The 57,465-nt window shown below is 68.2% G+C and carries 45 protein-coding genes, 1 tRNA gene and 1 pseudogene (1 of these 47 only partly in view); 13 read left to right on the plus strand and 34 right to left on the minus strand.

Annotation, left to right across the window (positions count from 1 at the left end; all coding sequences use genetic code 11):
• The first annotated feature begins 242 nt into the window (after positions 1–242).
• Positions 243–1,703, plus strand: coding sequence for a sigma-54-dependent transcriptional regulator (locus AC5JJ2_RS10160; protein WP_495857870.1), 1,461 nt, complete (start codon positions 243–245; stop codon positions 1,701–1,703).
• A 52-nt stretch (positions 1,704–1,755) separates the two neighbouring features.
• Here AC5JJ2_RS10160 and AC5JJ2_RS10165 read toward each other — a convergent pair whose 3' ends face one another.
• The 4 genes from AC5JJ2_RS10165 to AC5JJ2_RS10180 form a co-directional block, all read right to left on the minus strand.
• Positions 1,756–3,033, minus strand: a complete 1,278-nt coding sequence (locus AC5JJ2_RS10165) for a metallophosphoesterase (RefSeq protein ID WP_495857871.1) — start codon at positions 3,031–3,033, stop codon at positions 1,756–1,758.
• 97 nt (positions 3,034–3,130) lie between these two features.
• Positions 3,131–4,258 (minus strand): DUF1559 domain-containing protein, encoded by a 1,128-nt coding sequence (locus tag AC5JJ2_RS10170; protein WP_495857872.1) that lies wholly within the window; start codon positions 4,256–4,258, stop codon positions 3,131–3,133.
• A 134-nt stretch (positions 4,259–4,392) separates the two neighbouring features.
• A complete protein-coding gene (locus AC5JJ2_RS10175) occupies positions 4,393–6,006 on the minus strand; it encodes an NAD(P)/FAD-dependent oxidoreductase (RefSeq protein WP_495857873.1) in 1,614 nt (537 codons plus the stop codon).
• A gap of 240 nt (positions 6,007–6,246) precedes the next feature.
• A complete protein-coding gene (locus tag AC5JJ2_RS10180; RefSeq protein WP_495857874.1) occupies positions 6,247–7,107 on the minus strand; it encodes a TIGR03000 domain-containing protein in 861 nt (286 codons plus the stop codon).
• Between the two features lie 246 nt (positions 7,108–7,353).
• Here AC5JJ2_RS10180 and AC5JJ2_RS10185 point away from each other — a divergent pair, with 246 nt between their 5' ends.
• Together AC5JJ2_RS10185 and hemG are read left to right on the plus strand one after the other, a co-directional pair.
• The gene (locus AC5JJ2_RS10185; RefSeq protein WP_495857875.1) at positions 7,354–8,601 is read left to right on the plus strand and encodes an outer membrane protein assembly factor BamB family protein; all 1,248 of its coding nucleotides are present in this window, start codon (positions 7,354–7,356) and stop codon (positions 8,599–8,601) included.
• Between the two features lie 109 nt (positions 8,602–8,710).
• On the plus strand, positions 8,711–10,078 hold the full coding sequence (gene hemG / locus AC5JJ2_RS10190; RefSeq protein WP_495857876.1) for a protoporphyrinogen oxidase: 1,368 nt from the start codon (positions 8,711–8,713) through the stop codon (positions 10,076–10,078).
• Positions 10,079–10,248: 170 nt separating this feature from the next.
• Here the strand turns inward: hemG and AC5JJ2_RS10195 are convergent, their stop codons facing one another.
• Positions 10,249–11,796 carry a serine/threonine protein kinase gene (locus tag AC5JJ2_RS10195; RefSeq protein WP_495857877.1) on the minus strand — a complete coding sequence of 516 codons (1,548 nt, stop codon included), beginning with the start codon at positions 11,794–11,796 and terminating at the stop codon, positions 10,249–10,251.
• A gap of 123 nt (positions 11,797–11,919) precedes the next feature.
• Between AC5JJ2_RS10195 and AC5JJ2_RS10200 the strand changes: the two genes are divergently transcribed.
• Positions 11,920–13,383 carry a cryptochrome/photolyase family protein gene (locus tag AC5JJ2_RS10200; RefSeq protein ID WP_495857878.1) on the plus strand — a complete coding sequence of 488 codons (1,464 nt, stop codon included), beginning with the start codon at positions 11,920–11,922 and terminating at the stop codon, positions 13,381–13,383.
• 26 nt (positions 13,384–13,409) lie between these two features.
• On the opposite strand, the gene AC5JJ2_RS10205 is transcribed toward AC5JJ2_RS10200, so the two are convergent.
• Complete coding sequence (locus AC5JJ2_RS10205) at positions 13,410–13,958, minus strand: ankyrin repeat domain-containing protein (RefSeq protein WP_495857879.1); 549 nt, start codon at positions 13,956–13,958, stop codon at positions 13,410–13,412.
• A 150-nt stretch (positions 13,959–14,108) separates the two neighbouring features.
• A complete protein-coding gene (locus AC5JJ2_RS10210; protein ID WP_495857880.1) occupies positions 14,109–15,653 on the minus strand; it encodes a catalase in 1,545 nt (514 codons plus the stop codon).
• A 114-nt stretch (positions 15,654–15,767) separates the two neighbouring features.
• Here AC5JJ2_RS10210 and AC5JJ2_RS10215 point away from each other — a divergent pair, with 114 nt between their 5' ends.
• On the plus strand, positions 15,768–16,643 hold the full coding sequence (locus AC5JJ2_RS10215) for a LysR family transcriptional regulator (protein ID WP_495857881.1): 876 nt from the start codon (positions 15,768–15,770) through the stop codon (positions 16,641–16,643).
• Positions 16,644–16,667: 24 nt separating this feature from the next.
• On the opposite strand, the gene AC5JJ2_RS10220 is transcribed toward AC5JJ2_RS10215, so the two are convergent.
• Positions 16,668–16,955 carry a hypothetical protein gene (locus AC5JJ2_RS10220; protein WP_495857882.1) on the minus strand — a complete coding sequence of 96 codons (288 nt, stop codon included), beginning with the start codon at positions 16,953–16,955 and terminating at the stop codon, positions 16,668–16,670.
• A 520-nt stretch (positions 16,956–17,475) separates the two neighbouring features.
• Between AC5JJ2_RS10220 and tssH the strand changes: the two genes are divergently transcribed.
• The gene (gene tssH, locus AC5JJ2_RS10225; protein ID WP_495857883.1) at positions 17,476–20,130 is read left to right on the plus strand and encodes a type VI secretion system ATPase TssH; all 2,655 of its coding nucleotides are present in this window, start codon (positions 17,476–17,478) and stop codon (positions 20,128–20,130) included.
• A gap of 101 nt (positions 20,131–20,231) precedes the next feature.
• Here the strand turns inward: tssH and AC5JJ2_RS10230 are convergent, their stop codons facing one another.
• From AC5JJ2_RS10230 to AC5JJ2_RS10285, 12 genes and pseudogenes are all read right to left on the minus strand, one after another.
• On the minus strand, positions 20,232–21,545 hold the full coding sequence (locus tag AC5JJ2_RS10230; protein WP_495857884.1) for a hypothetical protein: 1,314 nt from the start codon (positions 21,543–21,545) through the stop codon (positions 20,232–20,234).
• Between the two features lie 130 nt (positions 21,546–21,675).
• Positions 21,676–22,137, minus strand: a complete 462-nt coding sequence (gene ybiA, locus AC5JJ2_RS10235; RefSeq protein ID WP_495857885.1) for a riboflavin biosynthesis intermediates N-glycosidase — start codon at positions 22,135–22,137, stop codon at positions 21,676–21,678.
• Between the two features lie 112 nt (positions 22,138–22,249).
• Positions 22,250–23,644 (minus strand): outer membrane protein assembly factor BamB family protein, encoded by a 1,395-nt coding sequence (locus AC5JJ2_RS10240; protein WP_495857886.1) that lies wholly within the window; start codon positions 23,642–23,644, stop codon positions 22,250–22,252.
• 36 nt (positions 23,645–23,680) lie between these two features.
• Positions 23,681–24,061 (minus strand): hypothetical protein, encoded by a 381-nt coding sequence (locus AC5JJ2_RS10245; protein WP_495857887.1) that lies wholly within the window; start codon positions 24,059–24,061, stop codon positions 23,681–23,683.
• Positions 24,058–26,463 carry an FG-GAP-like repeat-containing protein gene (locus AC5JJ2_RS10250; protein WP_495857888.1) on the minus strand — a complete coding sequence of 802 codons (2,406 nt, stop codon included), beginning with the start codon at positions 26,461–26,463 and terminating at the stop codon, positions 24,058–24,060. The genes AC5JJ2_RS10245 and AC5JJ2_RS10250 overlap by 4 nt, the downstream gene beginning before the upstream one ends.
• A 148-nt stretch (positions 26,464–26,611) precedes the next feature.
• Entirely contained in the window at positions 26,612–27,487 is an 876-nt protein-coding gene (locus tag AC5JJ2_RS10255) for a phytoene/squalene synthase family protein (RefSeq protein WP_495857889.1), read from the minus strand.
• A complete protein-coding gene (locus AC5JJ2_RS10260; RefSeq protein ID WP_495857890.1) occupies positions 27,484–28,596 on the minus strand; it encodes an HlyD family secretion protein in 1,113 nt (370 codons plus the stop codon). The genes AC5JJ2_RS10255 and AC5JJ2_RS10260 overlap by 4 nt, the downstream gene beginning before the upstream one ends.
• Before the next feature lie 16 nt (positions 28,597–28,612).
• Positions 28,613–29,356, minus strand: coding sequence for an ABC transporter ATP-binding protein (locus AC5JJ2_RS10265; RefSeq protein ID WP_495857891.1), 744 nt, complete (start codon positions 29,354–29,356; stop codon positions 28,613–28,615).
• A gap of 14 nt (positions 29,357–29,370) precedes the next feature.
• A complete protein-coding gene (locus tag AC5JJ2_RS10270) occupies positions 29,371–30,489 on the minus strand; it encodes an ABC transporter permease (protein WP_495857892.1) in 1,119 nt (372 codons plus the stop codon).
• Positions 30,490–30,512: 23 nt separating this feature from the next.
• The gene (gene asnB / locus AC5JJ2_RS10275) at positions 30,513–32,450 is read right to left on the minus strand and encodes an asparagine synthase (glutamine-hydrolyzing) (RefSeq protein WP_495857893.1); all 1,938 of its coding nucleotides are present in this window, start codon (positions 32,448–32,450) and stop codon (positions 30,513–30,515) included.
• Positions 32,443–32,928, minus strand: a pseudogene (locus AC5JJ2_RS10280) (GxxExxY protein). Before AC5JJ2_RS10280 ends, asnB begins: the two are co-directional and overlap by 8 nt.
• Before the next feature lie 64 nt (positions 32,929–32,992).
• Positions 32,993–33,814, minus strand: coding sequence for an SDR family NAD(P)-dependent oxidoreductase (locus AC5JJ2_RS10285; protein ID WP_495857894.1), 822 nt, complete (start codon positions 33,812–33,814; stop codon positions 32,993–32,995).
• A gap of 270 nt (positions 33,815–34,084) precedes the next feature.
• Here AC5JJ2_RS10285 and AC5JJ2_RS10290 point away from each other — a divergent pair.
• A tRNA-Ala gene (locus tag AC5JJ2_RS10290) sits at positions 34,085–34,157 on the plus strand.
• Here the strand turns inward: AC5JJ2_RS10290 and AC5JJ2_RS10295 are convergent.
• A complete protein-coding gene (locus AC5JJ2_RS10295) occupies positions 34,139–35,254 on the minus strand; it encodes a lysylphosphatidylglycerol synthase transmembrane domain-containing protein (RefSeq protein ID WP_495857895.1) in 1,116 nt (371 codons plus the stop codon). The two genes, AC5JJ2_RS10290 and AC5JJ2_RS10295, sit on opposite strands and share 19 nt — an antisense overlap.
• A gap of 418 nt (positions 35,255–35,672) precedes the next feature.
• On the opposite strand from AC5JJ2_RS10295, the gene AC5JJ2_RS10300 reads away from it, so the two are divergent.
• Positions 35,673–35,849 (plus strand): hypothetical protein, encoded by a 177-nt coding sequence (locus tag AC5JJ2_RS10300; protein WP_495857896.1) that lies wholly within the window; start codon positions 35,673–35,675, stop codon positions 35,847–35,849.
• Between the two features lie 96 nt (positions 35,850–35,945).
• Positions 35,946–37,118, plus strand: coding sequence for a hypothetical protein (locus tag AC5JJ2_RS10305; RefSeq protein ID WP_495857897.1), 1,173 nt, complete (start codon positions 35,946–35,948; stop codon positions 37,116–37,118).
• A gap of 138 nt (positions 37,119–37,256) precedes the next feature.
• Here the strand turns inward: AC5JJ2_RS10305 and AC5JJ2_RS10310 are convergent, their stop codons facing one another.
• Positions 37,257–40,205, minus strand: a complete 2,949-nt coding sequence (locus tag AC5JJ2_RS10310; RefSeq protein WP_495857898.1) for a PQQ-dependent sugar dehydrogenase — start codon at positions 40,203–40,205, stop codon at positions 37,257–37,259.
• A 203-nt stretch (positions 40,206–40,408) separates the two neighbouring features.
• Here AC5JJ2_RS10310 and fae point away from each other — a divergent pair, with 203 nt between their 5' ends.
• Positions 40,409–40,903 (plus strand): formaldehyde-activating enzyme, encoded by a 495-nt coding sequence (fae, locus tag AC5JJ2_RS10315; RefSeq protein WP_495857899.1) that lies wholly within the window; start codon positions 40,409–40,411, stop codon positions 40,901–40,903.
• Positions 40,904–41,018: 115 nt separating this feature from the next.
• Entirely contained in the window at positions 41,019–41,942 is a 924-nt protein-coding gene (locus AC5JJ2_RS10320) for a methylene-tetrahydromethanopterin dehydrogenase N-terminal domain-containing protein (RefSeq protein WP_495857900.1), read from the plus strand.
• Positions 41,943–41,946: 4 nt separating this feature from the next.
• Here AC5JJ2_RS10320 and AC5JJ2_RS10325 read toward each other — a convergent pair whose 3' ends face one another.
• The 4 genes from AC5JJ2_RS10325 to nadA are packed head-to-tail and all read right to left on the minus strand — an operon-like array spanning position 41,947 to position 44,374.
• The gene (locus AC5JJ2_RS10325) at positions 41,947–42,606 is read right to left on the minus strand and encodes a DOMON domain-containing protein (protein WP_495857901.1); all 660 of its coding nucleotides are present in this window, start codon (positions 42,604–42,606) and stop codon (positions 41,947–41,949) included.
• Between the two features lie 19 nt (positions 42,607–42,625).
• On the minus strand, positions 42,626–43,051 hold the full coding sequence (locus AC5JJ2_RS10330) for a type II toxin-antitoxin system VapC family toxin (RefSeq protein ID WP_495857902.1): 426 nt from the start codon (positions 43,049–43,051) through the stop codon (positions 42,626–42,628).
• Positions 43,048–43,389 (minus strand): helix-turn-helix domain-containing protein, encoded by a 342-nt coding sequence (locus AC5JJ2_RS10335; RefSeq protein ID WP_495857903.1) that lies wholly within the window; start codon positions 43,387–43,389, stop codon positions 43,048–43,050. The genes AC5JJ2_RS10330 and AC5JJ2_RS10335 overlap by 4 nt, the downstream gene beginning before the upstream one ends.
• A 10-nt stretch (positions 43,390–43,399) precedes the next feature.
• Positions 43,400–44,374, minus strand: coding sequence for a quinolinate synthase NadA (nadA, locus tag AC5JJ2_RS10340; RefSeq protein ID WP_495857904.1), 975 nt, complete (start codon positions 44,372–44,374; stop codon positions 43,400–43,402).
• Between the two features lie 121 nt (positions 44,375–44,495).
• Between nadA and AC5JJ2_RS10345 the strand changes: the two genes are divergently transcribed.
• A complete protein-coding gene (locus tag AC5JJ2_RS10345; protein WP_495857905.1) occupies positions 44,496–45,059 on the plus strand; it encodes a Uma2 family endonuclease in 564 nt (187 codons plus the stop codon).
• Between the two features lie 37 nt (positions 45,060–45,096).
• On the opposite strand, the gene AC5JJ2_RS10350 is transcribed toward AC5JJ2_RS10345, so the two are convergent.
• The 7 genes from AC5JJ2_RS10350 to AC5JJ2_RS10380 all read right to left on the minus strand — a co-directional run bounded on the left by AC5JJ2_RS10350 (position 45,097) and on the right by AC5JJ2_RS10380 (position 55,403).
• Entirely contained in the window at positions 45,097–47,730 is a 2,634-nt protein-coding gene (locus AC5JJ2_RS10350) for a protein kinase domain-containing protein (RefSeq protein WP_495857906.1), read from the minus strand.
• Positions 47,731–47,784: 54 nt separating this feature from the next.
• On the minus strand, positions 47,785–49,338 hold the full coding sequence (locus AC5JJ2_RS10355; protein ID WP_495857907.1) for a TolC family protein: 1,554 nt from the start codon (positions 49,336–49,338) through the stop codon (positions 47,785–47,787).
• Positions 49,339–49,367: 29 nt separating this feature from the next.
• Positions 49,368–50,822 (minus strand): HlyD family secretion protein, encoded by a 1,455-nt coding sequence (locus AC5JJ2_RS10360; RefSeq protein ID WP_495857908.1) that lies wholly within the window; start codon positions 50,820–50,822, stop codon positions 49,368–49,370.
• A gap of 135 nt (positions 50,823–50,957) precedes the next feature.
• Positions 50,958–52,667 carry a peptidase domain-containing ABC transporter gene (locus AC5JJ2_RS10365; protein WP_495857909.1) on the minus strand — a complete coding sequence of 570 codons (1,710 nt, stop codon included), beginning with the start codon at positions 52,665–52,667 and terminating at the stop codon, positions 50,958–50,960.
• Positions 52,668–52,756: 89 nt separating this feature from the next.
• Positions 52,757–53,521, minus strand: a complete 765-nt coding sequence (locus tag AC5JJ2_RS10370; protein WP_495857910.1) for a Bax inhibitor-1/YccA family protein — start codon at positions 53,519–53,521, stop codon at positions 52,757–52,759.
• A gap of 165 nt (positions 53,522–53,686) precedes the next feature.
• Positions 53,687–54,388, minus strand: coding sequence for a hypothetical protein (locus tag AC5JJ2_RS10375; protein ID WP_495857911.1), 702 nt, complete (start codon positions 54,386–54,388; stop codon positions 53,687–53,689).
• Between the two features lie 133 nt (positions 54,389–54,521).
• The gene (locus AC5JJ2_RS10380; RefSeq protein ID WP_495857912.1) at positions 54,522–55,403 is read right to left on the minus strand and encodes a hypothetical protein; all 882 of its coding nucleotides are present in this window, start codon (positions 55,401–55,403) and stop codon (positions 54,522–54,524) included.
• A gap of 323 nt (positions 55,404–55,726) precedes the next feature.
• Between AC5JJ2_RS10380 and AC5JJ2_RS10385 the strand changes: the two genes are divergently transcribed.
• Positions 55,727–57,166 (plus strand): hypothetical protein, encoded by a 1,440-nt coding sequence (locus AC5JJ2_RS10385; protein ID WP_495857913.1) that lies wholly within the window; start codon positions 55,727–55,729, stop codon positions 57,164–57,166.
• Between the two features lie 78 nt (positions 57,167–57,244).
• Here AC5JJ2_RS10385 and AC5JJ2_RS10390 read toward each other — a convergent pair whose 3' ends face one another.
• Positions 57,245–57,465, minus strand: the 3' end of a protein-coding gene (locus AC5JJ2_RS10390; protein ID WP_495857914.1) for a ParB N-terminal domain-containing protein. The gene runs 325 nt beyond the window's last position; the window shows 221 of its 546 coding nt (coding positions 326–546); the start codon falls outside the window, past its right edge — the gene reads right to left on this strand; the stop codon is at positions 57,245–57,247.

Raw genomic sequence — 57,465 nt, forward strand, 5'->3', positions numbered from 1 at the left:
GGGGGGGGGGGGTGGGTCGCGGGTGTGGGGGGGGGGGGGGCGCGGGCGCGGGGGGGGGGGGGGGGCGCGCCCGCCCCCCCCCCAAGCGAGTCCCTCCCAGTAAGGATCGCGTCCGAGGGAGGGAAGCTAACCCCCTCCCTAACCCTCCCCCCCAAGGGGGGGAGGGAACAAGAAAAGACGGTGGGCCTCAAGGCCCCGTCGGACGAAGGCGTGGCGTGAGTCAGACCCGAGGACAGCAAACCGTGAACGCGACCCCGCAATTGAAGCTCCGCGTCCTGTTTGTGGACGACGAGCCGCACCTCCGCGAGTTCATGAAGACGGAGCTGCCGAGGCTCGGCCACGACGTGACCGTCTGTTCGGACACCCGCAGTGCCGTCGAGACGATGCAGCGGGCCACGTTCGACGCCGCCATCCTCGACCTGAAGATGGAGCACGACACGTCCGGTCTGCAAGTGCTCGCGCACCTGAAGCAGGTGTCGCCGGACACGGAAGCGGTCATCATGACCGGGTACGCCAGCCAGGACACGACGGTGACGGCCCTGCGGCTCGGCGCGTTCGACTACCTCACGAAGCCGTGCAAGCTGGCGGACATCGAAGGCCTGCTGATGCGGATCGTCGAGAAGAAGAAGCTGAGCAACCAGGCGGCCGCCCTGCACACGCGGGTCGTCGCGGCCGAGGGGCCGGGGATGCTCGTCGGGGCCAGCCCGGCCATGATCCCGGTCCAGCAGTTCGTCAACACCGTCGCCCCGACGGACGCGACCGTCCTCATCACCGGCGAGACGGGCACGGGCAAGGAAGTGGTGGCCCGCTCGATCTTCATGCGGTCGCACCGGGCGGCGATGCCGTTCGTGCCGGTGAACTGCGGGGCCGTCGCGCAGACGCTCGCCGAGAGCGAGCTGTTCGGTCACCGCAAGGGGTCGTTCACCGGCGCGGACAAGGACCGCAAGGGGATGTTCGAGGTCGCCAACGGCGGCACGCTGTTCCTGGACGAGTTGGGCGAACTCGACAAGAACATTCAGGTGAAAATGCTGCGGTTCCTGGAGTCCGGCGAAATCCGGCGGCTCGGGGACACCGACCCGCTGACGACGGACGTGCGGGTCGTCTGCGCGACGAACCGGGACCTGAAGAAGGAGATCGCCGAGGGGCGGTTCCGCGAGGACTTGCTGTTCCGGCTGAACACGTTCCACATCCACCTGCCCCCGCTGCGGGAGCGGCCGGAGGACATCGCGGAGTTGGCGAAGCACCTGCTCGCCCGGCACGCGAAGCGGCCGGCCGAGGCCGTGGCCGGGCTGCTGACGGCCGAGGCGCTCGGGGTGATGGCGCACTACTTCTGGCCGGGGAACGTGCGGGAGTTGTCGAACGCGATGGAGTACGCGTGGATCGTCAGCGGCGGTCGGCCGATCTCGTCGGCGCACCTGCCGCACGACGTTCGCACAGGCCGCCAGGCCCCGCCCGCGCCCGTGACGTTGCAGTTCCCGACGCCGACGTTCGCCCCGCCGCCGCAACCGGCGGCCGCCGCGCCGCTCCCGCCGCAGCCGCGGGGCAAGACGCTGGAGGACGTGGAGATGGAGTACATCCTCCAGGTGTACGCGAAGAACAACCAAAACAAGCAGGCGACGGCGACGGAGTTGGGGATCAGCCTGAAGACGCTCTACAACAAGCTGCACAAGTACGAGGACGAGCGGCAGCGGCGGGCGGGGTAAACGAAGAAAGCCCAGGGTCGGCCGACCCTGGGCTTTGCGATTTCAAATCCAATCACTTCGACTCGATGGCGATGTCGATCGTGTTCGGGCTGCCGGCCTTCACTTCCGCGATCAGCGGCGTCGTCGAACCCTTCGTGTACTTCTCCGGCAACTGCGACTTCTCCGGGTGCTCGCCGTCGTAGTAGCCGCGGCCGGTCTTCACGACCGTCACACGGTACTTCCCGGCCGGCGCGCCGTCGAACTTCTCGTAGCTGCTCAGCGTGAACTCGCCGTCCTTGCCGGTCAGGCTGTCGGCCGACACGTTGCGGAACCCGGTCGGCGCGTTCTGCTGGACGAACGTGATCGTCACCCCGGCCACCGGCTTGCCGTCCATCGTCACCTTCCCGGTGACGGCCACCAGCGGCTGCTTCTTCACCACCGTGCCCGGCTCGTTGACCTCCGGCAGTTGCAGGTTCTCCGGCAGGATGCCGTCCATCAAGATGTTCGCGATGAGCGGGCCGTCCGGCTTCATCGTGATCCACGTCAGGTGGTCGAACTCGCCGTACTCCGGGCCGCGGAGCTTGCTGCCGCCGCCGGTCGTCGCGAGCTGGTAGTAGTTCATCCCGTTGCGGACGTACTTCTGGTACCGGTGGACGTGCCCGCAGAACACCGTGTACTTCCGCCCCTCGAGCGCCTTCTCGATCCCGAGCCAGCCGTTCTCCTCCAGGTCCTTCGCCGCCCACAGCGGCTTGTGGACGAACAGGAGCGTCCAGTTCACCCCCTTGTTCTCGTCGAGCGCCTTCTTCACCGCCTCGACTTGCTTCTCGCTCACCTTCGACGCCTTGCCGTCCTCGCTGTTGACGCTTAGGAACAGCGTGTTCTTGTACGTGAAGTGGTAGTAGCTCTTGCCGAACCGCCCGCCCCAGAACTCGACGAGCTTCGTGTTCGTCATGTCGTGGTTGCCGGGGACGTAGAAGAACGGCATCTCCAACTTCTTGGCGTAGGCGTCGAACTCGTCCCACTCCTTCGTGATCGCCTCCACGTTCGTCTTGTACCCCTCGACGAGGTCGCCGACGGACATGACGAACTCCGGCTGGAGCAGGTTCAGTTGCTGGACGGCCTTCGCGAAGACGTTGGCCCGGTGGCCGCCGGTGCGGTCGGACACGATGGCGAACTGGAACTGGTCGTTGGAGACCGGGGGCTTCAGGTGCGTCCACGGGTTCTTCTCGTCCGTGACGACGCGGAACGGCCCGTCGGCCTTCGGCGTGCCGTCGGCCGGGGCCTGGCGGGACAGGGCGACCGTCGCGGCGAGGACGGCGACGACGGTGACGCCGAGAAGCAAGCGGTTCATGAGGACGTGCTCCGGGTGGGAAGGCTGGGGAAAAGCTAATCGGCCGGCGGGGGAAATGGAATCCCCCGCCGGCCGATTCATCGAACTTTCGCACAGGTCAATCGAGTGAGAACGTCTCCCCGCCGGCGCGGGTGACGAGGGCGATGACCACCGGGCCGGTCGTCGTGTCTCGGAGGAAGCTGACCGATCCGTCACACCGCAGCATGTTCGCCCCACCGGTGTGGAATGCGTACGGGGCGGCGTGGTTGGAAACGTTGACGATGTTGCACCCGGCCGCGGCGTCCGCTTGGTTGTTCGTCGCGTTCAGCGCGTACCCGCGGACGAAGGACACGCCGTTCTGGTCCGCCCATGTGCCGCGGGCGAACTGGCTGGCGTCGCCGACCGACCCGACCCCGCCGACCGGGACGACCGGGACCGGGGACATGGAGATGTATTGGGCGGCCGTGGACGGCGTCGGCCCGAGGTTCCGGCCCTTCATGTAGATCGCCAGACCGCGGCCGGCGATCTCGGTGAAGAACAGCGTGTTGCTCGTCCCGTCGGTGATGGCAAGGAGGGCGTTCCCCTGTTTTTCCGTCGGCGTGCCGGCCCGCGTGCTCAGCGCCCCGGTGGCGTACCGGGAATCGTTCGCGGCCATCACCGGCGAGTTGAGCGGGTTGCCGCACCGGGTCGTTGCCAGCAGGGCCTCGTCGAACCCGGTGAACGGCCAGTAGTCCGTCCGGGAGTATCGGTGGCCGGTGTTCCCGAAGTACCCGGTCATGATGAGGTCGTAGTTCGCCAGGTCCATGCCGGACGGCGTGGACGGGCACACGAACACCTTGACCGGCGTCGCCCCCGCGATGTTCGACGCGCCGGGGGCGGGGGCCGGCAGGTTCACCGGGTCGATGATCGACCGCTGCAGGTTCACGAGCTTCGCTAGATTCTCCTGCTCGATGTGGGGGGCGATCAAGACGATCGACGTGAACCCTTGCCGTTGGTTGCCGTACGGGTTGCCAGACGGGGCGACGGTGAAGTCGAACCCCCACGGCGGGAGCTTGCCGTTGGCGCTCTCGTAGCTGTGCAGGGCCAGCCCCAACTGCTTTAGGTTGTTCTGGCAGCTCATGCGGGCGGCGGCCTCGCGGACCTTTTGGACGGCGGGGAGGAGCAGCCCGATCAGGATCGCGATGATGGCGATCACCACCAGCAGCTCGATCAGCGTGAACCCGGAACGCGGACGAGGACGGATCATGATAACCTCCGGAGGGGACCGCCGGCGGCGTGGCTAAAAGGGAAAGGGAGCCAAGCCCCGGACGACGGGAGAAAGCCCTCACCCCGGCAGTATGACGAGAAGATTTCGGGAAGTCACCAGAAATTTTCAAATGGTTACCGGGCCGGGGCGAAGTGCTTTTTTACGATCGCCTTCGCCGTCCGGAGGCCGTCCACGGCCGCCGACACGATCCCGCCGGCGAACCCGGCCCCCTCGCCGACCGGGTACAGGCCCGGCACGCCCGGCGACTCGCGGGTGTCCACGTCCCGGTCGATCCGCACCGGCGAGCTGCCCCGCGTCTCCGGCCCGAACAGCACCGCGTCTGCCAGGAACCGGCCCTGCCACCGGCGGTCCATCTGCGGCAGCCCGGCCGCCACCGCCGCCGCCACGACCGGCGGCAGCAACGCCCGCAGGTCCGCGGAGACCACCTCCCGCGGATAGCTCGTTTTCGGTAGCGTCGGCGTCGCCCGCCGCGCGAGGAAGTCCGTCGCCCGCTGCCCCGGCGCGGCGTACCGGCCGCGGCCCAGCTCGAACGCCAGCTTCTCGTACTTCTGCTGGAGTCGAACGCCGGCGAGGATGTCCGTCCCCTCGAACTGCTCGACCGGCACGGTCACGACGAGGCCGCTGTTCGCGAACGGCGAGTCCCGCTTCGACAGGCTCATCCCGTTCGTGCAGAAGTACCCCTCGTCCGACACGCTCGGGATGATGTACCCGCCGGCGCACATGCAGAACGTGAACAGGTCGTTCGCCCCGCGGGCGACGAGCGAGTAGTCGGCGTTGCCGAGCGCGTCCTCGTAGTGCTCGTGCCGGTAGCCGTACTGCACCTCGTTGATGACGGCCTGCGGGTGCTCGATGCGCACGCCGAACTGGAACGGCTTGAGCGTCATCGGCACGCGGCGGGCGGCGAGCATCTCGTAGGTGTCGCGGGCCGAGTGGCCGGTCGCCAGTACCAGCACCGACGTGGGGATGAACCCGGACGACGTGGCGACGCCCTTCAGCCCGGCGTCGTCGAAGTGTAAATCTTCGACCGTCGTGAGGAACCGGACCTCGCCGCCGTACTCCTCGATCCGCTGGCGGATCGCCTTCACGACGGCCGGCAGCCGGTTGCTGCCAAGGTGCGGCCGGTGGTAGTAGAGGATGTTCGGCCGCCCGGCCTGCTGCCCCTTGCATTCGGCGAACAGTTCGAGGACGCGGTGGAAGTCGGCCCCGCTGCCGCGGCAGGTGAGCTTGCCGTCCGAGAACGTGCCGGCCCCGCCCTCGCCGAACAGGTAGTTGCTGGTCGGGTCGAACGCGCCGCCGGCGTCGAACCGCTTCACGTCCCGGATGCGGTCGCTGACCTTCGTGCCGCGCTCCAGCACGATCGGCCGATAGCCGTGCTTCGCGAGAAAGTACCCGCAGACGAGGCCGGCGGGGCCGCTGCCGACGACGACCGGGCGGTGCGGCAGCGGCGTCGGGCCGGGGTCCGGCATGGCGAACGGCGGGTCGTCGAACGGCTCGACGCGGGCCGGCCCGAACGCCGGCGGCCGCGGCGACACGCCGGGGTTGAGCGCGACCTCGAAGTTGTAGACGAACTTGAGTTGCCGCTTGTCGCGAACGTCGAGCGACTTGCGGAGGATGCGCCAGTGGTGTACGTCCGCCGGCGAAACGCCGACGGCGCGGGCGAGCTGGGCGGGCAGGTTCGCTTCCGGTTCCTCGACCGGCAGCGCGAGGTTTGCGACGCGGAGGGCCATGTATTCAGAATAGTGAACCGAACCCCAGCCGAGGTTTTCCGGCCTGAAGGGCCGGTTCTTAGAGCGAAGGCCGTCAGGCCTGGAAGAGCGAGTAGCAACGCCGCGGCCCTGAAGGGGCCGTTCATTCGAGGGCGAGCCTCAGAATGAACGGCCCCTTCAGGGCCGTGATGTTGTGTGGCGGTCGGGTCCAGGCCTGACGGCCTTCGCTCTAAGAACCGGCCCTTCAGGCCGGAAGCAGCATTACTTCCCCGGCACGGTCCACAGGTGGAGCGTGTACTCGTCGCCGTCGTCGCCCATGACGTTGATCGTCTTCTCCGGCTTCCACTCGCCGAGCGTGAACCGGTGCGACACCACCCGCGTCCCCGGCTGCAACAGCTTCTTCAGCCGCGGCTCCAGCAGCTTGCCCAACTCGTCGCTCATGTAGATCATCACGACCGACGCGTCGGCCAGGTCCTTGATCTCCAGCACGTCGCCCTGCCGGATCTCGACCTTGTCCTCGAGCTTCGCCTTCTTCACGGCCTCCGTCGATTCCTTCACCCGCTCCGGGTCGAGGTCGATGCCGACGCCGGCCAGCGCCTTCGCGTCCCGCACGGCGGCGATCACAATCCGGCCGTCGCCGCAGCCGAGATCGTAGACGATGTCGTCCTTGCCGACGGAGCCGAGTTTCAGCATCTGGGCCACGATGTCGTCCGGCGTCGGCACGAACCGGATCACCACCTTGTCCGTCGGGTCGTCCTTCGTCAGGTCGGCGACGATCTGCGTCTCCGTCCCCTTGAACGTAACCGTCTTCTTCCGGGTGATCGTGTTGTAATTGTTCGGCTCGAACTTGATGACGATCTCGTACTCGTAAGTCTTCTTCGGGTCGAGGCCCACCACGTCGAACTCGCGGACCTTGCCGGTCGTTTTCATCAGCTGGTTGTCGATCTTCAGCTCGGCCGTGTCGTTCGGGACCGTCACCTTGAGGACGGCCTTGCCGAGTTTCTTTTCGTCGGCCTTCTTGTCGTCCGCCTTCTTCTCCTGGGCGGCGGCGTGGAAGGACACGGCGGCCATCGAGAACGCGGCGGTCAGCGCGAGCAGGCCGGTGCGGAACGTGCGGGGCATGGTCGGTTTCTCCCGGTCAGGAATAGGGTGATTGTCGCACCCGGCCCGGCGGATGGCAATTTGCGACCGCGGCCGGGCGTGATTTTTCACCACCCGGCTACCGTCCTATATAGTTTTGAAGTCGCAAAACCCCGCCGGCAAGCCGGCGGCTATATAGAGCAGCGAACGGAACGCGGTTGCCGCGGCGAAAAGTTCTGCGATAATCGCCACGAACCCGCCCCGCCTCACGTTTTCACGAGAACACCCATGCGCCGGCTGCGACTCTACCTTCTTCTATCCGCGTTCGCCGCGATCTCCGTCACCGCCGCCGACTGGACCCGGTTCCGCGGGCCGAACGGCGACGGGACCGCCAGCGACCCGATCCCGCTGAAGTGGACCAAGAAGGACAACGTCCGCTGGGCGCAGGAGCTGCCCGGCAGCGGGAACTCCTCCCCGATCATCGTGAAGGGCAAGCTGTTCCTCCAAACCGCGTCCGGCGACGGGTCGAAGCGGGCGCTCGTCTGCCTCGACGCGGCGACCGGGAAGCCGGTCTGGGAGCGGGCGTTCGGCGGGCAGCCGGCGAAGGTCCACCAGAAGTCGTCGCTGGCGTCCTGCACGCCGACGAGCGACGGAACGCTGATCTACTGCGCCGTGTGGGACGGCAAGGCGGTAGCCGTCCACGCCGTCGATTTCGCCGGCGAGCCGAAGTGGGTGGCGAAGCTCGGCAGCTTCGAGAGCCAACACGGGGCCGGGCTGTCGCCGATCGTCCACGACGGCAAGGTGTACGTGAACTTCGACCAGGACGGCGGGGCCGAGGTCGTGGCGCTCGACGCGAAGACCGGGGAGAAGGCGTGGAGCCAGTCCAGGAAAGCGTACCGGGCCTGCTACTCGACGCCGGTGCTCCGCGAGCCGTCGCCGGGCAAGTTCGAGGTCGTCGTGTTCAGCACGGCGGGGGCCGCCGGGTACGACGCGAAGACCGGGGCGATCAACTGGAACTGGACCATCCCCTGGAAGGACGGCGAGATGGCCCTCCGGTCCGTGGCGTCGCCGCTGCTCGCGGGCGATTCCGTCGTCTGCCTGACCGGCGACGGGAGCGGCAGCCGGTACTGCGCGGGCATCACGATCAACGGAACCGAGGTGAGCGTCGATTGGGAGAAGCGGTCGAGTAAGCTGGCCCCCTACGTGCCGTGCCCGGTGGTGAAGGACGGCCACATTTACTGGGTGACGGACCAGGGCGTCGCGGAATGTTTGGAGCTGAAGACGGGGAAGATCAAGTGGTCCGAGCGGGCGACGAACAGCGCCGTGTCGGCGTCGCCGGTGCTGGTCGGTGACAAGTTCGTCATCGTGGACGAGCGGGGCAAGGCGGTCGTGCTGAAAGCGAACCCGACGGCGTTCGAGAAGGTCGGCGACGGGGACATCGGCGAGGCCGTGTTCGCGTCCCCGGCGGTGGCGGACGGGAAGTTGTACATCCGCGGGGCGAAGCACCTGTTCTGCATCCAGGGCAAGGGGGCGTAACAATAGTAGTAGGCACACTCCGTGTGCCGTCCGCGGGGTCGAGTCTTCGAGAACCCGCGAGAGCTGTTGGTGAGAGGGAGCAAACGGCACACGGAGTGTGCCTACTACTATGTCCCGCATCGTCGTTGTCGGCGGCGGCCTCTCCGGCCTCGCCGCCGCGTACCGCATCCGTGAACGCCTGCCGGCGGCCGAAGTCGTCGTCCTCGAATCGGCCGACCGGCCCGGCGGGAACGTCTGGACGGAGTACGAAAACGGTTACACCGTCGAACTCGGCCCGAACGGGTTCCTCGACTCGAAGCCGTCCACCCTCGACCTGTGCCGGTCCCTGGGACTCGCCGACCAGCTCATCCCCGCGAGCGAGGGGTCGCGGAAAAACCGGTTCCTCTTCCTGAACGACCGCCTCCACAAGCTCCCCGCGTCGCCGCTCGGCATCCTCCGCACGCCGCTCCTTTCCGTCGGCGGCAAGCTGAAGCTGCTGACCGAACCGTTCCGCGGCCGGCCGCAGAACCTTCCCGAAGATGAAACGGTCGCCGCCTTCGCGACGCGGCGGTTCGGCCGCGAGACGGCGGACACGTTCATCGACGCGCTCGTCACCGGCATCCACGGCGGCGACCCGACGCAGCTGAGCGTCGCGGCCGCGTTCCCCCGGCTGCCGAAGTTCGAGCGGGAGGCCGGCAGCGTCATCCGCGGCTTCCTCCGCGCGTCGAAGGAGAAGCGGCGCGCGGCGGAAGCGGCCGGGTTACCGAAACCGGGGCCGCCGCGGATGTGGTCGTTCCGCGCCGGCCTCCGCGTGCTGATCGAGGCGCTGGCGAACGCCGTCCCGGTGAAGACGGGCGAGAACGTTCGGCGAATCGAGAAGACGCCGACCGCTTGGCTGGTCCGCGGCGACGGCGCGGGGGCGTGGCCCGCGGACGCGGTCGTCGTGACGTGCCCGGCCCACCGGCAGGCGGAGTTACTCGCGGACGTGGACGCGGAACTCGCGGCCGAGATCGCGGGCATCGGGTACACGCCGATCGCGGTCGTCGTCCTGGGTTATCGGCGGGCCGACGTGCCGCACGACCTGGACGGGTTCGGGTACATCGCCCCGCAGCGGACGGGGCGGGACGCGCTCGGCGTGCAGTGGTGCTCGTCCATCTTCCCGGACCGCGCCCCGCCGGGGTTCGTGACGTGGCGGGTCCTTTGCGGCGGCGTCAACCGCCCGGACGCGCTGGCGTGGGACGACGAGACACTTCTACGGAAGGTTCACGACGAGATGAAGGCAACGATGGGGGTCCGCGGCGAGGTGACGTTCCACCGGATCGTGCGGTGGCCGAAGGCGATCCCGCAGTACGTCGTCGGCCACCTGGCGCGGGTCGGCCGGATCGAGGCGGCCGCGGCCCGCCACCGCGGGCTGATCCTCGGCGGCAACGCCTACCGCGGCGTCGCGCTGAACGACTGCACCGAGCAAGCGGAGCGGATCGCAGAGTTGTTCTTGTAGGGCGGGTCAAGGCTTTGCGCCGACCCGCCGTCGGTGACAGCCGCCCCGGCGGGTCGGCGCAAAGCCTTGACCCGCCCTACGAAGACCCGCCGGGGGTCGCGACCCCCCGTCGAGAAACGACGAGTCGGTCGGGACCGTGGCGGCGGGTCGGCGCAAAGCCTTGACCCGCCCTACTTCTTCCCCTTCTTGACCGGCGGTTCGGGGTCGGGCTTCTTGCCATCGAAGCAGCCGTAGGTGTTGAGCAGGATGAACCAGAGCGGGATCGACAACAGCCACAGCCCGGCCGCGATCAGCCCCCACTGCTTCTTCTGCTGCCGCGCTTCCTCGGCCGTCATCCCCCGCCGGCGGGTCACCGGCCGGGTCGTAGCCCGCGAGAAGTCCGACAGGTCGCCGGACGCGGACGAATCCGGCTGCACTTCCGCGGCCGGGGCCAACATGTGCTCGCCGTCGCCGGTCGAGCCGTGGAACGGCTGCACGTCCCACTCGCTCGGCAGGGCGACCGGGGCAAGGTCGATCGGCTTCTCCGTGACCAGCTCCGGCGGGATCGGCTGCGCCACCACCGGCGCGGCGTTCGTCAGCAGCGTCGGCGGCTCCGGCCCGAGAATGCTCGACTCGGCCGGCTTCGGGCCGACCGGGGCCGGCGGGGCCGCGGCCGCCGGCGCGATGAATCGCGCCAGCCGGTCGATCACGACGGCCATCGACGGCCGCAGGTCCGGGTCCTTCGCGATCATGCCGCCGACGAGGTTCACCAGTTCCGGCGGCAGGTCCGGGCGGAGCAGCGGCAACGGCAGCGGCCCGCCGGCGGTGACGTTCGTTAGCATCTCGGCCGCCGTTTTCGCCTGGAACGGCGGGCGGCCCGTGAGCAGGAAGCTGAGCGTCAGCCCGAGGCCGTACACGTCCCCGGCGACGGTCGCGTCGCCGGCCGCCGCGCGCTCCGGCGGGAGGTACGTCAGCCGGTCCGGCGGGAGGTCGTTCGCCGCCGGCCAGGCGGTCATCGCCGGACGGCGGGGGACGAGGCCGAACTCCGCGACCTTGACCGCCGCCGTCGGCGCGGGCCGGAACAGCGGCGTGCCGTCCGCCTTCAGCCGGTTCGACTGCGCGAGCGGGGCGACGTACAGGACGCCGGGCCGCACGTCGCCGTGGGCGTGGCCGCTGCGGTGCGCCGCCTCCAGCCCCTGGGCCGCCTGCCGGACGAACTGGCACGCCAGGAACGCCGGCATCGGCCCGATGTCCCGCACGAGCTGTTCGAGCGTCGCCCCCTCGTAGGGTTCCAGCACGACGAACAGCTGGTCCTCGTAGGCCCCGGCGTCCAACAGCGTCTTGAGGTGGCGGTGCGTGATCGTGCTGGCGTGCTGCGCCCGCTGGACGAACGCGGACAGGTTGTCGGCCGGGGCGAGCCACTCGGTGTCGATCCGCCGCAGCACGATCGGCGTGCGGAGGCTGGGGTGCTTCGCCGTCAGCTCGAACCCGCCGGGGCAGGGGCCGCGGTCGTCGAGGATCGGGTACCCGGCGAACGACAGCTCCCGGCCGCGGCCCTCGCGGATGCGGGCCGATTGGAACGGCGTCAGCAGCCCGCGGGCGACGAGCGCCTCGCACAGCGCCGGCAGGTTCTCCTGCGGCACGGCGGACTGGCGGACCAGGTCTTGCACCTGGTCGGTCGGGAGCAGGCGGTTCTCGCGGGCCAGGTCGAGGAACGATTCGACGGAATCCGATGGCATTCGCGGCAATCTCGGAGGGGCGGCGGCGGAACCTTATTGTAGCTCACGAACCGGGCCGCGGGAAACGGCCGGGCGGACCGACTTAGTATGGAGACGAAACTTCGACCCGGAGAGTTCCCGCCCGTGACCCGCACCGCCGCGCTAATTTACCCGCACCAGCTGTTCGACCCGCACCCGGCGGTCGCCGGCGCGGCCGAAATCGTGTTCGTCGAGGAGCCGCTGTTCTTCACACAATACGCCTTCCACCGGCAGAAGCTGATCCTGCACCGCGCGGGCATGAAGCGGTACGCCGCGAAGCTGGCGGCGGCAGGACACAAGGTTCGGTATCTCGAATCGGCCGACGTGCCGACGACGGCGGCCGTGGCGGAGCAGCTGGCGAAGTGGAAGGTGGCGACCGCCCGCGTCGTCGATCCGTGCGACGACTGGCTGTCCCGCCGGCTGGCGGCCGGGTGCGAGAAGCACGGCGTCAAACTGGTGACGCTCACGGACCCGCACTTCCTCACGCCGCAATCGGAGATCGAGAACTTCGTCCGCGGGAAGAAGAAGCTGTTCTTCACGGACTTCTACATCGCCCAGCGGAAGCGGCTCGGCGTGCTGCTCGACGGCGACAAGCCGGTCGGCGGAAAGTGGAGCTTCGATCCGGAGAACCGCAAGAAGCTGCCCGCGACGGTCGCCGTGCCGGACGTGACGTTCCCGAAAGAGGACGAGTTCGTCCGCGAGGCCCGGAAGTACGTCCGCACGAACTTCCCGAAGGCCGTCGGCGACGACGAACCGTTCCGCAACCCGACGGACCACGCCGGGGCCGAGGCGTGGCTGAAGGCTTTCGTCGCCGAGCGGTTGAACCAGTTCGGCGACTACGAGGACGCCATCAGCGCGAGGCACGCCGTCGCGTTCCACGCCGTGCTGACCCCGATGTTGAACACAGGGCTGATCTCGCCGCGACAGGTGATCGACGCCGTGCTGAAGGCGAAGGGCGTGCCGCTGAATTCGCTCGAAGGGTTCACGCGGCAGGTCATCGGCTGGCGGGAGTTCGTCCGGCTCGTGTACCTGACGCACGGCCGCCGGCAGCGCACCCGCAATTACTGGAAGCTGACGCACGACATCCCGGCCGCGTTCTACGACGGCACGACGGGCATCGACCCGGTGGACCACGTCATCCGGCAGGTGCTGCGAACCGGGTACTGCCACCACATCGAGCGATTGATGGTCCTCGGCAACTTCATGCTCCTGTGCGACGTGTCGCCGGACGCGGTGTACCGGTGGTTCATGGAGCTCTTCATCGACGCCTACGACTGGGTGATGGTCCCGAACGTGTACGGCATGAGTCAGCACGCGGACGGCGGGCTGATGACGACGAAGCCCTACGTCAGCGGGTCCGGCTACGTGCTGAAGATGAGCGACTTCAAGAAGGGGCCGTGGTGTGCGGTCTGGGACGCGCTCTACTGGCGGTTCATCGACAAGCACGCCGCGTTCTTCGCCGCGAACCCGCGGATGGCGGTGATGGTGAAGATGAAGGAGAAGTTGGGGGACAAGCTGAACGAACACCGCCGGGTCGCGGCGGCGTTCCTGAAGAAGCTGCACGCATAGGGTGGGTCGAGTCTTCGAGGCCCACTTTACTTGAGCAGCTTCACCACGTCGTCCGCGCCTTGCGTCTGCGCCAGGCTCAGCGGCGTGTTCCCGGCCTTGTCCTTCGCCTTCGGGTCGGCCCCGGCCTTGAGCAGGTATTCGACCATCTTCGTCCGCCCGGCCAGCGCCGCGAACATGAGCGCCGTCTGGCCGCTGTCGTTCGCCGCGTTTACGTCCGCCTTCGCCGCCACGAGCGCCTTCGCGATGGCGACCTCGCCCTTGAAGGAAGCCGCGGTCAGGGCCGTCAGCCCCATTCGGTTCTTCGCGTCGATCTCGACGCCCTTCTGCTTCAGGATCACCGCCACGGCGTCGGCCCGGCCGTTGTACGCGGCCACCGTCAGCAGCGTGTCGCCGCGCTTGTTGGCGTCGTTGACCGGGCGGCCGGCCGCGAAGTATTCCTTCAGCGTCACCGCGTCCCCCTCGCGGGCGGCCTGGAACGCGATCTCTTGCAGCTTCGCAGCGACCTCCGGCGTGATCGCGACCGCCTTCGGCGGTGTGAGGGTCAACGTCGCGGCAATCAGGATCGTGGGAAACATGGCGGTGAGTTCCTGGGAAGGAAGTGTGCCATATATAGCCGCCGGCTTGCCGGCGGGGGCTAGTCGTCTCAAAAACCCCGCCGGCAAGCCGGCGGCTATATGAAGATGCCCCCCAGCCCCTGAGCGGCGGGGCCAGGGGGCGTGGTTCGACTACTCCTTCAACTGCTCGGCCGCCGCCTTCACGGCGTCCACCTCGACGTTCACGGCCTTCGCCAGCCGCGTACCGTAGTCGGCGTTCGCCTTATAGAAGTGCGACACCATCGCCAGCTTCACCTTTTCGTTCTTCACCTTCCCCAGGTCGCCGGCCAGGTTCTTGATGAGGTTCGCCTTCTGTTCGTCGGTGAACGACAGGTACAGGTCGCCGGCCTGCTTGAAGTTCAGCGTCTTCGCGATCGGCTGCTGTACGACCGTGCCCTTCAGCGGGGCCTTGCTGTACTCCTTCTCGCCCGTGTCCCGGCGGCCGCCGGTTGTCACGCTCGGCTCGTAGTTCACGTCACTCGTCGTCACGCCGAAGTTCATCTTCCCGTCCTGGTTGTTGTTGCTCACGTCCGCGTAGGGGCGGTTCACCGGCAGCATCAGGTAGTTGATCCCCACGCGATACCGCTGCGTGTCGGCGTAGCTGAACAGCCGGCCTTGCAGCATCTTGTCCTCGCTCGGCTCGATCCCCGGCACGACCATCCCGGGAGCGAACGCCGCCTGCTCGCTGAACTGGAAGAAGTTCTCCGGCACGCGGTTCAGCGTCATCTTCCCGACCTTCACCTCCTCGATCCCCGGCCACGTCTTCGTGTCGTCGAGCGGGTTGAAGTCGAACTTGTCCAGGTCTTCGGGCTTCATCATCTGCACGCCGAGTTCCCAGCTCGGGAAGTTCCCCTTCTTGATGTTCTCGTACAGGTCCTCGGTGTGGCCGCTGTGGTTCTTCGCGCTCGCGGCCGCGGCCTCCTCGCCGGTGTACGTCTTGTGCCCCTGCATCGACCGCCAGTTGAACTTCACGTAGGTGACCTCACCCGCGGCGTTCACCCACTTGAATGCGTGGACGCCGAACCCGTCCATCTGCCGGAGGTTCGCCGGCGTCCCCTGGTCGCTGTACACGAACGTCAGCATCTGCGTCGATTCGGGGACGTGGCTGAAGAAGTCAAAGAACCGGTTCGGGTCCTGTTGGTTCGTGATCGGACTCGGCTTCAGGCTGTGGACCATGTCCGGGAATTTCATCGCGTCGCGGATGAAGAACACCGGGAGGTTGTTGCCGACGAGGTCCCAGTTGCCTTCCTCGGTGTAAAACTTGACGGCGAACCCGCGGGGGTCGCGGAGCTGCTCCGGGCTGCCGCCCGGATGGATGACGGTGCTGAACCGCAGGAACACCGGCGTCTTCTTGTCCTTCGCGCTGAAGAGCTTCGCCTTCGTGAACTTCGACTGGTCGCCGTAGCTGACGAACTCGCCGTGCGCCCCGACGCCGCGGGCGTGGACGACCCGCTCCGGGATCCGCTCGCGGTCGAACCGGGCGAGCTTCTGAATGAGGTGGAAGTTGTCGAGCGTGACCGGCCCGCCCTCGCCGGCCGTGCGGCTGTTCTGGTTGTTCCCGACCGGCTGGCCGCCGTCCTCGGTGATCGGCTTCTTGGGGGCCTCCGCCGGTTGCTGGCCGAAGGCGGGCGGCGCGGCGACGCCGACGAGGGCCGCGAGGAGCAGTTTCTTCAGCATGATCGACTCCCGAAGAGGAAAGGCGAGATCGTCAACGCGAGATCATACTAGCCGCGACCGGGCGATAGCGTGTATCACTAGATCGGATACCTCCGATTGTCGGGACCTATTGCCGTGGAACTGCACCAACTTCGGTACTTCGCCGCCGTCGCCCGGCTGGGAAACTTCACCCGCGCCGCCGAGGCGTGCCACGTCTCGCAGCCGACGCTCAGCCAACAGGTCGCGAAGCTGGAGTTGGAACTCGGTACGTCGCTGTTCGACCGGACCGGCCGCGGGGCGACGCTCACCGACGCGGGGCGGGCGTTCCAGGAGCGGGTCGAGTACGCGCTCGGGCTGCTCGACGACGCGCGGGAGGCGCTGCGGTCGGCCGGGAAGGCCGAGCGGCTGACGGTCGCCGCCATCCCGACGATCGCCCCGTACCTGCTGCCCGGCGTGCTGGTGACGTTCGCCGGGCTGCACCCGGCGGCGCACGTCGAGGTGAAGGAGTACACGACGGAGGAGTGCCTGAAGCACCTGACCGACGGCGAACTGGACGTGGCCGTGCTCGCGCTGCCGGTCCGCGGCGACCACCTGGCGACTGAGGCCCTGCTCACGGAGGAGTTGCTCCTCGCGGTCCCGGCGAACCACAAGTTGGCGGCGAAGCCGCAGGTGCGGCTGAAGGACCTGACGGACGAGCCGTTCGTGCTGCTACACGAGGCGCACTGCCTGTCCGAGCAGGCGCTCGGGTTCTGCGCCCGGCACGCGCTGGCCCCGCTGGTGACGGCGCAGTTGCACCAACTCGGCACGGTGCTGGAACTGGTGCGGCTCGGCCAGGGCGTGTCGCTGGTCCCGGCGATGGCGGCGAGGCAGGACCGCGACGCGGGCCGCGTCTACCGGACGATCTGGGGCGACAAGCCGACGCGGACCGTCGGCGTGGCGTGGAGCAAGCTCCGGTTCCGCGGCCCGCTGTTCGAGCCGTTCGTGGAGTGTTTGCGTGATAGGATCGCGTAAGGTAGGCCGTGCCCACCCTGGGATTTACGGCTTACGTTCTGACTCCTTCTTCTTGGCCTCGTCTTGACGTTTCTTCTCGGCCTCCTCCGCTTGTTTCTTGGCGATGTACTCGGCGGCTCGCTTTTTAGTTTTCTCATTCCGTTCAAGAATCTCTTTCGTCTGCTTCTCCATGATCCCAGCCTTACGTTTCAGATCGTCAACAATTTTCCGTTTTTCAACAAGGTCCGCTCGTGCCCTTTCGATGAAATCCCTAACTGCTTCCTGACTGGGTCCGCCCATTAGCATGCCGGCGCTCGCGATGATTGGGAACATGTATTTGCCCTCGGTTAATGTTGAATAGCAGGCAATTACAGCTCTGCGGGTAGATTGCTTGGTATGCTTACAGGTACGCTAAGAGGGATTATGTATATATTATACATATTCGTTGCCTGGAAGTAGAGTTCGGCCATCTGATTCATCGTCCCGATCCCGTAATTCAAGCTGTCAATAAGACCTTCGAGATCGGCGTACAACCCATTGTATCCAAGAGGCCCTGACACAACCTCGGTTCGGCCCTGATCTGAAAAGCGTCGCCGGAGGTTGTGTCAGGGCCTCTTAGGTGTGGAATAGAAACTAGCGGCGGGGTTATCCGATCACCGAGGCCAACGCAAGTATTTTTCAAGCGAGTCTTGGAAAAATTGCCAGCCATCGTATTTTTGTTCACGGCTCCTGCCCCTCTTTCATAGCACGGCCGGGGCGTTTTTCGTTTCGCGGCCCGCGCCGCCCGACTACACTACCGCCGTCGTCCGTTGCCCGTGGACCCGCATCGCACCACTCTCCGGGAAGCTCACCGATGGCCGTCACCAACCCCCGCCTGTTGTTCGAGAAACTCAACCTCGTCTGCCGCAAGGCCATCGAGTCGGCCGCCGGGCTGACGCTCTCCCGGACGCACTTCGAGGTCGAGATCGAGCACTGGCTGGTCAAGTTCCTGGAGCAGCCGAACACCGACATCCCGCTCATCATCAAGCAGTACGACGGCGACTTCCCGGCCATCCGCAAGGAGTTGGAATCCGCGCTCAACCGGTTCAAAACGGGCAACAGCCGCGCCCCGGCCCTCTCTACGGACATCCTGAACCTGATCCGCGAGGCGTGGGTCGTCGCGTCCGTCGAGTGCGGGGCGTCCGGCATCCGCAGCGGCCACCTGCTGGCCGCGCTGCTGAGCGACGAGAAGCTGAAGCAGTGGATCAGTCGCAGCTCGCTGTCGCTCGTCCGCATCAACGGCGAGCAACTGCTCAAGGACTTGAAGGCGCTGCTGCCGAAGCTGCCGAGCGACGAGTTCGACACCGCGCCGACAGCCGCGACGACCGGCGGCGGCGAGGCCGGCGGCGACCCGGCGGCGGGCCGCAGCCAGGGCGCGCTCGACCAGTTCACGGTCAACCTCACGGAGCGGGCGAAGCAGGGGAAGATCGACCCGGTCGTCGGCCGCGACCCGGAGATTCGCCAGGTCATCGACATCCTCACCCGCCGGCGGCAGAACAACCCGATCCTGACCGGCGAGGCCGGCGTCGGCAAAACGGCCGTGGTCGAGGGGCTGGCCCTCCGCATCGCGGCCGGCGACGTGCCGCCGCCGTTGAAGCCGGTCATTCTGCGAACGCTCGACCTCGGCCTGTTGCAGGCCGGGGCCGGGGTGAAGGGGGAGTTCGAGAACCGGCTGAAGAACGTGATCGAGGAGGTGAAGAGTTCGCCGCAGCCGATCATCCTGTTCATCGACGAGGCCCACACGCTCATCGGCGCGGGCGGGCAGCAGGGCCAGGGGGACGCCGCGAACCTGTTGAAGCCGGCACTGGCGCGGGGCGAGCTACGGACGGTCGCGGCCACGACGTACGCCGAGTACAAGAAGTACTTCGAGACGGACGCGGCCCTGAAGCGGCGGTTCCAGCAGGTGAAGGTGGACGAGCCGGACGAGCAGAAGGCGACGCGGATGCTACGCGGCCTGACGAAGATGCTGGAGAAGCACCACGGCGTCCGCATCCTGGACGAGGCCGTGAGCGGGGCGGTGAAGCTGTCCGTGCGGTACATGCCGGACCGCCAGCTGCCGGACAAGTCGATCAGCCTGCTGGACACCGTCTGCGCCCGCGTGAACCTCAGCCAGAGCGCCACCCCGCCGGCCGTGGAGGACGTGACCCGCGAGATCGAGCACCTGACGACGGAGATCAACTTCCTCGAACGCGAGGGCAAGGTGTCGGCCGGGAACCCGGAGCGGCTGAGCGAGTTGAAGCAGCGGAAGCAGATCAGCGAGGAGCTGAAGGCGAAACTCGACGAGCAGTTGAAGAAGGAGTCGGAGGTCGTCACGAAGATCCGCGAGCTGCGTTCGACCATCGAGAAGGCGGCCGGCGAGGAGAAACCGCCGGAGACGCTCGACCGCGACCGGGCCGAACTCGCGCGGCTGTCCGCGGAGCTGTCCGCGATCCAGGGGGAGAAGCCGCTCGTCTACCCGGTCGTCGATTCGCAGGCCGTCGCCGAAGTTCTGTCGGGCCTGACCGGCATCCCGCTCGGCAAGATGGTCCGCGACGAGATGAAGACGGTGCTCGCGCTCGGCGACAAGCTGTCCGAGCGGGTCGTCGGCCAGGACCACGCGCTGGAGGCGATCGCGCAGCGGATCCGCACCGCCCGCGCCGACCTCGGCGACCCGCGGCGGCCCCTCGGCGTGTTCCTCCTCGTCGGCCCGTCCGGCGTCGGGAAGACGGAGACGGCGATGGCCCTCGCCGACCTCCTCTACGGCGGCGACCGGAACATGGTCATCGTGAACATGTCCGAGTACAAGGAGTCGCACAAGGTGTCGCGGCTCGTCGGCACGTCGAAGGGGTACGTCGGGTACGGCGAGGGGGGCGTGCTGACGAACGCGGTCAAGAACCGGCCGTACAGCGTCGTGCTGCTGGACGAGGTGGAGAAGGCCCACGAGAGCGTGCAGGAAATCTTTTACCAGGTGTTCGACAAGGGCGTGTTGCAGAACGACGACGGCGACGACGTGAACTTCAAGAACACGATCATCCTGCTCACCGCGAACGTCGGCACGAACACGATCATGAAGGTCTGCTCGGACCCGAAGAAGGTCCCGTCGCCGGAGGAACTCGAAGAGATTCTGCGGCCGGACCTGCTGAAGGCGTTCAAGCCGGCGCTGCTCGGGCGGATGAAGGTGGTCCCGTACTTCCCGCTCCGCGAAGAAGTTTTGAAGAAGATCATCGAGCTGAAACTCGGGGCCATCGGCGACAGGCTAAAAGAGAACCACAAGGCGACGTTCGAGTACAGCCCGTCCGTGGTGGAAACGGTCGCGGCCCGCTGCACGGAGGTCGAGAGCGGGGCGCGGAACGTGGACCACATCCTGACCGGGACGCTGCTGCCGAAGCTGTCGCAGGAGGTGCTGGTCCGGATGGCCGACGGCAAGCCGGTGCGGCGGGTGAAGGTCGGCGTCGGCCCGGACTCGCAGTTCACGTATGACGTGGAGTGAGCGGCAAAGGCGAGCGGGGGGCGTAAGCCCCCTGATTCTCCGGGGAGCGCAACAAGAATCAGGGGGCTTACGCCCCCCGCTCGCCTTGAGTCCGCAACCCGTCAATGCACCCGGTGCAGCGACTGCCACATCGCGACCGCCGCGTCGCGGTCGGCCTCCCGCGTTAGGTAGATGTTGCACACCGCCAGCCGGTGGCCGGCCGCGGCGACGCCGCACAGCCGCCAGACGGGTTTGCCGTCCTCCACGTGCGGGCCGAACACCGCCTCGCCGACCGTACCGTTATCGAGCTTCACGACCGGCTCGCCCGGCGGCAGGTTCTTGCGGGCGACGGCGATCGCCTCCCGCGGCGTCGGCAGCGGGCCCCGCTCCGGGTGGCCGAGCGACTGGTCGCGGAACCAGACCGTCATCGTGTCGTCCCAAGCCGTCCACGTCCGGCTGTCGTCCTCCCGCTTCAACGCCAGCCGCCCCGGCATCCGCATGTGCCATCCGCCGGACAGCGTTGCGACCAGGTCGTGCCGCCGATACCCGAGCTTCGGCCGGCTGCCGTTCGCCGTCGTCCGGATGAGCTGCTTCAACTCGGCCGACACCGGCTCGACGGTGAACCGGTTCGCGTCCCGCTCGATGGCGTCCACGACCTCCGCCCACGCACCCCACGGCTTCGCCGCCGCCGGGTCCGCCTCGTGCGCGTTCGCCAGGTCCGCCGCGATTTGATCGACGACTTCCCCTTCGGCCTCCGTCAGCGGCGGCCGCCACGGGAACGCGACCCACAACTCCGTCAGCGCCCGCTTCGTGTAGAATTCGGCGTCCAGGTCCGGCGACCACCACGGGAAGAAGTCGAACCCCTTCATCGGGTCGGCCGCGACCTCCTTGAGCCACGCCTCCGGCCGCGGGCCGAGCGGCGTCAGCACCGGACCGGGGTGCAGGAACGTCGTCTGCCGCGGCAGCCCGATGGCGACGGCCGCGGCCGGCGTCGCCTTCCGCAGGGCGGCCGTACACTCGGCCGCCAGCCAGTGCAGGAAGTGCCGTTCGAGCTTGGCCCGGTCGCCGGTCGCGAAGTAGTGGGCCGGGTCGTGGTCCGGCGTCGGCTCATTCCAGGCGAACTCGAAATCGTCCGCGAACTCCTTGAGCAGCTCGCACAGGTGGGCGTGATACCCCGGCCCGACGGGGACGGTCCGGGCGTGGACGGTCACCTTCCCGGACCCGCCGATGCGGAGTTCGACCGGGTCGGCGACCGGGTGCAGCAGGATGTGCAACAGCGGCTTGTCGTCCGCGTCGCGGGCCAAACGTGTTTCCAAAACGGCGTCCCCGGCCGTCTCGAACCAGACGGCGGCGCGGGACAGCCACTCGCGGGCTTCCGAGAGTTTGACCCGGTGGTCGGGGTGCAGGTATCCGGTCAGGGCCAGGCCGACGGGCATGCGTGCGCGTCCTTCCGGGAGGGATTGAGATAGGTAACAGTTCCCCCGGACGGTTGACAAGGTGAGTTGGGCGGCAGAGGTCAGAGAACAGAAGTCAGAGGTCAGAGGTCAGAGGTCAGAAGTCAGCCATTCACCCGTTCGCCGCGAGTTCGGCGCGTAGCTGCATCAGGAGGAAGCCGAGGCGGTTCTTCCCGGACCCGTCACCGCCGTCGCCCCAGTAGTCGTCGTTGGCCGTGTGCTCGACCAGCTTCGCGTCGCCGGTCCCGAGCAGGATCGCCTTCAAGTCCTCATGCTGGGTGAACTTCGCGCGGAGCGCGTCGAGCATGACCCGCTCCTTGACCGCCTCCCAGTCCCGGCGGAACGGCCGCTTCCGGTCCCGGCCCATCCGCGCCGCGATCATCGGCGACTTCGCCTGACGTATCTCGTCCTCGTCCGGTTCGCCCGCGAACTTCTGGGCCTGGAAGTAGTGTTCCGTCGTCGGCCACGTCTTCTTCTTCAGCACGATTGGGTGAGCCGAGAAGTTCGAGAAGCAGCCGTACTCGTCGCGGGTGGAGTAGAAGTTGATGACGGCCGGTGGCGTGGCTTCGCTCATACGGACTCCATCGAGGTGAGTGAGGGTGAGATGCAGAGAGGGTATCCGTCGCGAAGGTCGGCAGTTTTTCCGATCTGACCTCTGACTTCTGACCTCTGACCTCTGCATTCCATCAATTGCCGATGCAAACCACGCACGTCGGCTTGCGGGCGAACGGGCCTTCGAGGTTGCACGTCGCCACGATCAGCCGCCCGCCGACCGCGATCGGCCCGGCGTACACCATGCCCGGCGACTGCGTCGCCGCGTCCTTGCCGAGATCGACGACCACCTTGCCGTTGCCGGTCGTCAGGTCGAGGGCGTGGACGGCCCCTTGCAGGTCGCCAACGTACACCGCCTTCCCGACGACCGCGGGCGGGGCGAAGACCGGAACCTTCGCGTCGTACACCCAGCGGCGTTCCCCGTCGGTGACGGCGAACGCCCGCACCTTGCCGTCCGTCGCCGTGCAGACCGCGAGGTCGGTCGTGAGCGCCACGCACCCAACGACCCCGGCGGGGACTTCTTTTCGCCACTTCGGGTTGCCGGTCTTCAGGTCGAACGCGGCCACGTCCCCCTTCGCGCCCTTGAGCTGCGCGTAGTAGTAGCCGACGGAGCTGCCGGACACGACGACCGTGTCGCCGACGACCGACGCCCCGCCCCACGGGTTGAACTTCAGCGGCTGCGACCAGACCGTCTCACCGGTGGCGGCGTTCAGGCAGTAGATCGCCCGCTCGCCGACCCTCTCCTGATCGAGGAACGATGTGCAGACGAGCACCTTGTCGCCGATGACGTTCACGGGGGCATCGACGTGCCACTTCTTTTCGCCCTTGCGCCACTCGACCTTCGGCGTCGGCTTCAGCAACTGGTCCTCGCTCGGCGGCACGGCGAACGCCGGGTCCTTCTTCTTCTCCTCCTCGTACTTCGCCTGCAGCTCCTTCCACTTCGCCTCCTGTAGGTTCGGCACGGCGGCGGCCGCGACCGGCTTGCCGTCGAGCGTGAGCGAAGTCGGATCGACGCAGAACGCCCCGGCCGCGCCGCCGCCCATGAACACCTTGCCGTTCGCGATGGCGGGTGCGCCTTCGAGGTGGATCAGTTCGCCGGGCAGGGTGAGCTGCCAGAGCGGGCGGCCGGTGTCGGCGGCGAGGCCGTGGAGCGTGCCGCCGGCGTCCTGGTGCATGCCGTCGCCGACGACGAGCAGGTTCCCGGCGACGGCCGGCGACGACACGGACGCGAGCCGCAGGTACGGCACGGCCTTCGACCAGACCGGCTGGCCGCCCGCCTTCAACGGGACGACGTCGAGTTGCGGCTGGTTGAACGCGCCGAGCCGCGAGAGGAACAGGTTCTCGCCGACCGGTACGGGCGACGCGATGAAGTGATCGTTCGACTTGATCGCCCAGAGGACTTTCGGCGACTCGTGGACGGCGACGCCGTCGGCGTTGCCGGTGCGGGCCGGGTTGCCGCGGTACGTCGCCCACGGGTCGGCGGCGGTGGAAGGAAGAGTGAGCAGTAGAACGAGGAGAAGTGTTCGCATCCTAGCCCTCAGAAAGTCGCATCGAATAAGGATGCGTCAAGCCGGCTTGGGTAGTTGTGCAACTACTGTATGCCCAGGTAAGTGGAACGAGCCGAGTCCCGTTTTCGTCGGTTTCCAACCCATTTCTAAACCGGCGACAATAATACCGCGAATCACGCGCGGCGTGACTGCGTTGGGTAAGACCTGACCCAATTTGTGTCCCGGTGCAACTTCGTTCCAGGACATTGGTTTCCTAAACCCACTTAACAGTCGCTGTCCGGCAGGTTCGACTTGTTGAACACAGACGTGCAAACCCAGGCCATCAAACTGATCCTCCGCTACATGGTAGCGGTACTTCACGCCATTCACCGTAATGGTCCGCGACCACTTCTTGCGCATGCCCATGTCATCACCCATCGCCTGATCGTCGATAATCAATTCACCTTCACGCTTACCGGCGTCGCCGCGACGGTCACGTCCTTCTCGACCGCGGCCGCGCTGCCGTGACGGACCTCGACCTTGTACGCCCCCGGCGGCAGCGCGAACCGCGGGGCCAGCCCGGACTGCCCGCCGCGGCCGTCGGCCCCAGTCACGGTCGCGCCGGCGACCCGTTGGCCGTTCGCCTTCACTGTCACCTTGCCGCCGACCGGCACGCCGGCCAGCACCACCGGCGTCCGCTTCGCCTCGCCGGCCGCGCCGAACAGCACGGCCGAGTCCTGCCCCTCGTTCGCCAGGATCAGGTCGAGCCGCCCGTCGCCGTTCAGGTCCGCGAGGCACGCCGCCTGCGAGTTGAAAATCTTCTGGCTCACCCCCAGCGCCGCCGATTGGTCCGCGAACGTGCCGTTGCCGTTGTTCTTGAAGAACACGTTCGCGCCGCGCAGCCGCGTCACGAGCAGGTCCGGGTGGCCGTCGTTGTCGAAGTCGCCCCACGCCGCGCCGACCGCGCCGGGGATCGGCTTCGCCACGTCGCCGGCCGCGGCCGTCGCGTCCGCGAACGTGCCGTTCCCGGCGTTCTTGAACAGCCTACACCCGCCGTCCGGCTGCGGGACGAACAGGTCGATCTTGCCGTCGCCGTCGAAGTCCTCCGCCGCCGGGCCGACCCTCCCGGCCTTGAATTTCAAGCCGGAATCGGCCTTCGGCTCGAACCGCGTGCCGGCGTGGACGAACAGCAACCCTGCGTACACGAAGTCCGGCCGGGCGTCGCCGGCGAAGTTCGCGACGGTCAGCGTGTCGCCCTTCAGCGTCTCGCCGCCGAGGCCCCACGCCGCGGACGCGTCCTCGAACAGCGGCTTGTTCCCCGGCCCGCCGCCGGGGTTGAAGTAGAACGCCGCCTCGCCCTCGCCGTGGACGACCTTCAGCACGAGCCGGTTCTTCCCCGCCTTCAGTTTCAACGTCAGGCTCACCTGATCGGCGGCCGCCTGCCGTGGGGCGTTGTCCGCGTGGACCCGCTCGCCGTTGAGGAACACGGTCAGCGAGTCGCGGGAGCCGAGTGACACCGGGATGTCAGCCGCGGCCGGCATCTCGATCTCGCGGTGCAGGTACGTCGCGCAGTTCGCGCCGAACGGGGCGAGGGTCGCGACCCCGCCGTCGGCGAAGTCCGCCTTCGTCCACTTCACCTCCATGTCCCGCTTGCCCTTGTAGACCTTGTGCGGGTCGAACGGGTCGGCCTCCGGGCCGAACGCGGTGTCGTAGTTCTTCTGCGGGCCGTCCTTGTGCCGGAACGGGCCGACGGCGTGCCAGTCGCCGAGCTTCGGGACCGGCAGCTTCGCCGCCGCGTCCCGGCCGCGGAGGTTGCGGTAGAGCCGCAGGCCGTGGAACCCGTTGGCGAGCAACACGTCCGGGTGGCTGTCGGCGTCGGCGTCGAGCCACGCGGCGGCGGTCAGGTTGTAGCACGCCTCTTTCGGCAAGAGCCGGGAGTCGTCGCGGAACTGGCACTTGCCGAGGTTCGTGAACAGCCGCGGTCCGGAGGCCGTGGCGACGAGCACGTCCGGCAGGCCGTCGGCATTGTAGTCCGCCCACACGACGGCCCGCGCCCCGCCGGTCAACCCTAACGACACTTCGGAGAAGCCGTCGCCGGTGTTCTGCAAAAGCATCACGCGGTTCGCGCCCACGAGCACCACGTCGAGCTTCCCGTCGCCGTCGAAGTCGAGGGCGGACGCGGCCAGCGCGTCCGCGCCGGTCGCCCCGAGCGAGCCGAGGCGGTCGAACCCCGGCATCCCGGCCAGCCGGCGGATGTCGTCCCCGCCCCAGCCGGCGAAGTCCCGCTTCGGGTTGTAGTCCTGCAACTTCAGACTCGCCTTCAGCCGCTGGACCTTCGCGGTCTTCTTGTGCAGCGCCTCCTTGTCCCCGTCCATCAGGCACGGCACGATGACCTCCTTGCCGTCCACGATGTCCCGCACCACCGCGCCGAGCTTGTCCGCCTTCCCGGCGTAGCTGCGCAAGAGAAACGGCTCGCCGTGGGACATGCCCCACCACTCGCCCTGCGGGTACGCCTGATACCAACTGTTGCCGAAGTACGTCTCGCTCGCGCCGCCGTTGTGGAAGAAGACGGCCGCCTTGCCGACCTCGGCCCAGTTCATGATCTCCTGCCACTCGCCGGGGCGGAGGCCGCCGAAGCCGATGTTGTGCTTGATCTCGTCCTGCGGGTGCTTGCCCTTCACGTCCTCGACCTTCTTGTAGACGATCAGGTTCTTCTGCTTGTCCACCTTCGTGACGACCATCGTGACGACGTGCGTGGACTGCGCGATCATCGCCCCGAGGGAGAGCGGGGCCTCGACGTAGGCGGACGATCGTGAGGCGAAGAGGGCGAGGACGAGCAGGGCGACGGGAGCGCGGGACATGGGGTTCCTCCGCGAGCGGGTGTCACCAGTATCCGGGAAGTGAGACGCCGGGGCCAGTCAAGAGTTCCCGCGTAACGCCGTGGAACCCTGAGCGGAAGCGACGGGGTGGAGTGCCTTCACCCCGTCGCTTCCGCTCAGGGTCTACGCCCTATGCCCACCCCCACTTGACCGGCCACGCCGACGCGAAGACCACGAGCTTCTTCCACCGCGGAACCCGCACGCGGCGGGTGAACACGTCGAAGTCGCGCCCTTCGATCTCGGCGAGCAGCCCGCGGTACGTGCGGAACATGACGCGATAGATCGCCCGGCCACTCGGCGGGAGGAACGCATTTAGCCCCTCGGCCTCGGCGTAGTACCGCTTCGCTCGCTCGACCTGGAATTGCATCATCGCGCGGAAGGCCGGGCCGCGGGCCACCCACGATTCCGACGGGGAGTCGAACTTCGCGAGTTCGTCCTGCGGCAGGTAGACGCGGCCGCGGGCCAGGTCCTCGCCGAGGTCGCGGAGGACGTTCGTGAGTTGGAACGCGATGCCCGCCGCCTCTCCGGGGGCCGCGGCCCGCGGGTCTTGGCAGCCCCACACCGGCAGGCACGCCAGGCCCACGGCGGACGCGACGCGGTAGCAGTAGGCGTGCAACTCCGCGAACGTGCCGATCCGCACCGGCTCCAGGTCCGCCTCGACGCCGGTGACGACTTCGTGCAGGAACTTCGGATCGACGTGGAAGGTGAAGATCGTGTCCCGCAGCGCCGGATGAATCGGGTGCGAGTCGTCGCCGGTAAACGCGGCCTGAAGGGAGTCCCGCCAGGACCGCAGTTTCGCCCGCTTCTCGGCCGCGTCACCGGGTTCGTCGGAGAGGTCGTCGGTCAGCCGCATGAACGCGTAGAGCGCGTCCATCGCCCGCCGTTGGTCCGGCGGCAACAGGCGGAACGCGAGGGCGAAGTTGCTGGCCGACGCGCGGACGACGGCGCGACAGGCGCGGTACGAGTCCGCAAGGGAAGGTTCGAGAAGGATTCGGCCGATGGTCACGGGAACGTCACGCGGACCGGCTGGCCGACGCGGAGCGGCGGCTTCCCGGCCGGGGCCGGGTCGGTCACCCGGACGCGGACCTCGAGCACGTTCGTCGGCTTGCCGTTGAGCAGGTCCACGCCGCCGGTCTTCGGGAGGAACGCCGTGCCGATCTGCTCGACCGTGCCCTCGTAGGTCAGGCCGGGGGCGCTGTCGTCGGAGATGACGACCTTCGCCCCGTCCTTGTCCCGAATCTTGTACCCGAACTCCGGCACGATCTCGGCCTTCACGTACCGCGTCCCGTCCGGGATGAGCCAGAACATCGGCACGCGGGACTGCGGGTACATGACCTGCCCGGCCGCGACGTTCAGCCGCTCGATCACGCCGCCGGTCTCGGCCTTCAGCTCGGAGTGCGTCATCGCGTCCTTGATCCGCTCGACCTCCGCCTGCGCCGCCTGCGATTGGAACACGGCCGCGTCCACGGCCGCGGTCACGGCTTCCTTCTCCAACATTGCAAGGTCGAGGGTCTTTTCCTTGATCTGGTTCTCGGCCGTCTCCACGAGGGCCTCGGCCCGGAGGAAGTCCGGTTCGTCGCGGACCGTCCTCGGAGTACTGCCCTCCGTTTTGGTGACGCTGAATTGAATTTGGAAATTCTTGCGGACGGCTTCGAGGACTTCCTTCGCCTTGTCCCGCTGCTGCGTCGCGTTCGTGATCGCGAGCTTCGCCTTGTCCACGAGGACCGCGTGCTGCGCCTGCTTGCCGAGGGCCGTCGTGTGGGCGCGAATCGCGGCCTGGACCATCGCTTCGGCCTTCTTTAGTTCGCCCTGGAGCTGCCAGTCGTCGAACTTCACCAGCGCGTCGCCGGGCTTCACCGTCTGCCCTTCCTTGACGTGGACCTTCGCGACCTTGCCGGCCTGCAGGTGCGCGGGGAGGAAGAACGCCATCGGCTCCGTCTCGGCCGCGACCGTCCCCTTCGCGACTAGTCCTTCCACGACCTTCGCCGGGGGCGCGGGGTTGCCGCCGGCCCCGCCGGGGGTGCCGCTACCGTTCGAGAGTCGGTTCGCGCCGATCAGCGTGGCCGCGGCCAGGCAGACGCCGGCCACGATCGGGATGACTTTGAATCGGCTCATCGGGCTTCCTCCGTCCTCACTCGCCGGCCACGACCAGTGGGACCTCGTGTTCGGTCAGGTTGCCGTCGTCGAGGTGGTAACACACGTCAACGTACGGCAGCATCCGCTGGTCGTGGGACACGACGAAAATCGTCGCCCCGCGGCTGTGGGCGGCGTCGCGGAGCAGTTGAATCACGGCCTGGCCGTTCTCCCAGTCGAGGGCGCTCGTCGGCTCGTCGGCGAACAGGAACGTCGGGTTCTTCACCAACGCCCGGCCGATGGCCACCCGCTGCTTCTCCCCGCCGGAGAGGGCGGACGGCTTCTTGTTCCGCTGGTCGAGCAGCCCGAGGCGGTCGAGCATCTCGTCCGCCTCCCGGCGGGCCTCGCCGCCGGTCAGGTTGTTCCCCCACTTCAGGACGATCTCCAGTTGCTGCGCCGCGGACAGGGCCGGGAACAGGTTGTACCCCTGGAAGATGAACCCGGTATGCTTCCGCCGGAACTCCTCCCGCGCCGCCTCCGAGAGCGACCACACGTCCACGAACCCGGCGGCGTCTTGTGGCCGCGTCAGCACCTGCCCGCCGTCCGGCCGGAGCAGCCCGGACAGGACCGCGAGCAGGGTGGACTTGCCGCTGCCGCTCGGCCCCATGAGGAGGGCGAGCTGGCCGGGGTACAGGTCCACCGAGACGTTCCGCAGGGCGGTGCGTTGCGTCGCGCCGTCGCCGAACGTCTTCAGCAGGTTCACGGCCCGCAGGCACGGGCTTCCTCGGCCGACTTCAACCACGGTCCCGCCTTCCGTTAACGGAGCAGACTCATCGGCTCGATACTTCGCACGCTCCGCAGGGCGATCAGCCCGGCCAGGAGCGCCATGGCCATGGTGACGACGGCCGTACCCGCCATCACCTCCCACCGGAGGATCACCTGCGTGCCGGCCGCCCGCGCGCCGGTGGCGAGCAGCAGCACGACCGGGTACGCGACGAGGATGCCGAGGACGCCGATCCAGAACGCCTGGAGCAGGACCATCGCGTACACCCGCGACCGGGGGATGCCGAGCGCGAACAGGGTCGCGTACTCCTTGGCGCTCGCGATCGTGGCGGCGTAGAGCGTCTGCACCGTCACGATGGCCCCGACGATCAGCCCGAGCAGCGCGGCGTACCCGATGGCGATGCCGGCCTTCGTGCGGAACAGCCAGTACAGCCGCGTGCTGGTCGAGAACTCTTCCGCCGTGTGGACCGACATGTCCGGGTAATTGGCCCGCAACTCCGCGGCCAACTGCGTCGCCCGTTCCGGGGATTCGCACCGGGCGAGCAGGTATTTCGTGTGGTCCGGCGGCAGGAGCGCGCCCATAAGTTCGCTCGCCGTGTAGTGCGAGCAGAGTACCCACGGGGCGGCGAGGCTCTTCAGCCCCTTCACGCTACCGACCAGGCGCACCTCCTTGCCGTTGATCTTCGCCGTCTGGTTCACCTGCGTCATGCCCATCCGCTTCATGTCGGAGTCGTCCATGACGATGGCGAACGGCTCCGTGAGGGCGATCCGCAGCTCCGGCGACAGCACGTCCGGCACGCCGGCCGGCCCGAAGTGGCCGAGCAGGAAGCAGAGGTCGGTCCCGCCGTCCGGCTTCTGGAAGTTGGCGAAGTTCGCGATGTACGGCTCCGGCGGCAGCACGCCCGGATGCTCCCCAATGCGGCCGAGGTAGCTGATCGGGATCGGCTGGCCGAGGTCGATGGCTTCCGTCCCCTTCGAGCCGATCCAGACGGTCGTGTCGTAGGTGTGATCGACGGGGATCGAGGTGATCGTGAACAGGCCGAGAAGAAGGCCGAACTGGAGCGCCATCAGCACGGCCGAGAACGCGACGGCCCCGACGCCCGCCATGTAGCGGGTTTTCTCGTGCCAGAGTGTCTGTAAAGAATACGCCATGTTCCGTGTGATTCGCGTCGCCGTCAGACGGCCTTCGGCAATTCGCACAAGTCGCCACTAATGTATAAGTGGTGCCACAGTTGCGTTGCCGTCACCGCCGTCAGGCCCATTTCCAAGCCCGTGCGGGCGAATCCTCGCTTCAGCTTCGCCAGTTTCGCTGTCTCCACCTGGACGGCATCGTAATCGAAGTATCCCGTCTTCGCCATCGATTCCCGGCTCATCACCTGCTGGACCCATTTTTCGGTCCCGCTCGTGGCGAAGGCGTCCATCGGGGCGCGGAACATGTGCTTCCGCCGCCACGCAACCTCCGCAGGTAGCCAGCGTTCCGCAACCTTCCGCTCGATGTACTTGTCCGTCAGCCGCCGGAGCTTCCACCGCGGGTGCAGCGTGGCCAGGAACGATAGCACATCCTCGTCCAGGAAGGGATACCGGGCTTCCACGGACGAGTGCATCGCCACCCGGTCGCCCTTCGACGCCATCAGGTGGCCGGGGAGCATCACCCGCGCCCCGATCAGCATCTGGCGGTTGAACGGGTGCCAGTCGTGCAGCTTCCGCGGCAGCTCCAGGTCCTCGAACGCCGTGTGCCCGAGCATCTTGTCCCGCAACTCGCCGGCGAAGAACCGAATCTTGTTGAGGCTCATCAGCCCGTAGCAGTCGAGCCAGCCGTTGTGCCCGCCGGTCGCGGCTTGGGAACGGCGGATCTGCTCCATCGCGAACATCGGCTGCCCGGCCAGCCGCGCGCCGAGCCGCCGCAGACGGACCGCCAAGCCGGGGATGACGTCCGTGTAGCTCAGCATTTTGTGAATCTTGAACCACGAGTACCCGGCGATCCACTCGTCGGCCCCCTCGCCGGTGAGCGCGACCTTGAACCCGTTCTCGTGGACCTTGCGGGCGAGGTGCATCAACCCCAGACAGGACGTGTCGATGACCGGGCACTCGGCCGCGGCGATCAACTCCGGGTAGTCGGCCCGCAACTCCGCCGGGCCGCACGGCACGACGATCGGCTCGCAGCCGAGCGCCTTCGCGACCTGGAGCGCCTCCGACTCCTCGTTCAGCCCCTCGCCCTTGACGGAGATGGTGAACGTCGGGATCGGCCGGCCGAGGGCCTTGTTCGCCATCGCGACGACGAGCGACGAGTCCACGCCGCCGCTGAGGTACGACACGACCGGCACGTCGGCCCGCAGCCGCCGCTGGACCGCCGTGAGGAGTACGCTCTCGAACGCATCGACGGTTTTCTTCTCGTCCCGGCCGTAGTCCTCGTGCCCTTGGTCGGGGTAGTTGACCTCCCAGTAGACGCGCTGCTTCGTCGCCTCTTCCACCGACGTGCGGCCGAGTTTCAGGTGCAGGTAGCGGCCCGGCAGCAGCACCTGGATGCCGTCGAAGACGGTCATCGGCCCCGGCATGGCGAAGAACGTGAAGACGTGGTTCAGCCCGCGGAGGTCTGGCTTCGCCGTCACAAGGCCGCTGGCGAGGATCGCCTTGATCTCGGAGGCGAACAAGAGCCAGTCGGACCCGTCGTGCTTGATCGTGGTGAAGAACAGCGGGCAAATCCCGGTACGGTCGCGGCCGAGGACGAGCTCGTTCGACTTCGAGTCCCACACGCAGACGGCGTACTGGCCCTTCAAGTGGTCGAACAGCTTCTCGCGGTGGTCTTCCCACAGGTGCGGCAGAATCTCCGTGTCCGTGTGCGTGCGGAACTTATGCCCCTTCCCCTCCAAAAACTGCCGCTTCTCGGGATAGTCGAAGAACTCGCCGTTGAAGACGGTCCAGACCGTCTGGTCTTCGTTCGCAATCGGCTGCCGGCCGTCGGCGAGGCCGACGATGCTCAATCGCGTGTTCGCGAGGTGCAACCCGTCGCGGTCGAGGAACCCGTCCTCGTCCGGGCCGCGGTGGTAGATGGCCTTCGCCATCGCCGGCACGACCCCGCGCGGGGCCGGCCGCTTGCCCGACAGGTCAATCATCCCCGCGATGCCGCACATTCAACAAGTCCTCAAGAATGGCCCGCAGATGACGCGGACTTCGACGCAGATGAAGAGGATAAAGACAAGACACGATGCCGTACCGTTTCACACACCTTGCGTTTGATTTCTGGTTTGGGCCGAAATTCAACAGCAGCCCGACTTCAATGTCCGTGGCCCGGAGGTTGTTCAACAACTGGGCGTGGTGTTCGTCCGCCAAGCGTTCGACCGACTTCAACTCCACGATCACGCACCCGGCCACGAGAAAGTCGGCGTAATAATCGCCGACTTCAACGCCCTCGTAGTAAACCTTCATCTGCGCCTACGGAATGGCCGCAATTCCCTGTTTTTGAAACGCCACCTCCATCGAGTTCTGGTACACCTTTTCGAGGAATCCCCACCCGTGCGTGTTGTACACCTTGTAAAAGGTGGCGATGATCTGGTCGGTCACCTCGGCGTGTTTGTACCCGGCTGCCGTCATCGCCCACCTCCTTTCATTTATCTCTTCCGTCTTTTCATCCTCTTCATCTGCGTCGAAGTCCGCGTCATCTGCGGGCCATTCTTTGTTGGTACTTCAGCACCTTCCGCGTCATGAACCACCGGACGCCGCGGGGGAACACCCGCTTGCCGAACCAGACCCACCACGACACGAACCCGACGGCCCGCTCGCGGGTGTTCCGCTCCAGGCTGCGGACGACCGCATCCGCCACCTCGTCCGGCGGCTGTGCCCCTTCGAAGTCGAGGTAAATCTGCCCCTCGTTGCGGAGCAGGTGGCGGTTCAGGTCGTCGCTCCGCACGAGGCCCGGCAGCACGAGCAGCACGTCGATGCCGAACCGGGCGAACTCGCCCCGCCAGGCTTCCGTCATGCCGACGAACGCGTGCTTGCTGGCGCAGTGCTCGCTCAGGCTCGGGATGCCGCACCGCCCGCACAGGCTGGCGAGGTTCAGCACCGCGGGCCGGTAGCCGGCGTCGGCACTCCGCGTCAGCTGCGGGACGCACAGCCGGGCGAGTTCCACCGGGGCGAAGAAGTTGATCTCCAGGACCTTGCGGTTGATCGCCTCGTCGCTCGTCGCGAACTCGCCGAAGCTGCACACGCCGGCGCAGTTCATCAACACGTCCAGCCCGCCGAACCGGGCGACCACGTCGGCCACCAGTTTCGTGCGGGCGGCCGGGTCGGTCAGGTCGCATGGGAAGATTTCCGCGTCCGTCCCGTGCAGTTCCTTCTTGAGCGTGGTCAGTTCCGCGACCGAGCGCGAGGTGAGCGCGAGCCTCGCGCCGCGCTTCGCCAGCCGGTCGGCGACCCGCCGGCCGATGCCCCGCGACGCCCCGGTGAGCAGCACCACCCGACCGCGCACGTCCCGCCGCATTCCGATCCTCGCGCCATATCCGGAAGGTCATTTTATGAGGAATGGGAAGGCGAACCACCGACCGACGGCCGCGAACCGACGGGAAACACTCAACTTTTGCCGTCGCGTCCGGCAAATTCGGCGGGCTGGGGCGATTGGGCCGGCCCGCCGCGGATGCCGAGGTTCAATAAGGAGGTGACGGAGGTGTGGGGCGCACAAGCCGTCCCGGTTCCGCGAGACGGCCGCGGTACGGTTGACGGTCCGGAGGGGCGGTGCTACGTTATCTGTCCTGGGGTCGTAGCTCAGTTGGTAGAGCGCTTGAATGGCATTCAAGAGGTCAGGGGTTCAACTCCCCTCGGCTCCACTCGGGGAACCCGCGAAGCCCGCCGACTCCGCTCGGCGGGCTTCTTCCATTTTCTCCTCCGGGGCCGGTTCCCCTTCCGCCGCTTGCTCGGCCTCCTTCACCGGCAGCTCCGCCCGCATCGACAGGTAGACGGCGTACCCGACGACGCCGAGGCCGATCTCCGCGAGCCGCAGCGTCAGCCGGCCGACCACGCCGGTCTGCTCCGGCCGGCCGAGGAGCGTGTACAGGTAGCCGAAGATCGCCTCCGCCCCGCCGACGCCGCCGGGGGCCGGGAAGAACGCCTGCGCGATGAACCCAATCGGCCCGACGATGAAGTGCTCGCCGAACGACGCCGGGTCCGGGTTCGGGAACACCCGCACGGCCGCGTGCAGGTACAGGATCATCACCCCCTGGGCGAACGCCGTGATCGGGATCGTTAGGTAGAGCAGCGTCGGCCGGCGGCGGTACATCACGGCCGCGCCCCACAGTTCCGCGAGCGTCGGGCCCATCCACTTCACCTTGCTTAGCCCCTCGCCGATCCGCTCGCGCCGGGATTGCGGGATGAAGCCGAGGACCACCCACCCGCCGACGGCCGCCGCGACGAGGGCGGAACAGACGGTGATGATCTTCGTCAGGTACGCGTTGTTCGCGACGAGCGGGTCGCCGGCGAGCCAGAACCCGCCGCCGATGATCGACGCGAACAGCAGTAGCCCGAAGAGGCCGAGCATCCGGTCCACGAGGACGGTCGCGACGGCCGCGGCCCGCCGCTCCGGGTGCTCCTTCGCGATGAAGACCGCCTTCAGCAGGTCGCCGCCGATGGAGCCGGGTAGGAGCGTGTTGTAGAAGTAGCCGACCATCCCCAACCGGTAGGCGTTGCGGACGGTGAACGGCAGGTCGAGCGCGCGGACGAGAAGATACCAGCGAAAGATTTGGCACGACAGCGTCACGGCCGTCAGCACGACCACGAGGGCGAGGAGCGCGAGGTCCGGCGTCTGGGTGAGCAGCCCCTTGATGCCGGGGCCGCCGCCCTTTGGCTCCCAGTTGCTGTAGAGGACGTAGGCGAGCAGCCCGAGGCCGATGGCCGTCTTCAGGAACCCGGTCACCAGCGACTTCTTCACGCCGAATCTCCTTCCCTGGGAGGGGGAATCATACGTCACGCCGGAAGATTGCACAACCGCGACACAGAGTAGTAGGCACACTCCGTGTGCCGTCTGCTGTCGGCCGCAAGGAGCGTGTCCCGTCACCCGCCGGCGACCATAGTAGTAGGCACACTCCGTTTCCCGTCTGCTGAGGGTCGCGGCGACTCCGACGAACTCGCCGACCCGCCAACGAGACGGCACACGGAGTGTGCCTACTACTCTGTCCCCGCGACCTGGAGAGGCTGCGCAAACTTGAGGGGCCGACCGTCGGAATTATTCCCGCGTTTCCGCCGGTTTTTCCCGCCGTCCCCGTTGCCGGCCTTCATACGGCCACTAGACTAACGGCAGCCGAATGGGTCGGCTACTCTCCACACACTTCTGGCAAGGGATCCAAGCCATGATGAGCAATGGTTTATCCCCGGACGTCGATTTCATCGAAGAACTCAAGCTCCGCCGCTGGGCCCGTGAGAACTACGTGCCCGTGGACCGCCGCGACAATGCGTGGCACCCGATCGTGCTCGAAGAAATGACCCGCAAGGACACGGAAAAGCGGGTCCCCTCGCTCGCCGGCTAATCCGGCCGAACCCCGCCCGCCGATAAACACGAAGCGAACCGTTCCTCAACGGGACCGGTTCGCTTTTGGCTTTTTCGGGCGCACGGGGGCGGCGGAATGGGGTTCTTCAGCGGCCGGGTCACGTTCCTCCGGTTCCGGGTGAACGGCCCGCGGGTCCACCACTTCGACGACGAGTTCCTCGACCGGCTCAAGAGCCGGGCCGCGGGGTCGTCCAAGCTCGCGTCCGCCGACGGCATCGACTGCGGGTGGGCCGCCGGCGAGCACGTCCTCGACACCGACTTCGGCCTCGCGAAGAACGTCGTCAACGACACCCTCCACTTCGACCTCCGCATCGACACGGACAAGCTGCCGTCCGACCTGATGAAGGCGTACTACGCCGTGGAGCTGAAGGCGCTGGCCGCGAACAACCCGAGCGGGTTCGCGAGCGCCCGGCAGAAGCGGGAGGCGAAGGAAGTTGCCCGCGACAGACTGGAACAGGAGGCGAAGGACGGCCGGTTCCGCAAGCGGAAGTGCGTGCCCGTCCTGTGGGACGCGCGGTCGAACGAAATCCTGTTCGGGGCCACGTCGCTCACGAACGTCGAGCGGTTCGCGATGCTGTTCCAGCAGACGTTCGGCCACGGCGTCGAGGCGATCACGTCCGGCAGCCGGGCGTACTTCCTGGCGGAACTCTACGAGCGGACGCGGAACGTCGAGGACTCCGCGCCGTCCGCGTTCATCCCGGACCTGTCTGCGGCGGACGTGGCGTGGATCGCCGACGAGTCGAGCCGCGACTTCCTCGGCAACGAGTTCCTCTTGTGGCTGTGGTGGCTGACGGAGATCGAGGGGGACACCGTGACGCTGTCGGACAACTCCGAGGCGACGGTGATGCTGGCCCGGACGCTGACGCTGGAGTGCCCGCGGGGGATGACCGGGCACGAGACGATCTCGCACGAGGGGCCGACGCGGCTGCCGGAGGTGAAGCGGGCGGCGCAGGCCGGGAAGTTGCCGCGGAAGGTCGGCCTCACAGTGGTACGGCACGGCGAGCAGTACGAGTTGACGCTGCACGCCGAGACGCTGGCCGTCGGCAGCGCGAAGCTGCCGAACGTGCCCGAAGACATCGTGGAAGCGCGGGCGAAGCTGGAGACGCGGGCGGACCAGATTCGGGCGCTGGTCGAGACGCTGGACCTGCTGTACGACGCATTCGGCCGGTCGCGGCACAGCAACGACTGGTCGAAGACACTGCCGCGGATGCAGAAGTGGCTGGCGAAGGAAGAGCGGCGGGCGGCATAGTAGTAGGCACACTCCGTGTGCCGTCGCGGGTTCGAGTCTTCGAGAACCCGCGAACGCTGCCTCCCGCGGGAAGCCTCTCGCGGAATCTCGCGGACTCGATTCCGCGGACGGCACACGGAGTGTGCCTACTACTATGAGTCACCCCACGAACACGCCGCCGGTGAACGTGTCCTCGAACGCGGTGTAAACCTTGAACGCCGCCGGCGTACCCGGCACGAGGTCGAGGCCGCGGTAGACCAGCACCTGCCCCTTCGCGCCGGGGGCCGTGCCGACCACCACGTCCGTCCGCCCGTCGCCGTCCACGTCCGTCACGCCCAGCCGCACGCCGTTGCGGGTGTTCGCGTCGCCGGCGAAGAAGTTCGCCAGCACACTCTGCTTGTTCGCACCCATCAGGTCCGCGCCGGCGAACGCCTGTACCCGCGGGCCGCCGCCCGGTCCGCCGCCGGCGATCACGTCCGCCTTCCCGTCGCCGTCGATGTCGCCGACGGCGAGGAACACGCCGTTGCGGAGCGTCGGCTCGAACGCGAAGAAGTCGCCGAACATCCGCGCCGGCTTGCCGGCCATGACCGACCCGGCCTCGTACCCGGCAACCCGCGGGCCGCCGCGGAACCCGGCCGACACGACCAGGTCCCTCTTTCCGTCGCCGCTCACGTCGCCGAGCGCGACGCGGGCACCGCCGCGGAAATTCGGGTCGTCGATGCCGAAGAAACTCGCGGCCTTCGTCAGGCCGTTCCCGCGATAAACGTCCACCCGCGGGCCGCCGCCCTGGTCCGGGGAGACCACGACCTCCGCCTTGCCGTCGCCGTCCATGTCCCCCGCGGCGACGTACACGCCGCCGGTGAACGACGGCTCGAACGCCATCAGGGTGGACAGCACGGCCTTCGACGCGCCGTCGAAGATGACCACGAACGATTGCGCCCCCGGCCCCGCGCCGACGACGTAGTCGGTCAGCCCGTCGCCGGTCACGTCCCCGCGGGCCACCCGCGTCTCCGTCCCGAACTTCGCGCCCCCCGGCAACGGCACGGCCGACAGATCGAACCGACTGATCTCCACGCCGGTCGCCGAGTCGATGGCGCGAACGACCGGCGGCCGGCCGGCGCTGCCGACGAGGACCTGCGACTTCTGCGGGACGATCGGCGTCGAGGAATAGTTCGCCTGGAACGTCGTCGGCGAGGTCGCGACCGCCACGACGCGGTTGCGGGACGTGACGCCGTCGGCCCACCGCACGAACGGGAAGATTTGGCCGTTGACCGCGACCGTCTCCGGGGCGACGAGGTCGCGCTCCACGCCGACGACGCCGACGAACGTGAACGGCGACGTGACGGCCGCGCCGTCGAGTGTGATCGCCGCCCCGCCGGGGCTACTTTGGAGGGTGACGCTGCCGGTCTGCGGCACGATGTCGCGGGTGGCCGTCGTCACGTTCCCGACGGAGTCGCGGGCGGTCAGCGTGAACCGGTAGAACACGTCCGGCAGCGTGTACGGCGTCCGCGTCGGGATGGTGACGCTCCCGCTCGCGATGCCGGGCGTCTCCGGGAAGAACGGCCGCGGCGGGGCGCTGCCCGTGAAGTAGTCCACCCGCCACGACAGCGCCGCCGCCGGCAGCGTGCCGTCCTCCGCGTCGGTCGCGCCGCCGGAGAAGCTCACGGTCTGGCCGGCGAAGAACGTCGTACCGACGGTCGGCGTGAGGATCGTCGGCGTCGGCGGTTGGTTCGTCGTGACGGTCAGCGTGGCCGCGGAGCTGGTCGCCGTGCCGCCGGCATTCGTGACGACGACGCGGAACGTCGCGTTGTTGTCCGGCAGTTGCACGTTGTCCAGGGTGAAGCTCGGCTGCGTCGCGCCGGGGATGTCCGCGTTGTTCCGCTGCCACTGGTACGTCAGCGGCCCGGTCCCGCTCGCCGTCACGGTGAACGTCGCGCTCTGCCCCGGCTGCCGCGTCACGTTCGCCGGCGGGGTGACGATTTGCGGCGCGCCGGTGAACCGGACGCGGAACACGGACCCCTGGTTCGTCCCGCCGTTGCCGCGGGACAGGACGAGCAGGCTGCCGTCGCTCCCCGCGTCGAGATCGACCGTGCCGAAGTCCGTCAACTCGCTGGCGAACAGCTTGTTCGTGCCGGTGGCCGCGTCGTACACGCGAATCCAATCGTTCGCGAAGTCGGCGAAGAAGTAGTCGCCGGCGTACTCGGCCGGGAACTGGGTCGTCGCCGGCCGGTAGAACGCGCCGCCGGTGATCGCGAACCCCTTGTCGGTCCCGCTCCCGTGGCCGTAAGCGACCAGCGGCCGCGTGAACGAGGGGAAGCTCGACTGCGTGAAGTCCCCCTCCGTGGCGGGCCACCCGAAGTTCCGCCCGGCGGTCAGGTCGTTGACCTCCTCGAACGTGTTCTGGCCCACGTCGTTCACGTAAATCCGGCTCGACGAGGGGTCCACGTCGAACGTGAACGGGTTCCGCAACCCGGCGGCGTAGATCGCGCGGAACACCCCGGCCGGGGCGGCGCTCAGCCCGGCGATCGTCGTCGGGTTGTCGGCCGGGATCGAGCCGTCCGGGTTGTACCGGAGAATCTTCCCGAACCGGGACGTGGCCGACTGCGCGTTGCTCGACGTGGCGTTGTCGCCGACGGCGACGTACAGCTTCCCGTCGGTGCCGAAGTGCAGCGCCCCGCCGTTGTGGTTCGACGCGGCCGCGTTCAGGTTCTCCAGATCGACGAGCACGACCTCCGACGCCGGGTTGATCGTGTTCCCCTCGACCGTGAACCGGCTGACGCGGTTGTGCAGCGGCGACGGCACCGTGTAGTAGAGGTAGACGAACCCGTTCGAGGTGAAGTTCGGGTCGAGGGCGACGCCGAGGAGGCCCCGCTCGCCGGTGCTGTTGACGGTCAGCGTGAGGGCCGTGGTGACCGTCAGCCCGTCCGCGGACGCGATCCGCAGCGCCCCCTGCTGCTGGGTGATGAAGAACCGGCCGTCGGGCGCTTCCTGCAGCGCCGTCGGCTGCGTGAGGTTGTCGATGAAGTCTGCCAGGGCGAACCCCGTCGGCAGGGTTACAGGCGTCGTCCGGTCTTCCAGCGCCACCACCGCGAGCCGCGAACGGGCCATGTGAAGGGTTCCCCAGGGGTCGGTGGGCGACGCCTCTAACTAGTATTACGACGGGCAACCTTTACCGTCCGTTGCCGCCGCCCTGGCCGGAATCCGCGACTTCCCCGGCCGATTCAGGCGGGCCGTTGCTTTTCTGCTAGGACCGCCTTACATCAATGCCGTCGGAGACGAACTTCCTCTACCCACACTTACGGAGACGGACCATGGCGATGTTCATCGGTGAAGGCCTGGTCGGCGACGGCAACGAGATCGCCCACATCGACCTGCTGATCGGCGAGAAGAGCGGCCCGGTGGGCGTGGCGTTCGCCAACGCGCTGGCGAACCAGAGCGCCGGCCACTCCAGCCTGCTCGCCGTGGTCACCCCGAACCTGATCTGCAAGCCGGCGACGGTGATGATCACGAAGGTGACGATCAAGGGCGCGAAGCAGGCCGTGCAGATGTTCGGCCCGGCCCAGGCCGCGGTCGCTCGCGCGGTCGTGGACAGCGTGGCCGAGGGGGTCATCCCGAAGGACAAGGCGGACGAGTACGTGATCGTCTGCGGCGTGTTTATCCACTGGCAGGCGGCCGACGACGCGAAGATTTACCAGTACAACTACGAGGCGACGAAGCTGGCCATCAAGCACGCGATGGGCGGCCTGCCGAAGATCGACGACATCATCGCTCGGAAGGGCGAGAAGCACCCGTTCAGCCCGAAGTAACCGCCTTCCATTTTGCATTTTTCATTTCCACTTTGCATTGGTCCGGATTGATTCTGAACCAATTCAAAAGGCGAAATGAAAAATGCAAAATGGGTCCCCTCCCGTGAGCCTGACCATGCCGAATAGCAGCACGCAGATTCCGGGGCTGACCGCATCGAAGCCGGCCGAGGAAAAGACTCGCATTCTGCTCCAACTCGACACCGACGCGATGCCGAGCGTGTTCGACCGCGTCGTCGCCATCGACAGCGGCGTGCCGCAACTGTTCAGCTACGGCGGTGTCACCCCGGCGACCGTGATGCCGCTCGTCCACGGCTGCGTCTTCACCCGCGGGCCGAAGGACCTGCACCGGACCGCGATTTTCGTCGGCGGGTCCGACGTGGCGGCCGGCGAGGCGCTCGTGCGGGAAATTCGCAAGCACCTGATCCCGGCGGCGCGGCTGACCGTGTCCGTCATGCTCGACTCGAACGGTGCGAACACGACGGCCGCCGCCGCGGTGCGGGCGGCGAGCAAGCACGTCAACCTGAACCAAACGGAGGCGCTCGTCCTCGGCGGGACCGGGCCGGTCGGCCAGCGGGTCGCCCGGCTGCTCGCCAAGCAGGGCGGGCACGTCCGCATCGGCAGCCGGGAGCTTGCGCGGGCGGAGGCGGTGGCCGCGAGGATTCGCGCCGACATCCCGAACGCGAAGGTGCAGGCGGTCAGCGTGGCGTCGTCCGGCGACGCGCCGAAGGCGCTGGCCGGGCGGGAACTCGTCGTCGCGGCCGGCGCGCCGGGGGCGGTGCTGTTGCCGAAGAAGGTCCGCGACGCGGCGAAGGACCTGCGGCTGATGATCGACCTGAACGGCGTCCCGCCGACCGGCATCGAGGGCGTCGAGTTGATGGACGCCGGTGTCGTCCGCGACGGCGTCATCGCCTACGGCGCGCTCGGCGTCGGCGGCACCAAGATGAAGATTCACCGCGCCGCCGTCGCCGCCCTGTTCGAGCGGAACGACGCCGTGCTGGATATCGACGAGATTTACGACATCGCGCTGAAGGTGCAGTGACCCGCTACTTGACCAGTTCCATCGCGGCCCACAGCGACGGGTCGTCCGCGAACGGGAAGTCTTGGTTCACCGCCAGGTACTGGTCGCCCAACTCCACGTCCCGCACGGCGTAGTAGATTCCCAGCCGCGGGTGCTGTTCCGGGTCGAACCCGCTCAGCACGGCCGCCGGCAGGAACGCCTCGACGCGGTAGCCCTTCTTCAGCGTCTCCGCCCTGAACGGCACGTCGGCGGCGGTGCACAGCGGCGCGTCCTGCAACGCGCGGTTGATCTTCGACTGCCCGAAGCTCGGCTCGTCCTTGTCGTCCCCGCCGCCGGCCGGCAGCAGGTAGAACTGGTGGCAGAACCGGCTGGCCCGGTGGCTCGTTCGGTCGCCGCGGGTGTCGATCCAGAGCATGACGCCGTCCGACGACCGCGGCTTGTCCGCGTCGCACTGCGGCGGCTGCTCCTTGCCCGTGACGGCGACCTGCACGCCGAGGCCGAACTCGTTCCACGCCAGCCGCACGTCCGCGAAGTTCTTCGCGTCGTCCAACTCCGCGAAGTTGTTCAGCCGCGCCGCCTCCGGCAGTTGGACGACGTGGTCGTCGTCGTCGAGGGGCATGGCCTTGTGGTACGGGACCGGGTGGCAGACCCGCACGAGGAACCGGTGCGGCACGACGGACGGCATGGGGGAAGTCCTTTCCGGGTCAAGCGGCCCAGTTTTCGAGCTTGAGGTTCGGGATGCCGGCGAAGTCTTTCGCGTTGCGGGTCACCAGCGTGGCGTTATTTGTCAGGGCGACGCAGGCGATGAGCAGGTCCGCGTGGCCCGTCCTCTTCAACGACTTCAGACCGGCGAGACGTTGGTATTGGTGACCGGCAACGGGGTCGAACACAGCGACGGGAAACCGAGAAAGGAACGTCTCCGTCTCGTGCAACCGGTCCTGCATTCGCAGCACGTCGGCGGGGGTGGCGGCCTTCAGCACGGCGTCGAGCCGACCGCGGAGGGCCTCGGCCCGAACGAAGATCGGCAGGCCGACCTCTTGGCAGGCCAGGGCCGCTTCGACCTTCGGCCGGGCGAGCGGGTGGTTGTGAAACGCGAGCGTGAGCGTGTCGGAGTCGAGGAGGAACGTCATTCACCGTCCTCGTCGGGGTGGCGGTCACCCACCGTGCCGAGGACCTTCCGTTGCGCGTAGATCGCGGCAATCTCGGCCTCGGCTTCGGCCTCTCGTTCCGGCGTCCACGCGGCAAGCGGCGTCGCCGCCGGCTGCGGTGTTCGCAGCCACGCGGCGACGGCCTCCCGAACGAACCGCCACTCGTCCCCGACCCGTCGGCCGACCAGCCGCCCCGCGTCCGCCTCAGAGCGGACGACCTCTTCTGCCACCCGCAAGTACGCGGCGGCCTCCGCGAGCGTGAGCACGTCCAGGGGTGAGTATGCCACGCCGTTCGTCGAAGGTATCGTCTCGGTGGCCATGTCGCGTCCCTCAATCCCCCTGCGGGTGAACTTTCGCCGTCGTCGGCGGGTTGAGCAGGCTCTTCGCCAGCACGTCCTTCGCCCGGTCGAACTCCGGCTGCCACAGGATTTCCGGTTGGCCGGTCTTCATGCAATCCCGAATCTTCGCGAGCGTGTTCCGGGCCATGTGCGGGCACTTGTTGCACGCGCAGGTGATGCCCGGAACCGGTAGGTACTTGTGGCGCGGGAACCGACTTTCGAGTTGCCACATCATGTTCGGCTCGGTCGCGACGATGAACTCGACCGGCTCGGCGAAGCCGCCGACGTGCTTAATCATCGCTTCCGTGCCGCCGATGAAGTCGGCGTGTTCGAGGATGTTCTTCGGGCACTCCGGGTGCGCGATCGTCTGGGCCGTCGGGTGCAGCTTCTTCATGCGGACGAGGTCGTGGACGCTGAAAATTTCGTGCACCATGCACGACCCGTCCCACAGGATCATCTTCCGGCCCGTCACCTCCGACAGGTAGCGGCCGAGGTGCTTGTCCGGCACGAACAGGATTTCGTCGGTCTCCGGAATCTTCCGCACGACCTCTTCGGCGTTGCCGCTGGTCACGACCCAGTCGGACAGCGCCTTCACGGCCGCGCTGCTGTTGATGTACGTGACGGTCTGAAACCGCCGGCCGTTCTCGCGGAGCATTTCCTGGTAGCGGTGCAGCTTCTCCGGCGGGCACGAGTCCACGAGGCTGCACCCGGCCTGCAGGTCCGGCAGCAGCACCTTCTTCGTCGGGTTGAGCATCTTCGCGGTCTCGGCCATGAACAGGACGCCGCAGAAGACGATGACCGGCGTGTCTACCTTCGTCGCCTCGCGGGCGAGCTTGAGGCTGTCGCCGGTGATGTCCGCGAGGTCCTGGATTTCACCCTCCTGGTAGTAGTGGGCGAGGATGGTCGCGCCGATCTGCTTCTTGAGGTCGAGGATTTCGGCGGAGATGTCGTCGAGGACGGCCGGCATGACAGGCTCCCTTGTTTTTCGCGTGGCGGAGGGTGAACCCACGGGTTCGGTTGTTTCAAGTATCATACTCTTCGGCCGAACAATCATGTAGAATTGCGGACCGGGACGAGGGGAAAACTCGATGGCGACGGCGACACGACCGCTCACGATGGCCGACCTGTTGGCGATGCCCGACGACGGCAAGCGGCGGTGGCTCATCAACGGCGAGCTTCGCGAGGAAGACATGACGAAGCGGAACCGGTTCCACTCGATCACGATGGCCCGGTTGACGGGTGAACTGTATGCGTGGTGGAAGCAGCAGAAGCCGCCCCGCGGGGAAGTCGTTTGTGGCGAGTCGGCGGTCCAACTGACGGAGGACGAGACGACCGGGTTCGGGGTCGATGTGGCCTACGTCCCGGCCGACGTGATGGTACGGCAGACCGACGAACACACCATCATCCACGGCGTGCCCGCCTTGATCGCCGAAATCCTTTCGCCAAGTAGCGTCGTCGAAGCACTTCACGAGAAGATCGACGCCTACCTCGCGGCGAACGTGCCGCTCGTCTGGGTCCTCGACCCGCACGACCGCACCGTCACTATCTACCGGCCCGGCGAAGAGCCGACGTTCGCGAATGCCCGCCAGGAACTGACCGGCGAGAACGTGCTGGCCGGCTTCCGCGTGCCGGTGGCGCAGCTGTTTGAATAATGTTCAAACCATTTCGGCGACGGGACGCCCCGCGGGTCTACTTGAGGTTCCTCACGAGAATGACCGTCAACGTGAACGCGAGGATGAAGAACAGGCCGGCGATGAAAATCGTCGATGTCCACTTCTGACGCCGGGAAGCGACCTTGAACCCCCAGGAGTCGTTCTTGATCCACTGCCGCAGTTCCGTGGCCATCTCCGCGGCCGATGGGTAACGGTCCCTCGGCCGTCGCGACATGGCCTTCAGGCAAATCGCCTCCAACTCGGGGGGCAGGGGTAGCGGGGTCATGTCCCGCGGCCGCGGGGGCGGGGAGTTGGCCTTCTCGAACATGACTTCGTACGCGGTCCCCGTCCACGGCAACTGACCCGTCAGGATCTCGAACAGGCCGACCCCCAGCGTGTACACGTCCTGGGTCGCCGCCGTCGTCGGCTTCTCGCCGAACTGCTCGGGCGCGATGTACGACGGCGTGCCGACGATCTGTCCGGTCCGGGTCATGCTCTCCGTGAACCCGTCCGTCGGCCCGCCCGCGTCCTCGGCCGCCAGGTCCCGCTGTTCGCCGAACCCCTTGGCGATGCCCCAGTCGATCAGGACCGCCGCCCCGTTCGGATCGACGATCACGTTCGCCGGCTTCGCGTCCCGGTGGGCGATGCCCGATTGATGGGCGAAGTGAACGGCGTCGCACGCCTGACACAGCGCGCGGAGCAGGCGGTAGAATTCCGCGTTCCCGGACAGTACGGTCGCCCGCAGGTCGGGGGACGCACGCCGGGGCGGGTCCACCCCCTCCGTAAGGGCCGTCGTCCCGCGCTGGTTCGGCCGGCGGACGTGGAACGCGCGGGCTTCTTCCTGTAAGTTCCGCCCCTCGACGTACTCCATGACGAGGAACGGCCGCCCGGACCCGGCGTGGACGCCGTAGGTATAAACCTGCACGATGTTCGGGTGGCGGAGGTTCGCCGTGAGTTGAATCTCGCGGAGGAACCGTTGCCCGCGCACGCCGGTGAACTCTTGGGTGAACTCCTTGATCGCCACGAGTCGCCGGAGGGCGTTGTCGCGGGCGAGGAGGACCCGGCCGCTTCCCCCGACGCCGAGGACGCGCTGGACCGTGTACCCTTGCACCAGTTCCGGTTCGCCGAGGTCGTCCGACACCCCGCCCGTGCTCGACTCCGGATTCGTACCCGGTTCGCCGTCACGAACTTCGGTGGCCGGGTCGCTCGGCTCGGGAACCGGAAGGGCGTGAGCTTTCGTGATGATGATCGTCGCGAAGTTCGCCTTGTACTCGTCCGGGTGCGCCGCGATGAGGCCGCTGTAAATTTGCGTCGCCTCCCGGACCCTCTCCTCCGCGTCCGCCGGCCGCCCGAGCCGTTCCAGCGACCGGGCGGATGCGAGGTAACAGTTCGCCTCTTCCGCCCGGAACCGGGGCTGCGCCCGGTTAGCCTGGAACATCGCCGCGAACACCCCGGACGCCTCCAGTAGGGCCGCCACCGCCTCTTCGTCGCGGCCCATGCCCTGGTAGATTTGCCCGAGGTTCGACAACTGGCGGGCGAACTGCTCTTGCAGCACGGGGTCTTCGGCCGCCGCCCCGGCCCGCCCCCGGAGCATCGCCACGGCCGCCCGCTGGGCGGCGACCGGCTGGTCGGCCATCCACTGCTCGATGTCCCAGGCGAGGCCCCGGACCGAGTGGTAGCGGGCGGCGCGCTCTGGGGCGAGGGCCTTCCGCACGACGGCGTCGAGGGCCGCGTCCACCCACGGCGCGGCGGCGGCCGGCCGCGGGGCCTCGGCCGCGTGGTCCCCGGTCGGGTGCGGCGGGCGGCCGGTCAGGATGTGGAACAGCACCGCCCCGAGGCCGTACACGTCCGTCCGCTCGTCGTGCAGGTGCGTCGCCTTGGCGGCCTGCTCCGGGGACCAGTACGCCGGGGTGCCGCCGCCGGTGCTCGCGGCCCGCGGTTCCGCCGCGTCCGGCCCCGGCGCGGTCTCGCCGCCGCACAGCCGCTTCGCCAGCCCCCAGTCCACCACCAGCGTCTCGCCGAACGGCCCGAGGAGGACGTTGCCGGGCTTCAGGTCGCGGTGGATGACGCCGCGGCTGTGGGCGTAGGCGATCGTCTCGCAGACGGCGAGGAACCGGGCCAGCAGCCGGCGGAGGGCGACCCACTGCTCGTTCGTCAAGGACGTCGTCGGGCCGGCCCGGTGGAACGCCGCGATCGCCTCGCCGAGCGACTGCCCCTCGATGAACCGCATCGCGTAGTGCGGGTGGTCGCACCCGTCCCGCGGCCGGGTCAGGCCGTACACCGGCACGACGCCGGGGTGTTCCAGTTCGCCGGTGACCTCGGCCTCGAAGATGAACTTCCGCCGGTACCAGTCCTTGGCCCGGTGCCGCGGGTGGATGTCCTTGAGCGCCACCCGGCGGTTCAGTTCCGAGTCCTGGGCGGCGAACACCCGGCCCATGCCGCCCTTGTTGTGGAACGTCGTCGGCGTGTACCGGCCGCCGGTCGGCGGGTCGGCGTCGTCCGGGAGAGCGGCCGGCGGGTACCGCGGCGGGACGTAGTCCGACGGCGTCTGCTGCGTCGGCGTCGGCGCGTTCGGGTCCGGTTCGGCGGGCGAGTACGACGGCGTTTCCCCGTCCGCGGGCGGGCGGAACGAGGGGGTCGGCTCGGCGGGTGGGTCCACGGGGTCGGGCATCGTGTTGCCATTACACCGGCAACCGCCGCGACTTTCAACAATTGATCGGACCGATTACGGCCGGGGGGTCGGCGGCGCGGTCGGGGCCGCCTCCACGCCGACGGCCGCGAGGTACTCGGCGACGGCCCGGTAGTACGCCCCCAAGAGCGCCGCCACCTTCACCTGCGCCTCGGCGGCCGCGATCTCTTGCAGATTCAGGTCCACCAGGCTCGTCCGCTGCCGGCGGAACGACTCCGTCTCCAGGTCGAGCACCCGCCCCGCCTGCTTGTATTCCTCGCGGGCCTTCCCCAGCCGCTCGTAGGTTTGCACCAGTTCCGAGATCGCGTCCTGCACCTGGGCGGTGATGTCGTCCCGCGCGTACCGCTCCTGCGCCAGCAACTGCGCGAGCTGCCCCTGTGCCGTCCGCAGCCGGCCGAGCGCCTCCCGCCGCTGCGCCTCCAGCTCGAACGTCACCCCGAACTCGGCGTTCGTCCGGTCGGTCGCGAACGGCCCGGTGCCGATGAACGTCTTCTTCGAGTTCCCCACGTCCTGCGCCGCGGCGGCGAACAGGTTCACGCCCGGTAGCGTCCGGTTGCGGGCGAGCGCGAGGTCCGTCCCGGCCCGCTCCTTGAGCAGCCGGAACCGCTCCAACTCCGGCCGGAGGCCGAGCGCGGCCTGCACGTCCGCTTGAAGCTGGGCCGGGTTCGGCGGGGCCGGGGCGGCGTCGAAGAACGCCGCCGGGAGCTGGCCGGCCTGCGGCACGACCGGGTCGCCGGCCGCGTCGCGGAGGAACAGCGACAGGCGGATGGCCGCCTGCTGGAGTTGCCGCTCGGCCGCGAGCGTCGCCTCGCCGCGGGCGGCGACGAGCCGCTGGTTCAGGGCCGGGACCGTCTCGCCGACGAGGCCGCCGCGGAACTGCTCGTCCAGGAATGTCTGCCGGTTCTGCGCGAGCTTCAGCAGTTCCTGCGTGATCCGGTACTGTTCCCCGGCCGCGACCCACAGCCAGTACGTCTGGGCGGCCGAGCGGAACGCGTCCAGCCGTGCCCGGCGGATCGTCGGGTCGGCGAGTTGTTCCTGAATCTGCGCCTGCCGCAGCGCGACGCGGCGGCGGTCGATGGGGCGGTCGCGGAACAGGGGGATGGTGAACCCGGCCCGGAACTCGCCGCCGTCGGCCGTCTTCCGGTCGCCGTAGTAGATCGGGAAGTTGCCGTCCCCGAGCCGCCACCCGGCGAACACGCTCGCCCCGTTCGACAGGACCGGTTGTTCCGCGGAAACGTCCAGCCGGCCGTTCGAGAAGCTCCCGTTCTGGTCGGACCCGCGGGCGCGGAGGACGGTGTCGAACGCCCCTTCCGCGGACAGCCGCTGGCCATTCGCGATGGTCCGTTCCTGTTCGATGGCGAGGAGCAGCGGGAAGTTCGTGCCGACGCTGGCGAGCACGTCGTCGAGGGCGAGTTGTGATTGCTTCGCGACGTTCGGCGACGGGGGCGGGGGCAGGTCGGCGGCCGGCGGCGCGGGCGGGAGCGCGGGTCGCTCGATCACCTCACGGATGCACGCGCCGTCCGGCAGCGGCGTGCGGGTGCCGGCGCAACCGACGCCGAAGGCGAGGAACAATGAGAACCGCAGGCGCATCCGTGCCCCTAAGAACGAACTCGGCCGACCTACTTCGACCGCTCGACCGGACCCAGTCGGTTCGGCGTCTCCTTCGGCTTCACCTCCCGCGCGGGGGGGAAGCCGTTCAACAGCCGCCACAGCTCGTACCCCAGCCGCACTTCCTTGACCAGCACCCACCCCTGGGCGCGGACCCCCTGCCGCAGGTACTCCTCGTTCGGCCAGCCCGCCCCCGCCGCGGGTTCGACCAGCACGCGGAACCGGCCGCCGGCGGCCTCGGCCGTCGGGTCCACGAGGAACACCCGGCCCTCGAACGTCCCGGCCGCCGCTTCCGGATACGACGCGAACTGCACCGCCGCCCACCCCTCGAACTGGAGCAGCACCCGGTCCCCCTTCCGGACCAGCGGCAGGTCGTTCCCGTCGATGTAAAGTTCGGCGACGATACCGGGGTACTCGGCCGGCGTCAACCGCGCGACCGGGCCGTTACTCACACCAGATGTCCCCCCAACCGCCGCCGCCACCGCATCCTTCCGCGGGTCGAACGGCTCGCCGCCGGCCTTGATGTCCGGGACGAGCACGGCCAGCCGCTCGCCGGGCCGCACGAGTTGCCCGCCGGCCTCGGCGTTCGCCAGGACGCGGAACACCGTCCCGTCCGTCGGCGCGAGGATCCGCTGGTTCTCCTGCCGCTGGACCTGAATCCGCATCGCCGTGTACTGCTGGTTCACGGCCGCCTGCTCGCTCTGGGCCGACTTCAGGTTCGCCTCTTCGGTTTGGATCGACGCGGCCGTCCGCTTCTCGGTCGCGTCCCGCTGGGCCTTGAACCCGTCGATGGACCGTTCCGCCAGCTTCACGCGGGCCTCGACCAGCGGGACCTGCCGCTGGGCGAGCTTCAGCCGCCGGTCCGCCTCCTCGACCGCGTCCTTCGACACGACCTCGCCGACCTTGCTCTCGTTCAGCTTCTTCAGCCGGTCGTAGTTCAACTGCTCCCGCTCGAGGTCGAACTTCGCCCGCTCCAACTCCTCCTTCGTGGCGAGCCGCTGCTGCTCGGCCTGGTCGATCCGGAACCGGGCCTCGGCGAGGAGCAGCTCCCGCTCGTCCTTGATGTGCCCGAGCCGGTTCCGCTGGTCCACGATCCGCCCGTCCGCGAGGGTCAGCCGCTGGAGGGCGAGCATCTCCTGCTCGCGGAGCCGTTCGAGGATGTTCGGGTCGTTGTCCACCAGATCGACGAGGATTTGCCCGGCCTTCACCTTGTCCCCTTCCATGACGTGCCACTTCTTGACCCGCCCCTCGATCGGGGAGACGACGAACTGCGGCCGCTGGACCGGGTTGAACGCGATGGCCCGGCCCTGGCCGTGGGCGGTCTGCGTCCACGGGGCGAGCAGCAGGACGGGGACGAGGATCAGAACGAAGAGGATGAGCAGACGGGCCGCCCACCGGACCCACCGCGGGGTGCGGGCCTGGGCCAGGGCGTGCAGCGCCTCGGGGGTGGCGGGTGTGGTTCCCATTCGCGGCCCTCGGTTCGTGATTCTTGTAGGGCGGGTCAAGGCTTTGCGCCGACCCGCCGGGGGACGACAACCGCGTTGGGAGGTACCGAGAAGCCGGGGGCGCGACGGCGGGTCGGCGCAAAGCCTTGACCCGCCCTACAGCGCCGCCACCGCCACCGGCCGGGCCGCCCGCTCGACGTTCACCACCCGGTCGCAGAGGCGGACGACCTCCTCCGAGTGCGTCACGATCAGCACCGTCCACGCCGCGTCCCGGCCGAAGATCGCCGGCAACACCGACTCGCGAATCTCCGCGTCCATGTGGTCGAGCGTCTCGTCCAGGATCAGCAGCCGCGGCTTGCCGACCATCGCGCGGGCGAGCATCAGCCGGTTCGCCTGGCCCAGCGACAGCGGCGACCCGCCGGTCCACAGGACCGTCTCCAGCCCGTCCGGGAAGTCCATCACCCGGCGGTCCAGGCCGACGCTGTGCAGGGCGTGCCGCACGTCCGCCAGCGTCACGTCCGGCCGGCCCATCCGGACGTTCTCCAGGATCGACGCCTGGATCGTCTCGATCCCCTTCACGACGGCGATCGACGCCCGCATCTCGTCCAACCGGACGGACCGCAGGTCGGCCCCGTCCATCTCGACCCACCCGCGGCTCGGCGTCCGCAGGCCGAACAAGAGGTCGATGAGCGTGCTCTTCCCCGCCCCGTTCGGCCCGACCAGCGCCACCCGCTCGCCCGGCTTGATCGCGAAGGACAAGTCGGTCAGCGCGTCCTGGTGCGCGTCCTCGTAGGTGTACGTGACGTTGTGAATCGCCAGCGGCATCCCGCCCGGCCGCCCGGCGTGCGGCTCCCCGGTCGCCCGCTCCAGCGGCAGGTCGATCAGGTGGCCGAGCTTCTCCACCGCCGCCAACAGGTCGTAGTACGCCTCCAGTTGCTTGCCGACCTTCGTGAACGTCGCCACCACCAGCGTGACGACGATCTCGGCGGCGACGAGTTCGCCGAGCGTCAGCTCGCCGCGGATGACGAGGACGCCGCCGAGGCCGAGCAGCGCGACGTTCGCCGCCGCCTGGAGGAACAGCGCGAACACGAGCTGCCGCAGCAGCACGCGGAAGTGCGCCGCCCGGTGCTCGAGGTACGTCTGCGTCAGCCGGTCGGTCCCGGCGCGGGCGTAGGCCGGGCCGCCGGCCGTCTTGAACAGGATGGGGTGGCGGGCCACTTCCTCCATCCACGCGGCCACGTCGTACTTCGCGATCGACTCCCGCACCGCCGACCGCACCGCCCCCCACCCGAGGACGGTGAACAGCAGCACGAGCGACACGAGCAGGATCAGGTCGAACCCGAGCAGGTACGTGTGGTAGAAGCCCAGCAGGACCATGCCGATGAGGACTTGCAGCGTGATCGTCACGCCGTCGAGCAGCAGCGTGGCGGCCGCCTTCTGCACGGTCAGCACGTCGAAGAACCGGTTCACCAGTTCCGGCCCGTGCTGCCGGTCGAACGCCCGCAGGTCCACCCGCGGCAACCGGTACGCCAGGTCGCTCGCCACGCGGACGAAGATGCGGCGCTGGATGAACTCGACGGCGATCGTTTGCAGCGTCTGGAGGAACCCGGCGAGGCCGAGGGCCACGAACAGCGCGGCGCAGAGGACGAACAGTTGCTGGACGAGCGTGCCGAGGGCGACGGTGTTCACGACGGCCATCGCGACGATCGGCACGGCCAGCGTGCAGACGCCGACGCCGACGGCGAACAGGACGACCGCGATCAGTTCCCGCCGCTCCGGCCGGAACAGCCCGAGCAGCCGGCGGAACGCCGACATCGTGACGTGGTCGAAGTGATCGTGGCCGGCGGCGTGTGGGGAGTGTGCCATGACGGTCGATTAATAGTACAGGGACTGTGCTATTTTCAACGCCCACAAAAAAAGCGGCGGTCCGTCGGACCGCCGCCGGAGGGTTGTCGCTACTCGCTCTCGCGGAGCTTGATGAGCAGCCGCACGATTTCCCAGTACAGCCAGACGAGCGTGACCAGGAGGCCGAACGCGCCGTACCACTCCATGTACTTCGGGGCCTGGTACCGCGCCCCCTGCTCGATCATGTCGAAGTCGAGCACGAGGTTGAGGGCGGCGATCACGACCACGAACACGGAGAACCCGATGCCGATCGGCCCGGCGGCGTGGATGTACGGGATGCCGACGCCGAACAGCCCGAGGAGGATTGTGGCGAGGTACACGAGGCAGATCGCGCCGGTCGCGGCGACGACGCCCATCTTGAACTTCTCGGTCGCCCGGATCAGCCCGGACGAGTACGCGAGCAGCATGACGGCCAGCACGCCGACGGTCAGGAGGGCGGCCTGGAGGACGATGCCCTGGTACTTCCCGGCGACGAGGCCGGAGAGCGCGCCGAACAGCAGCCCCTCGCACACGGCGTAGGCCGGGGCGGCGACCGGGGCGACCCGCGGGCTGAAGAACATCACGATGCTGGTGAGCAGGCCGCCGAACAGCCCGCCGAGGACGAACCCCATGGCGTAGTCCATCCGCGGGGCGGACCCGGTGACGCCGAGCGGGAAGACCATGTGCCACGCGAAGCCGCCGGCCGCGAGCAGGAGGGCGATCAGGAAGCCGGTCTTGGCGACGGCCCCGTTGACGGTCATGACGCCGCTGCGGTCGCGGCCGCGGGATTCTTCGAGGAACGTCCGCTCGCTGAGGGCGGGGTTCGAGGTTCTCATATGCATACTCCTTCGGAGTGGGTTGTGTGCGAGCTCTAATCGTTGGATTATACACCCATCTCGGTTCACCTTACAGGAAGTGATACGGCGAACCCAGGCGAAGATTTGAAACGCGAACCGCCCCGGCTAACTGCCGGGGCGGTCGGGGGTTACGGTGAACGTGCGTTAGTCGCGTTCCGGGTTCGGCCGCGGGCGGTCGCCCTCGGGCCGCCGCTCGCCGTCGGGCCGGCGGTCCGGGTTCGGCCGGCGGTCGCCTTCCGGCCGCCGTTCGCCTTCTGGCCGCCCCCCTTCGGGCCGGCGGTCGCCGTCCGGGCGGCGCTCCTCGCGGGGGCCGGCGTCCGGGCGGCCCGGCCCGCCGGGGAACCCGCCGCCCATCGGCCCGAACCCGCCGCTCCCGCGGCCGCCCGTCGGCGGGCCGTCCGGGCCGACGCGGTTGAACGCCCCGAACCCGCCGCCCATGCCGCCGGGGAAGCCGCCCATCGGCGGCCGGCCGGCCACCGTCCGGGTCGGCCGCGGGCCTTCGATGGCACGGATCAGCTTCTTCGCCGCCGTCGCTTTCGCCGCGTCGTCGCCGTCGGCCAGCCCCTTGAGCGTGGGCAGCGCGGCCTCGCCGACGGCCACGATCCCGGCCCGAGCGCTGTCGCGGATTTCGTCGTGCGGGTCGGTGATCTTCGCGGCCAGCGTCTTCACCCAGGCGTCCACCTGGTTGTCCGGGCGGCGCTCGCCGCGGCGGTCGCCGCCGCGCGGCTCGGGCGGGCGGTCGTTGCCGCGGGGCCGGTCGCCGCCCGGCGGTTGCGCGACGGCGAGGGTGACGCTGAGGGCCGTGCCGAGGACGGCCGCGGGCAGGAGCTGGAACAGGCGTGGCATGTGGGTTCCCTGGAAGAGGCCGCGGGATGGTCCGCGTACCAGGGAAAACGGCGGGCGTGAAATGTCAGGACAGGTGAAAAGTGAATGAGGGGCGAAAGCCCAGGCACGGCCGTGCCTGGGCTTTCGCCCGCGATCAATACCGCACGCCGAAATTCATGAGGAAGTTGATGCCGACGATGTCCGACCCGTTCGGCGGGACGACGTTCAAGAAGGAATACTCGAACTCGCCCCGGACCCCGGCGAAGAGAATCCAGTTCCCCATCGGCCGCTCCCAGTTCGTGTGCGAGGCGACGAGCACGCTATGGAAGACGCTCTGCTTCCGGTGGTAGCCGCCCTCCACGTCGGGGCGGAACGCATCGACGTGCGAGGTCCCCCACCGGCCGCCGACCTCGAACCCGCTCCGGCAGTTCCACGCCGACTCGCCGCCGACGTTGCCGGGGCCGTTGACCCACCAGTCCCGGCCGAAGCCGAAGTCGAAGCTCGTGCGGTGCAGCCCGCGGACGAGTTGGGACGTGAGAACGTCCGGCACGCCCGTTTGCAGCGTGGTGTGGACCAAGAGCGGCCCGCCGCGCTCCTGGCGGCCGCGGTTGTACGTGTAGCTGATGCCGGTCGTCAGCACCCACGCGGCGTCGCGGGTCGGGTTGAAGTACAGCGTCCGCGCCCCGCCGCCGACCTGCCAGCCGGTGTTCAGCCGGCCGCTCAGCTCGCTGCCGCCGACGACCAGCGACGGGCCGGTGCGGAAGTAAAGTTCGTACGTCAGCGGCCCGTGCGCGCCGACCGGGCCGCAACAACTGCCGTCCGGGCAGGCCGGGCTGAACACCGTCCCGGACGGGTAGACGGTCGTGGTGGTCGTCGTTCCGGGCGGGGCCGTCAGGACGGTCGTGGGCGTCGGGGCCGTTTCCGCCGCGGGCGGCGCGGCCGGGAGCTTCGGCAACGGCGAATCGTACTGCCCGAGCGCGGGCCACGCCATCGCCCCAACCGCCAACACGCCGGCCAAGAATCGAGCTGCGTTCATGCGTCCCTCACGGCGATCGCCCCTCGGTCGGGCGGCCCTCGGTGTGGTTCACCCGCTGCGGATACCCCGTCGTCATCGAGTATCGGCATCGACCGGGCAAAACTTAACGCCTGTGCCGGGCGTGCCGGTCGTAGGGGTTTGGCCGCCGGCAGCCGAGGCAGTATAAGTTGAATGGGAAACGATCCGACTTCCGAAGTCCGGCTTCGACTTCGGAAGTCGATGCGGAAGAGGCGCGAATGCGGGCACGGATTAGGCCCCTGAGTCGATCGACTTCCGAAGTCGAAGCCGGACTTCGGAAGTCTTGGGTAATCGAGGTAAACCGGATGGCCGTGGTGGAACTGCGCGACCTGGACGAGGCCCGCCGCTACCTGCTGCAAGGGCTGTGGCTGCAGCGGGCGGCCCGGCCGCACGCCGCCCGCGTCGGGGCGGTCCTGGAGTGGGCCATCGTCATCGCGGACAACGGCGACCCGCTCCCGCCGCCCGGCGTCCTCGCGGACCTCGGGCACATCGCGTTCGGGTTCGACCCGACCGGCGCGGCGAAGGAGCACCCCGTCATACCCGGCTGGCCGGCGAACCTCGGCGCGAACTACGAGGACCACTTCCTCGGCCACGTCTATCGGGACTGGACGTTCGAGCGGGCGACGGACGCGCTCCGCCGGTACGCGGCGAAAGACCGGCCGCGGGGCCTGGCGTTCGTGGTCAAGCAGCTCCGCGACCGGGCCGGCCTCGGCGGCGTCGAGTTGTCCCCGGCGGTCGTCCGCGAACTGGCCAAGTCGAACCCGAACGATCTGCTGGGCGAGGGGTACGACAGCTTCACGAGTGTCGGCCCGCACCCGCTGTTGGCGCGGCAGTACGAGGATCTGATCTCCGCGGCCCGGCGGGTGGCGGAAGTCCTCGGCCCGGAGGACGTGATCGCGCTCGAACACCGGACGGCCCTGGCGGACATGAGCCGGTTCGTGGCGCACCGGCAAATCCTCACGCTGACCGCGAAGCTGGAAGCGCAACTGCCGACCCGCCCGGTGCGGCCGCTGGTCGGCCGGAAGGAGGTCCCGACGCGGGTGCTGGACGAGGACCAGTACCCGGTCGGCGGGTACACGTCGATCGCCAACCGCGGCAGCATCGAGAGCCTGCTGCACTCGCAACTGGCGTACATGGAGCCGGTCGAATCGCCGGACCTGTTCGACGTGAAGTTCGTGCGGGACGAATTGTTCTTCTATTCCCGTGACGAGAACCAGTTCCTCCGGCGGCGGCGGACGTTCGCGTTCGTGTTCGCCCCGGACCTCTTGTCCGCCCGGTACAAGGACGAGGAGCTGCCCGTCCAGCGGATCGTGCTGGCGTGCTCGACCGTGCTGGCGCTCGTGCGGAAGCTGACCGCGTGGCTGAGCACGGACGCCCTGCACTTCGAGCTGCATTTCGTGAAGGCCGGGGCGACCGAGCCGCTGGCGCAGGAGGCGGACCTGTTCGCGATCCTGCTCCGCGAGCTGATCGAGACCGGCACGGCGTCGGTGCGGCACGCGGCGAGCGTCGAGGCAGTGGGGGCGGCGTGTTCGCAGTTGTCGCGGAAGTCGCAGGTACAAATCCTGCAGCTCGCCGCCGAACCGGCGATGGCCGAGCCGGACGGGACGCTGCTCACGTCGCTGGTCATCGCCGGCCCGCGGCCGACGCTGCTCGACGGGTTCGGGAAGCCGGTCGAACTGGACGCCGACGACGCGGCCGAGGCGTGGGCCATCGCCGTGCGGAAGGTGCTGGAATTGTGGGTGTAGTCGTCCGTCTCGCGGCAAATGTCAGGTGATGGTCCACCGGGTCGGAACCGGGGGGTCGTGCCCCGTCGGGTAGGAAAACTAACACCACTTGACGTGCGCGACCAAATCGAACTCGCGGACCAACGCGTCGAGCCGCGGCGAGAGGTGCGGGAGCGTCTTTGCATCGACTTCGATCGTGATCTCGACCTTGCCGGTCTCCGCGTCCTCCGGCCCGCCTTCGACGGGTGAGAGCTTGAGCGCGGCCAGCGTCGTGTCGTCGAACCCGGACAGGTCGCGGAGGTCGCCCAGTTCCTCCAGCA

The organism is Limnoglobus sp. (assembly GCF_059499385.1).

Bases quoted from the DNA above. Each gene is read 5' to 3' on its own strand.
- AC5JJ2_RS10335 (WP_495857903.1), bottom strand. From the start codon at position 43,389: ATGGCCACCGAGACGATACCTTCGACGAACGGCGTGGCATACTCACCC.
- AC5JJ2_RS10325 (WP_495857901.1), bottom strand. From the start codon at position 42,606: ATGCCGTCCGTCGTGCCGCACCGGTTCCTCGTGCGGGTCTGCCACCCG.
- AC5JJ2_RS10360 (WP_495857908.1), bottom strand. From the start codon at position 50,822: ATGGGAACCACACCCGCCACCCCCGAGGCGCTGCACGCCCTGGCCCAG.
- nadA (WP_495857904.1), bottom strand. From the start codon at position 44,374: ATGCCGGCCGTCCTCGACGACATCTCCGCCGAAATCCTCGACCTCAAG.
- AC5JJ2_RS10320 (WP_495857900.1), top strand. From the start codon at position 41,019: ATGCCGAATAGCAGCACGCAGATTCCGGGGCTGACCGCATCGAAGCCG.
- AC5JJ2_RS10230 (WP_495857884.1), bottom strand. From the start codon at position 21,545: ATGCCCGTCGGCCTGGCCCTGACCGGATACCTGCACCCCGACCACCGG.
- AC5JJ2_RS10385 (WP_495857913.1), top strand. From the start codon at position 55,727: ATGGCCGTGGTGGAACTGCGCGACCTGGACGAGGCCCGCCGCTACCTG.
- AC5JJ2_RS10165 (WP_495857871.1), bottom strand. From the start codon at position 3,033: ATGAACCGCTTGCTTCTCGGCGTCACCGTCGTCGCCGTCCTCGCCGCG.
- fae (WP_495857899.1), top strand. From the start codon at position 40,409: ATGGCGATGTTCATCGGTGAAGGCCTGGTCGGCGACGGCAACGAGATC.
- AC5JJ2_RS10365 (WP_495857909.1), bottom strand. From the start codon at position 52,667: ATGGCACACTCCCCACACGCCGCCGGCCACGATCACTTCGACCACGTC.
- AC5JJ2_RS10305 (WP_495857897.1), top strand. From the start codon at position 35,946: ATGGGGTTCTTCAGCGGCCGGGTCACGTTCCTCCGGTTCCGGGTGAAC.
- AC5JJ2_RS10220 (WP_495857882.1), bottom strand. From the start codon at position 16,955: ATGTTCCCAATCATCGCGAGCGCCGGCATGCTAATGGGCGGACCCAGT.
- AC5JJ2_RS10210 (WP_495857880.1), bottom strand. From the start codon at position 15,653: ATGCTGAAGAAACTGCTCCTCGCGGCCCTCGTCGGCGTCGCCGCGCCG.
- AC5JJ2_RS10250 (WP_495857888.1), bottom strand. From the start codon at position 26,463: ATGTCCCGCGCTCCCGTCGCCCTGCTCGTCCTCGCCCTCTTCGCCTCA.
- AC5JJ2_RS10260 (WP_495857890.1), bottom strand. From the start codon at position 28,596: ATGAGCCGATTCAAAGTCATCCCGATCGTGGCCGGCGTCTGCCTGGCC.
- AC5JJ2_RS10330 (WP_495857902.1), bottom strand. From the start codon at position 43,051: ATGACGTTCCTCCTCGACTCCGACACGCTCACGCTCGCGTTTCACAAC.
- AC5JJ2_RS10370 (WP_495857910.1), bottom strand. From the start codon at position 53,521: ATGAGAACCTCGAACCCCGCCCTCAGCGAGCGGACGTTCCTCGAAGAA.
- tssH (WP_495857883.1), top strand. From the start codon at position 17,476: ATGGCCGTCACCAACCCCCGCCTGTTGTTCGAGAAACTCAACCTCGTC.
- AC5JJ2_RS10170 (WP_495857872.1), bottom strand. From the start codon at position 4,258: ATGATCCGTCCTCGTCCGCGTTCCGGGTTCACGCTGATCGAGCTGCTG.
- AC5JJ2_RS10375 (WP_495857911.1), bottom strand. From the start codon at position 54,388: ATGCCACGCCTGTTCCAGCTCCTGCCCGCGGCCGTCCTCGGCACGGCC.
- AC5JJ2_RS10355 (WP_495857907.1), bottom strand. From the start codon at position 49,338: ATGCGCCTGCGGTTCTCATTGTTCCTCGCCTTCGGCGTCGGTTGCGCC.
- ybiA (WP_495857885.1), bottom strand. From the start codon at position 22,137: ATGAGCGAAGCCACGCCACCGGCCGTCATCAACTTCTACTCCACCCGC.
- AC5JJ2_RS10270 (WP_495857892.1), bottom strand. From the start codon at position 30,489: ATGGCGTATTCTTTACAGACACTCTGGCACGAGAAAACCCGCTACATG.
- hemG (WP_495857876.1), top strand. From the start codon at position 8,711: ATGTCCCGCATCGTCGTTGTCGGCGGCGGCCTCTCCGGCCTCGCCGCC.
- AC5JJ2_RS10195 (WP_495857877.1), bottom strand. From the start codon at position 11,796: ATGCCATCGGATTCCGTCGAATCGTTCCTCGACCTGGCCCGCGAGAAC.
- AC5JJ2_RS10180 (WP_495857874.1), bottom strand. From the start codon at position 7,107: ATGCCCCGCACGTTCCGCACCGGCCTGCTCGCGCTGACCGCCGCGTTC.
- asnB (WP_495857893.1), bottom strand. From the start codon at position 32,450: ATGATTGACCTGTCGGGCAAGCGGCCGGCCCCGCGCGGGGTCGTGCCG.
- AC5JJ2_RS10300 (WP_495857896.1), top strand. From the start codon at position 35,673: ATGATGAGCAATGGTTTATCCCCGGACGTCGATTTCATCGAAGAACTC.
- AC5JJ2_RS10205 (WP_495857879.1), bottom strand. From the start codon at position 13,958: ATGTTTCCCACGATCCTGATTGCCGCGACGTTGACCCTCACACCGCCG.
- AC5JJ2_RS10240 (WP_495857886.1), bottom strand. From the start codon at position 23,644: ATGCGAACACTTCTCCTCGTTCTACTGCTCACTCTTCCTTCCACCGCC.
- AC5JJ2_RS10380 (WP_495857912.1), bottom strand. From the start codon at position 55,403: ATGAACGCAGCTCGATTCTTGGCCGGCGTGTTGGCGGTTGGGGCGATG.
- AC5JJ2_RS10310 (WP_495857898.1), bottom strand. From the start codon at position 40,205: ATGGCCCGTTCGCGGCTCGCGGTGGTGGCGCTGGAAGACCGGACGACG.
- AC5JJ2_RS10185 (WP_495857875.1), top strand. From the start codon at position 7,354: ATGCGCCGGCTGCGACTCTACCTTCTTCTATCCGCGTTCGCCGCGATC.
- AC5JJ2_RS10345 (WP_495857905.1), top strand. From the start codon at position 44,496: ATGGCGACGGCGACACGACCGCTCACGATGGCCGACCTGTTGGCGATG.
- AC5JJ2_RS10350 (WP_495857906.1), bottom strand. From the start codon at position 47,730: ATGCCCGACCCCGTGGACCCACCCGCCGAGCCGACCCCCTCGTTCCGC.
- AC5JJ2_RS10175 (WP_495857873.1), bottom strand. From the start codon at position 6,006: ATGGCCCTCCGCGTCGCAAACCTCGCGCTGCCGGTCGAGGAACCGGAA.
- AC5JJ2_RS10285 (WP_495857894.1), bottom strand. From the start codon at position 33,814: ATGCGGCGGGACGTGCGCGGTCGGGTGGTGCTGCTCACCGGGGCGTCG.